A 56,218-nucleotide genomic window follows, 5' to 3' on the forward strand; every position below is an offset into this window, starting at 1 on the left:
CATCCTCGAGATGACTCGCTGGCCGTATTCGCACTTGTCGTACTCGCTCGCGATCATAAGGGAACGCCCACTGAGAATCATGCGCTCGACCTGGCTGCCAAGATCGCTGACCAGCACGGACTCACGACTATCGATGTGTTCCGACAGCTCGAGGAACGGAGCGAGGCTCACTGCTGGGGGAAGATTGTGGCTAAGGCCAAGGTCACAAATTAACCGCCCTGTCTCCTACTGTCCTCAAGAGGGCAGAGGCAAAAAATCACAGCATCCGGCCGCACCTCTTGTAATTGCCTTGTTGGATCTGCTTAGGAGGTCGCGGAGTTCTGTGGGCAAATTCAATCGGCTGTGGACCTCATTTGGGAAATTAATATATAGGGAGTCTTATCAAACAGGTTGGCTTTTCACCGTTGCATACCACTGAGATATTGTTATTAAAAGAAGACCAATATATATGAAATCAGCTAGCAAAACAATTAGCACACTAAAATAGAATTGTGGACTGTATAAATCTAGATTGGGAATGTCTGTAATAACTAGGTTATTTCGGATAAAAGCCACATATCCAATCATTACAGATAGTAATAGCAAATTCACCATATACCGTATTATTGCAAATCCGGTAGCACCTCTAATTCTTGCTGCATGTTTCTCGGCATTAGGTGGCAAATCTATCACCTGTAGTTGACTTTCGGAAGCACTATTCACACCTCTTAAGAGAAGTATTCCGGGAACGTAGATAATAACCGCAAAGAAGGTCAAATTAAGAAGGAGAGAAAAAATCATACTTAGGATACCAGATCCATCTAATGCAAAACTCAAAACTGAATAAAGCAGTATGAAGCCAATTGTACTGAATACGGTCAGTACAAAGCCTACCGCGAACAAGGTTTCAAAAAACCCATCCCAATCTGTCTGATTGATTCGCGACTTGATGTCAGAAACTATTCCAAGTGGGAGAAAATCTTTAAGAAGGATTTTTAGAGGGTGATCTTGAGTCATCGCCTGTGGTAAGTTATTAAAGAATAGTAATAATGTGTTATGTTCTTTTCGATTGATGTTTTCTCCAGACTTTTAGCTACAAGTAGCCATGTTCATTATCTCTCTCACTAGGGTTGTACGATGACGCAACTCCAGACGTGAGACCGTCGTTGTGGTGGGACGAATATTGGTGTTATCTCCCACCACTATTATTGTTATAAAAGCTGGACGGCTGGCGAAGGTTTTGAGGTTGAATAGTTTCCCTTGGGTCCTCGTCACGGACGTTCTCTGCTTTCACAATATCCATAAGTGAATCTACTTCGTGTATGTTGAATTTCTGCGACCATATTAGCTTTTCTTCGATCACATCAGATAAACTATTGGAATATTTGAATGAAACTTGGAATTTGAACAGATCATTCCCAGTATTAACGTAGTGATCCTCTTCCTCGTCCAAATTCGTTTCTTTGAAATTGTCGAAACCACTATAGAATACATGGTCGTTTGATTCAGGATCCCAACATTCTATCACAATTGAATAAGGAGCGAACACAGTGACTCCAGTTTCTCCAGCACGCAGTGCCCCTCTTCCTATAACCTGGTGGCTAACTTCTGTTCCATACTCAGCCATGTATTCTTGCTCTTGTATCTGATTGACTTCATTCCAAATTATTTCTTCAGAATTTATCGTTCGATCTAAGTGTGTATCTGTGTTTTCAGGAAGTGGTGCAATCAAAATTGCCAATTCGATATCTTTAGCAGTCCCAGAACCAATGTTTGACAGTTCGAAAAAAAGTGCATCATCTTTAATGTACCATTTGTCAATTGCAATAACAGGCTGGTGGGAAAGTTTAGTCTGCTCTTCCAGTATCTCTCGCTGTTTTTCCATACTTCTGTACTGTGCGATATACGCGATAACAAGAAGAAAGGATAATAATACAGAAAGAGCACCTTGGTTTTGGTTTAGAACGTTCAATATTTCCTGTAATAGTTGAGTTCCTCTCTCCAAGAATATGGTAGTCATGTTTCTAGGTATTTTGCTTACAATAGATAAACACTATTGGTGTAATCTAACCACCTAATCATAACTGTCCCAGCGGATAGTTTAGGAGAATCTGAATTAGGCTGTCTTCCCCCTGCGGTTGAATGTTGCGAAGAATGGTTTCCCCAATATGAACACGAGCCGAGTACTGTCGTGTTCATATTCAGCCAATAGCCCACGAGACCGCCCCGGTCCTCGCATCGATCACGACGCATTCAACCCTCTCTTTATAAGCAAAAACCGCTCGAGTGAACCAAAAAACGAGGAGAGACGAGCCGTATTCACGACCAGATCTCATACCGAGACACAACTCGATCCGGCCAGGAACAATAGCTATAAGTTATACTAGACTGACATTCAGAATGGAAGCAACGACTCCGATCCGCCGCAGGGGGCATGCGCTGAAATGCCCCGGGTGCTGAAGACACCCGAGACGTGGCTTCCAAATCCCCATCACGGGATTCAAAGCCATGATTGCGTACATTCTACCGGGACATAAACGTCCCGCAAGTGCGTCGTATCGACCGTTCCGAACAGCGAACGCGCCGGATACCGCGGTCTCGAGTCCACCCCTTACCTCGAGCGCCAGAACCGATGGCCGATGAGTCCGAGGCGACCCCGACGTTCCCCGACTGCCCGCGCTGTGGTGAGCCGATCACGATGGCGGTGGTCGCCGGCCCGATGACGGCCAGGGTTTCGCCCTGTGGCTGTCGGGTGGTGCCGGAGTCGCTCGAGTAGCAGGTACGAGGGTGAGAGACCGTCGTTGAAAGCAGCGACGACACCGTGACTGCACTGCGATCCCCGAACGGTGAATACGGAACGTGCTACTGCACACACCGATCGGTCTGTGGCAGTACAAAGCGAACGATATTCCCTTCGGGAGACCCCTCTTCGAAGGTGAGTTCACCCCCGAGCGAATCGACACACCATTGCATCACCCAGAGGCCAACGCCGGACCCGTGAAAGGTGGTGCTCGCCGTTACATCCTCTTTGAGCACGTCAATTTCGACGGCTGGAATGGTTTCATTAGTATCGACAATTTGAATCACTGCCCGACCAGTGTCGGTCTCTTCGGTGACCGAAATTTTGACAGCGGGATCCGCATCGTCACTGTGGACGATCGCATTTTCGAGCGCGTGCTTCGTAGCGTAGTGGAGTCCCCTATCAGCGTTCACGAAGACGTCTGATTGGATATCGACAGTCAGTTCGGCGTCTGGATACTCCGATTGGATCTCCGTAGCGACTTCCGTGACCAGTCGTTTCCCCTTCGTGGGCGATCGCTCCGTTGCGTCGGGTTCCGCGATCTCTTCGACCTGCTGAATCGAGTCGCTCAACGTTCCGATCTCCATGGCGATATCCACGATGGTCTCGATTTCCTCCTCGAGCGTCTCCTCCTCGACTGCACTTTTAAGCCGATCGGCGTACCCGATGAGTATGTTCGTCTCGTTTCGTAGGTTGTGCCGAATAACTCGGTTGAGGAGTCGCAATCGTCGTTCTCGAGCCTTATATCCCGTAATATCCCGAATCTCTGCGACAACGCATGTCGTCTCATCGATCGTCGTGCGATTCAGACATGCACGAACCCAGACTAACTCACCGGTAGCACGTTCGATTTGCCACTCGAATACCTGCTCCTCCCCGTCAGCTGCTGCCCGAATTCGACGGACCGCTTTTTCTTGGGTGAACCGCTTTGTGGACGCCGTATAGTCTCCGACCTCCATTTCCCGTAACTCTGCTCGAGTGTAGCCGTATAATTGTTCCAGCGGCTTGTTTACGTCGAGTATTTCTCCTGTTTCCGGTTCGTGCAACGTGACTCCAATCTTCAAATCATCGAAAGAGTTCGGCAGTACAACATTCTTCAAATCGGACATACCTCCTATAGTAATTAAACTTATATAAACAAGCGAACTGAGGAAACGGTTGCCTATTGGTTTTCTCAATTCATATGGGTACTTTCACTTTAGGCACCAGGCCAACACCCTTAACAGATGAAACATCGAGTTATTGCATACTAAGGACACTCATGCAAGACGAAAATCCACCGTCGCACGGTGACCGGACGCTGATTGAAAACTTTCCAAACGGAGTATTAGTACTGTTCGATGCTGACCTTCGCTATCGTATTGTTGGCCCCGAGACGCTCCCGTTCTCACAACGGAGCGCAACAGAGATGGTCGGCAAACACGTTGATGAGCTTTTTCCAGACGAAACAGTTGCCGTGCTTAAACCGAACCTTCACGCTACGATTGCAGGAGGCTCTCGGTCGTTCGACACGGAATACCAGGGCCAGATCCACCATATTGAGACGAGATCAGTACGTGTTGGCGACGAGCCGTACGGCATTTTAGTCACACAAGATGTCACCGAAGCTCGCCAGACAGCGGCGGAGCTCGCCGATCAAAACAAGCGCCTCGATCAGTTTGCGAGTATGGTTTCTCACGACCTTCAAAATCCCTTAGCGATTGCAGTCGGTGAACTCGAGCAATATCGCGAGACGGGCGACGACAGCTATTTAGATGGAATCGAGAACGCGTTGGTACGAGTAGAGGATCTCGTCGTAGATCTCACCGCACTCGCTCGAACCGATACCCCGTCAAATACCCGCAAATCTGTCTCACTACCTGAGGTCGCACGAGAGGCCTGGAAATTCATCGATACACAGTCAGCTTCTCTTGAAACGCAAAACTGTGCCATCCAGGGCGACAGGAGCCAACTTCAGGCACTTTTCGAAAACCTGCTTCGAAACGCGGTCGGCCATGGTGGAACGGATGTAACTGTCCGGGTCGGCCCCACTGGGGGCGGATTCTACGTCGAGGATACTGGAACGGGAATTCCACCAGAGAAACGAGAGCAGGTGTTCGAACACGGGTTTACGACAGGTTACAGTGGGAACGGCGTCGGATTGACGATTGTCGGTCGAATTGCCGCCGATCATGGGTTTGAAGTTGCGCTTATGGAATCGCGAGAGGGCGGTGCTCGGTTCGAATTGCAGTAACTGCACACTGGCCCCTCCAACGGTTACTATCGTGCTCTCCTCTAGATCTCACACCGAGACAGCGGGATCGGTTCGAGTCAGGTCCGCGGTCCCAGTCATGCCGAACACAGAGCGCTCTCGAGCTACTATCCACCCCCGCACCCAAATACATCTATCAACTGCAGGGACAACCATCACCTGTCACCGAGTGATCGTCTACGAAAATGACCAGCGAGTCCGCCGACTGGGAGTACAAAGCCGTCGAGCCCCCCACGGAACTCACGAAACGCGAGTCCGCCAACCCAGAGCAACGACTCAACGAACTGGCCGCGGAGGGGTGGCGACTCGTCGAGACCGTCTCCTACGACGGCGGCGGCACGAAGTACCTGATCTTCGAGCGGTCGCTCGAGGACGCATGAAGGACTTCTCGACCGATAACACGATGCGGGGCCGGGCCCACGAGAACCGCTACAAGCTCTGGGTGTTGCTCAACGCGAATCGGTGGTGGCTCACCGGGGCGATGGCCGCCGGGATCTTCGGCGCGCTGTTGCTCTGGGGGGTCTCGAACCCGCCGTCGGCACAGGAGGTGCTGTTGACCACCGACTGGGTCAAGATGTCCTTTCAAGCGCTGATCGGCGCGCTCATCACCGGGACCACGCTGGTCGTCTCGATCAACCAACTCGTCCTCTCCCAGGAGATCGGCCCGCTCGGCGGCCAGCGCCAGCGGATGGACCTCGCGATGGACTTCTACAAGAACACCGACGAGCTGCTCGAGTTTCCCAGTCCCGCCAATCCGGCGCTCTTTCTCAAGGAACTCATCGACGCGACCAGCGACCGCGCTCGCGCGTTCGAGAACGCGGTCCAAGAGAGCGACGACGAAGACTTCCGGGAGCACACCGAGGCGTACGTCGAGGACCTGCTCGAGAACGCGGAGGTGGCAACGGACCAGCTCGAGAACGCCGATTTCGGCTCCTTCGCCGTGATGAAGGCCGCGCTGAACTACAACTACGACCGGAAGATGTACGATCTTCGCTGGCTGCTGGACGAACACGAGGACCACCTCACGACGGCACAACGCGAGGCGGGACGCGAAACGCTCGAGGCGCTCACGATGTACGGCCCCGCCCGGGAGTACATCAAGACGCTCTACTTCCAGTGGTCGCTGGTCAAACTCTCGCAGGGGATTCTGTATCTCGCGGTGCCGGCGCTCGTCGTTGCGGGTGGCATGGTGATGCTCGTCGACGGGACCGCGATCAGCGGCACGCTCCTCGGCATCGACGTCTGGCTGTGGGTCATCTGTGCCGCGTACACGATCTGTGTCCTGCCGTTCTTGCTGTTCGTCTCCTACATCCTCCGGCTGGCGACGATCGCAAAACGAACGTCCGCGATGGGGCCGCTCGTCCTCCGCGGGGACTGAGTTCGCAGAAACAGGTCGATCAGTCGCTCGAGCACTGCAGCAACCGCGCGTCACCGGCCGGCCGGCGATCCCGGCTCGGTCGGCTGGTGATCGTCGTCCGACAGACCGGGCAGTCGTAGTCGACCGCGTCGCCGTTCGGTCGCCGGTTCCAGTCGCCCTCGATGGGGCTCTCGTGGCCGCAGTCGAAACAGTACAGCGTCGTCTTATCGGGTATCAGGGGGTCGGTAGTGGAGGCGGGGAGTGTCATACCAGCGGTCCGAACCGGGTGGACATAACCCCGTTGGTGTCAGCCGTGTTCGACGTGTGATAGCGGCTATCAATCCTGTGACAGTGAGACTATCTCGCACGAATTTTCGAACGACGCGTCGATGGCCCTCGTCTCGAGACGGCCGTAAGTGACATGCTCGAGTCGGTCACTTGCGACGTACCCGAGACGAGCGTGCACGGGGTCGAGACGGCTGCACACGATCCGACTCGAGCGCTGCCGTCGTCGACTACGCGCTCCCGGTCAGTTGGGCCTCGAGCCACCCTTCGAAGCGCTCGACGACGACCGTCGCCACGGCGTCGGCGATCCGGTCGGGCGAGTCGGTCAGATCCCAGACGTACTCGCCGTTTCGAGTCATCGTCACCCACTCGACGTACTCGCCGCGGTCGAGTTCGAGGAGCAACTCCTCGAGGACGCTCTCGTCGAGTCGACAGCCGACCGCGTCTTCGATGCGCGCGGTGAGCTGGGGTGTCGTTGCGACGATACGGTCTTCGTCGGTGGCGGTCGCGGGGAGGGCGGTCGGCGATTGCGGGGACGGCGGCCGGTCGGTCATTGTCGGCCAATCGGTTGGTGTTCGAGGTGTATTAATTCTGGTGGAAGTCTCGGCATCGTGACTACCGCGAAACACGACCGGATCCGAGTGGCGCGGTCGACCGCGTCCGAGTCGAGCACTGTCCATCGAGACCGTTGGGTACGCAACGTTTTCGCCGTTCGAGCGACCCTCGCTTCCGGACGAGCGCGAGCGATGTCACCCCCGAACTGGCCCTGATCCTCATTGTGACCGAAATATTCCGTCTCCCCCTCCCGACGACGGAGTCCAACGACTGCCAATAGCCGTTGGCCGTAACCTATACTTCGTAATTTTACGTTACACTCTTTCTTCAATATCTCGCCAACCAGAAATATTATTAGTCAGCACAGTATTGAAACGCGATATGCGATACGTGACATACGTACTCACGCCACAACAGGGGTACTTCGATCCGGGGGAAGCGCTGTTGCGCGAGTGCGGTGTCACCCTCAGAACGATACAGGACATCGACTTCCTCACCGACGGGACGATCGTCACGCGACGTGAGATCCGAGGGGACCGAGGGGACATCATCAGCGCACTCGAGCATCCCGACTCGAAGATCTTCGATTACCTGCTCAGCGACGTCGACGGCAACACGATCCTGCAGATGCACTACCAGCCGAGCGAGTTGACGACGACGCTCTTCGAGATCCACCGGCGACACGCCGTCTTGCTCGACTATCCGATGGAGTATACCGGGCCCGAGAACGCGTGTCTTCGGGTCTCCCAGATCGGCTGCGAGAGCGAACTGCAGTCGCTCGTCGCGGAGACGCGAGACGCCGTCGACCTCGAGATCGAACGTCTCGGCAGGTACGACCCCTCCGACGGACAGCCGTTGACCGATCTGACGGAGCGCCAGCGCGAGGTGCTCTCCGTCGCGATCGAGGCAGGCTACTACCAGGAACCCCGCGAGGTGACCTATCAGGATATCGCCGAGCGACTGGGCTGCTCGGCAGGTACCGTCGGCCAGCACCTTCGTCGAATCGAGTCTCAGCTCATGTCGACGGTGATCACCGGCGGTACGTCGGCCACAGAGCACAACTCGACGTCGGAGACCGGATCGAACGCGGAACCGAGGCCGCCGTCGAGGCGATAAACGGTCGAGGCCGAGTCCGGTTACGGAGCCGCTCGCGTCGCCGCGTCCGCCGAGACCGACTGCTCCTGCGGGAACGAGAGCGTGACGATCGTGCCGCCACCGGGCCGATCCGCAAAGCGCAGGTCGCCCCCGGCGTTCTGGACGATCCAGGCGACGAGCCACAGGCCTAGTCCGGAGCTGTGTTCAAGCTGTGTCTCCCGACCCTCGAGGACCGCCCGCCGTTCGGCGTCGGGAATGCCGTTGCCGTCGTCGGTGACCGTGAACTCGAGTCTGGACTCGGTCTCGTACGCGACGGTACGGACGGCGATTTCGACGGTCGGACCGTCGCCACCCTCCCCGGTCGAACTGTCGTCGTCGCGGGGCCCGTTGTGCTGAATCGCGTTGGCGACCAGTTCGTCGAGGGCGTCGGTGATGCTGCCGTCGACGCACGGCCTGGTCGCCTCTGATCTCTGCTCCTCGACCTGCGTGATGATCCGAGCGTCGGGGTACGCGGTTCGCGCGCGGTCGACGACCGACCGCACCACCGCCGTCGTCTCGACCAGTTCGGCCGCGCCGTTCCGTTCGAGCGTCCGCTCGACGCCGCGGGCCTTGTCGGCCGTCGTCATCAGATCGTCGATCTCCTCGAGAATGGGGGCGACGTGACGGCACTCGAGGGTCGAGTCCCGCTCACCCGCGAGGGTTGCGTGGCCCTGGATAACGGTGACGGCGTTCCGGAGGTTGTGCCGAAGTACGCGGTTCAGCACTTGAATGCGCTGTTCGCGGTCGCGCTGCTCCGAGACGTCGCGTGCGACGACGACGGAGCCGTACTCGAGAGCGCTCACCGTAACGTCCTGGGGGAAGGCCGTCCCGTCGGCGCGCTTGCCGGTCAGCGTTCCCCGCCAGTAGCGCCGCTCGTCCAGCGCCGGGAGGACTTCGCGTTCGATGGTGGACCGGGCGGCGTTCGTGTACAGCGTTTCCCAGTGTGTTCCCTCGAGCGCCGCCGCGCTTCGAACGCCGTAGAGGGCGGCGTAGGCGTCGTTGGCGTAGGCGTGGTTATCGTCGACGACGACGGCGATGCCGTCCATCGAGGCGTCGATGGCCTGGGACAGTTGTGCGTTCTCGCGATAGTGGTGGGCGAACTCGACGTAGATGTGGCCGAGAACCGCGCCGAAGGCGATACCGGTACTTAGCGCACTGAGCACCGGCTGGGCGAACCCGCCGGTAAATCCAGCCCTGATCGAGAGGAGGTAGATGCTCCAGGCGCAGAACGTTGCGACGATTGCACCGCAGGTAACTGAGAATACGGTGACGATATCCACCCGCTGCGTTCCGTTCTCGCGAGCCTGCGATCGGAGCCCGTACCAGACGAGAGCTACGCCGATCGCCCCCGGAACCAGGAGTTCGACGACCAGCAGTGTGAGGGGGCCGCCGAACACGAACGCGTACGCGCCAACAATGCCGAGGAGGACGATTCCGACGATCGAAACCGAGTACTCGCGAACCGCTGAAATCGCGAGGCGAGCACTCGAGTTCATCGGCGTGACAGTAGCCGATGGGGGAACGGTCACGATAAATCAATTGGCAGTCCCGTCGACAGATCCGTCGTGAAACGGAGTTCAGTACGGCTCTCCCGAGTCGAGATGATGATCGAGCCGCTTCGAGTCGTCTCTCCCGCATCGCCACCCTACATCGTTTGTAGCTGGCGCCCGTCCAGTCAACTATGTCGACCCTCTACGCGGCACTCCGCGATCGACTCCTCGCGTGTACGCAAGACGGACCGACCGACGCCGATTGGACGGTGACGACCCACCTCGAGGGCCACGACCTCGAGTGCGTCGCGGCTTCCCCCGCCGCCCCGGATCGCGTCTTCGTCGGGACCTTCGAAGACGGACTCTTTCGCGCGCAGGCGGCGGACGACGGGACGGGAGACTCGAGCGACGAGGTGGACGAACCGAGCGCCGACGCGGACGCCCCGTCGTTCGAGCGCCTCGAGACCGAGTTCGTCAGCGACGCGGTCATGTCGCTCGCGATCAGCCCCCACGACCCGGACGTGGTCTACGCCGGCACGGAGCCGAGTCGCGTCTACCGCTCCGCCGATGGTGGGGACTCCTGGACCCTGCTCCCGGGGCTGACGGACCTCCCCTCCGCCGAGGAGTGGTACTTCCCGCCGCGCCCGCACACCCATCACGTCCGCTGGCTCGAGGTCGACCCGTTCGACCCCGACCGTCTCTACGTCGGCATCGAGGCCGGCGCGTTCGTCCTGAGCACCGACGGCGGCGAGACCTGGCACGAACGGCCCGAGGGCTCTCGTCGGGACAACCACACGCTGGCGATCCACCCCGACCGAGAGGGCCGCGTCTACACCGCGGCGGGCGACGGCTACGCCGAGAGCGACGACGGCGGCGAGTCCTGGACACAGCCCCAGGAGGGCCTCGAGCACACCTACTGCTGGGGTCTCGCCGCCGACCCGGGCGATCCGGACTCGATCATCGTCTCGAGCGCGAGCGGCGCTCGGAGCGCCCACACGGCCGAGACGGCCGAGTCGTACGTCTACCGCCGAACCGACGACGAGCCGTGGGACCGACTCGACGATCACGGGCTGCCGACGGGCGAGGGCGTCGTCCGCGCCGTCTTCGACACGACCGACGAGAAGGGCGTCGTCTACGCCGTGAACAACCGAGGCCTGTTCGTCAGCGAGGACTTCGGTGGCCGCTGGGAGCGCGTCGATATCGACTGGCCGTCGGAACTCGAGACGCAGACGCCGCGTGGGCTGGCCGTTCTCGAGGGCTATCGGAGCCACTGAGGGTCAAAGAACCCGAAATCACAGGACACCGTCGCGATCGGTGTGGAAACGGTTTCCGTGGCTTAGCGTCTCGGTTCGATCGGCGTCCCGGCCAATCCACCACGGCGGTGTTCGAACAGCGAGACGATCGCGACGGCGTGAACCGGAGCGATGAGCGCGCTACCCAGAAACGCGCCGATGACGGGAACGCTGGTGAGAAGCCAGGTGCCGATTCCGAGGACGAGTATCAGTCCGAGCACCGACCAGCGAACGCCCCGGGTCCAGGCGCCGGCCTGTCGGATCGCCGTCCAGGGCGACACGCCAGCGGCAACGAGTCCGGGCACTGGAAAGAGCCACACCACCACGGCGAACAACGCTGCCAGCGGAACGAGTCCGAGCACCCCCATCTCCTGAAGGAATCCGACCGAGCCGAGCAGCCGATGTGCGAGGTCGATTCCGACGACGACCACGAGATACGACGGGAGCGGTCCGAGATGCGCTTCGCCGTCCAGCAGACGGGTCAGCGCGATAACGCCGGCGAGGGAGACCGCGAGCACGGAGAGAACGTACAGTCCGAATCCCCACACGAAATACGGCGCCTCGAGTCCGACGAGCGATTCGAGGGGCAGCGTCGTCTGCCCTACGCCGGTCGGATAGCCAGGAAACTCGACGTGGACCGTCGCTTCGTCGAGGCCGTCGTACTCGAGGGCCGGAATCGGATCGCGCCGTCGGAGCGCGTCGACGACGGAGAGAACGATCCCCGCGACGGCGAACGGAACGAGCACGGACGGGTTCCGACGGAGCCGACCGACGGCTGCCGAGAGGACGGGCACCACGGACCACGCCCGCCGGTTGTACCCGTCGTTTCGGTCGCGCAACACGGCTAGCTCGCCTCCTCGAGGGCCAGCAGTCCCTCGTCGGTGAGGACGTACAACACGCCGTCGCCGACGATCGGCTGCGTGAAGTAGGTCTGTTCCTCGTAGGTCCACCGTCTGTCGCCCGTCTCGGCGTCGATCGACCGCCCGAACGCCGCGTAGCCGCCGCCGGCGCTCACTCCGCGAATCCCCTCGCGGCCGCTGACGGCGAGCGTGTCGTGTCGGTAGGCTCTCGCTTCGGCTCGAGCAGGCGTCGACCAGTAGCGACCGTCCCGTGCGAATCGAATGTCGCCGGTGGTCCGATCGAACGCGACGAGCGACCCTCGGCCAACGACGTATAGCGTCTCTCCGACGAGAATCGGTGCCGCCAGCCCGTGCATTGGCGACTCCCTGTCACGCTGCCACGCGACGTCGACGCCGTCTTTCGGCCCCGAAGCGGCTGGATTGTGACCGGTTCCGGCGGAGTCGTACCGCGCCATCGGCCAGTCGGTCTCGGTCGTCGCTCCGGGTGAGATCGGTCCGTCGACGAGCTGGTGGCCGCCGGCGACCCCCGCGAGGGCGAGGCCGCCGCCAGCGAGTACGTGTCGTCTGGAGGGCATCACCGACGGGGTTCGTCCACGCAACATGTAAACACTCTCATTCGTTCGGGCCGAATTCAACGGCGTCCGTCAGCGTCGGCGCACTCGACGGAGCGGCGTTCTCGCCGGCCGACGGAGAGACCGACTCGAGTACCCGTGCAATCGGCTGCATGCTTCGAAATCCTTTTAGGCGCTACACGGGGATAGTAGTGTAACTGAGTGATATCATGGACGTCGACATCATCTCCGAAACGGAGAACCCCATGTTGCATCGAACGGACGTTACCTTCGAACTGACCCACGAGGACGCGACCCCCTCGCGCCTGCAGGTTCGCGACAGTCTCGCGGCCAAACTGAACAAGGACGCCGACGAGGTCGTCGTCCGCAAACTCGACACCAAGTTCGGGATGCGCAAGACCGTCGGCCAGGCGAAGGTCTACGACACGGCCGACAACGCCCGCGACGTCGAGCAGGACCACATGCTCGAGCGCAACAAGATCGGCGCGGCCGAAGAGGACGCCGAACCGGAAGCGGAGGAGGCCTGAAATGGCACGACACGAACTCTACAACGACGACGGCACCACGGAGCGCGAGAAGTGCCCCCGCTGTGGCGACGTCTTCCTCGCGGACCACGGCGACCGCACCCACTGCGGCAAGTGCGGCTACACCGAGTGGGAATAACGGGAACCGTTCCGCTCCACTCTTCCGACCGATCGTACAGCCGGATACCTACACGTGAGTTCTGACACCCGAATTCTCGGCATCGAAGGCACCGCCTGGGCGGCCAGCGCGGCCGTCTTCGATGGCGCGACCGACGACGTGTTCATCGAGAGCGACGCCTACGAACCCGACAGCGGCGGCATCCATCCACGCGAGGCCGCCGAACACATGCACGACGCGATTCCCCGCGTCGTGGAGACCGCACTCGAGCACGCCCACAACACGTTCGACGGCCCCGCCGACGAGGCACCGATCGATGCCGTCGCCTTCTCGCAGGGTCCGGGTCTCGGCCCCTGTCTGCGCATCGTCGGCACGGCCGCACGGGCGCTGAGCCAGGCGCTCGAGGTCCCTCTCGTCGGCGTCAACCACATGGTCGCCCACCTCGAGATCGGCCGCCACACCTCGGGCTTTGACTCCCCCGTCTGCCTGAACGCAAGCGGTGCGAACGCGCACCTGCTAGCCTACCGTAACGGTCGGTATCGCGTGCTGGGCGAGACGATGGACACTGGCGTCGGCAACGCGATCGACAAGTTCACCCGCCACGTCGGCTGGACCCACCCCGGCGGACCGAAAGTCGAGGCGGCGGCCGAGGACGGCCAGTACATCGACCTCCCGTACGTCGTCAAGGGGATGGATTTCTCCTTTTCGGGGATTATGAGCGCGGCGAAACAGGCACACGACGGTGTCTCCGCGAGCAGTGCGAGCGGAGGCTCGTCGGACGAGCGTCGTGAGTCCGACGGTGGGACCCCCATCGAGGACATCTGCTTCTCCCTCCAGGAGAATATATTCGGGATGCTCACAGAAGTCGCCGAACGAGCGCTCTCGCTGACCGGCAGCGACGAACTCGTCCTCGGCGGCGGCGTCGGACAGAACGCCCGCCTCCGAGAGATGCTCGAGGCGATGTGTGACCAGCGCGGCGCCGACTTTCACGCCCCCGAGCCCCGATTCCTGCGGGACAACGCGGGGATGATCGCCGTGCTCGGAGCGAAGATGTACGACGCGGGCGAGACGCTGGCGCTCGAGGACTCGCGCGTCGACCCGAACTACCGGCCCGATCAGGTCCCCGTCGTTTGGCGCACGGACGAGCCCGAACTCGCAGTCGGGCGGGCCGACGGCGAAACCCAGGTTCGCGGCGCGGAAGCGCTCGTCTCCCTCGACCCCGACGCCGGCCGGGTCACGAAACGCCGCGAGTCGAAGACCTACCGCCACCCGGAACTCGACGAGCGTCTCCGGCGCGAACGCACGACCCTCGAGGCCCGACTGACGAGTCTCGCCCGTCGCGAGGGCGTGCCGACGCCGGTGCTGTCGGACGTCGATCCGCTCGAGGCGCGACTGGAACTCGAGTACGTCGGCGACGCCGACCTCCGCGACGCGCTCACGGCCGAACGCGTTCGCGACGTCGGTCGCCACCTCGCGCGACTACATCGGGCGGGGTTCGTCCACGGGGATCCGACGACGCGGAACGTTCGGGTCGGGAGACACGACGGGTCTTCGGAGGAACGATCGGCCAACAGCCGCGAGCCGGATCCAAACCGCACCTTTCTCATCGATTTCGGCCTCGGCTACCACACCGACCACGTCGAGGATTACGCGATGGACGTCCACGTCTTCGACCAGAGCCTCGTCGGCACCGCGGACGACCCCGAACCGCTGCGCGAGGCGGTCCGGGAGGGCTACCGCGAGATCGGCGAGGAGAGTGTGCTCGAGCGCTTGCGGGACGTGGAGGGACGGGGTCGGTACGTGGACAGTACGTAGTCGCGAGGGCGGCGACGACTGGTACGCAGTGGAGGGGTTCCTGTTACTCGAGCGAACAGGCGTCGTCCTCTCCGGCGGTCGTATCGAGTCCGAACAGCAGATTTCCGCCGCAGAAACCGGTTAGCGCGTTCTGGAGAAGTCCGAGTCCCGCGACGGCCGCGATTGCGGCGCGTTCGCGTTTGTCCTCGGAGTACGCTGCAACAGCGATCACGACGAGCCAAATGCCGAGCACGCCTCTGAGTACGCGATCGAATCCGCCGACGTTTCGGTTCATACGCTTCCGTTCGGTAGTTTCAACGAAAAGCGTTCGTGATCACCGCTCCGAATCGAGGAACTGATAGCCCGTTGGGTACAGATTCGACCGATGACCGACATTCTTCTCACCGGCTACGAACCGTTCGGCGAGTTCGAATCCAACCCCGCGAGCCAGCTCGCGAACCGCCTCGACGGGACGACCGTCGGCGACGCGACGATTGTCGGGCGCGAACTCCCCGTCGTCTTCGACCGAGTCCGCCCGGCACTCGAGGCCGCGGTCGACGAGCACGACCCCGATATCGTCTGCGGACTCGGGCTGGCCGCCGGTCGGAACGCGCTCTCGCTCGAGCGCGTCGGGATCAACCTCCGGGATACCGCGGGAATCCCAGACAACGAGGATCGAACGGTGGTCGACGAGCCGGCGATCGACGACGGTCCGGACGCTTACTTCGCGACGCTGCCGCTACGACCGATGAAGGAGGCGATGCTCGAGGCGGGCGTGCCGACGACGCTGTCGACCGACGCCGGAACGCACGCCTGCAACAACCTGCTCTAGCCGCGCGCCATCTCGTCGAAACGAGCGATCGGGAGTTCAGCGCCGGGTTCGTCCACGTTCCGCTCTCGCACGAGCAGGCGGCCGAACGCGACGACGGCGAGCCCAGTCTGGCCCTCGAGGCGATGGCGGACGGACTCGTCGCCGGGCTCGAGACCGCGGTCGCGGAACGGTAACGGGTACAGACGGATACGAAACGAAAACAAGTGCGGTGATAGCGGTCCGCAACTACCACAGAAGGGGTCCTTGCGAGCAGAGAGACGAGTACCCAATACTCATATCCGGGGAGGATGTACGTTCGCGCATGGCAGACAAGCCGAGTTCCGGAGAGATTCTTGGGGTACCGTACAACTTCGAACGACCCAGCATGGGCCGCATGCTCTCGTCGTACTGGCAGCCCGGCGAAGGAATGCTCGTCGAGAAGCCCTTCGGTGTCGGCTACACGCTGAACCTCGCCAACTGGCGATCGTGGGTCGTCGTGGTCGTCGCCGGCGCGCTCCTCTGGCAGCAAGAACAGGGTGCCGCCGACCAGAGCCAAGAGCGCGAGGACGAACCCGTCGAAGTCATCGTCGACGAAGACGATAACTAACCGCTGCGAGCCGATCGCAGACGGGGGCGAACCGTTTCGGGCGCACCGTCGATCGCGTCGACAACGCGCCTGTGAGTCGATCGCCTGATCGAGCCGGCACGAATCGATTTCTCGGGCGGTAGTCCGTCCGATCCGCCGTCGGATTGTCGACTCGGTTTCAGGGTAGGTGGGGAGTTATCCACCACGTTCCCCTCGCGTTTCTCGAGACGCCGAAACAACCGGCGGATAACAATGGTCACCAGTGGCGACACTCACGCGTAGTGTCCCGCAAGAACGAACGGAGAGTCGGTGACGCCGCCCCGGAGTCGTCCAACAGCCCGTCGATCGTTGAGCGAGTACGCTCGGCGGCGATCGACTCGCGGACGGTGTCTCGAGCGGCCTGGCACTGCGGCCGGTTCGTCCATCAGACGTGTCCTACCCTCGCACGTCGAATTCGACGGCGGCTTCGGACGGGCGCTACCCCAACGACGTCGACGTCGGTCGCGTCCGACGGCGGCCGCGTTGGGACGACCCAGCGGTCTCCGCGGGCACCGTCGGGCGACGCACCTGCCACGGATCCGCTCGAGTTACAACCCGATCCGACGGTCGTCAACCCGGTACTCACCGCGAGGGACGTCACCGACTTCGGCGCCGTCGACTTCGTCGCGGACCCGTTCCTGTTCGTCACCGACACCGGTGAGTGGCACATGTTCTTCGAGGTTCTGAATCGGGATCGAACGCCGCCGGCGGCGATCGGACATGCGACGAGTCCCGACGGCGGCTTCACCTGGGAGTACGATCGGATCGTGCTCGAGACGGACGAGCACCTCTCGTTCCCGTACGTCTTCGAGTGGGAGGGCAGGCGCTACATGGTCCCGGAGGAGGGCGGTCCGGACGGCACGACGGTCACGCTGTACGAGGCGGTCGAGTTTCCGACGGCGTGGAAGCCGGTCGCGACGCCCGTTGCGAACGACCACGGAACGGACGATACGATACTCTTCCACTGGGAGGAGCGCTGGTGGGCGATCGTCGGTGACTCGGTCTACGAGAACCGGATTCACGTCTATCACAGCGAGTCGCTTCGTGCCGACGACTGGACGCCACACGCCGCGAATCCCGTGGTCACCGATCGGCCGAGCGCGACGCGACCCGCCGGCCGACCCATCCTCCGAGACAATCGGCTGCTCGTCTTCTACCAGGACTGTCGTCGACAGTACGGCGACAAGGTTCGAGCGTACGAGATCACTGCGCTCTCGCCGACGGCCTACGCCGACCGCGAGTGCGCGGAATCGCCGATTCTCGAGGGCTCCGACTCGCTGCTCGGCTGGTCCTCCGGCCGGATGCATCACGTCGACGCCTGGCATACCGGCGACGGCTGGCGGTGTGCCGTCGACGGCAACGTCGGGTTCGGACAGTCCGTGCTCTCGGATAACCACTGGGCGATCGGGATGTACGTCGACGCCGAGCGGTGATCGGCGAACCGACGGCTATATTCGCTCGGGAGCCACCGCCTCGAGTAGCGTATGACCATCCGATTCGTCACCGGTAACGAGGGGAAAGTCAGCGAAGCGCGAGAGTACTTCGAGGGTATCGCATCCGTCGAACAAGTTCAGTACGACTACACCGAGGTCCAGAGCGACTCGCTCGCGGACATCGCGACCCACGGCGCCCGTGAGACGTTCGAGGCCCTCGAGAGCGACGAGCCGGTGATCGTCGACGATACGGGACTGTTCGTCGACGCGTTAGGCGGGTTTCCGGGCCCGTATTCGGCCTACGTCGAGGATACCGTCGGCGTCGAACGCCTCTGGCGGCTCGCGAGCGAGGAGGAGAACCGACGGGCGCGTTTCAGGACGGTCCTCGTCTACGCGGATGCCGACGGAACGGAGACGTTCGAGGGATCGGTCGCTGGCACGCTCGTCGCCCCGCGCGGCGAGGGCGGGTTCGGCTACGACCCCATTTTCGAGTACAACGGGGCGACGTTAGCCGAGATGAGCACCGAGGAGAAGAACGCGATCAGTCATCGCGGCCGCGCGTTCGCCGCATTCGCGGAGTGGTACGCCGACAACGAGAGATAGTACGGATCGAACTTCTCCGATCTATCCGACAGCTCTCCTCTGCCCACAATAACTACTTTCGGCCCCAGATGCCTCTGTAGTGATTGTCTCTTTCGCCAGGCTAGAACCTTATATCGGAAGAGCACGATATGTTCTACACGATGCCGACGACCACGAACCGTTTCCGAACGCGATCCCGGATCGACCGACTCCGATATGAACTCGAGCAGTGAGGCCCTCGAGGCGGCCTGTCAGGCGCTCGAAGGCGTCTACGACGACGTCGACGGGGCCGTTGCCGGGCTCGAGGACCGACGGCCGGTTGACGGCCGGACCGAGACGCAGGTGACCGTCTTCGGCGCGCTCGCGAACGACCACCGGGTCCGCATCCTCGAGGCCCTTCGAGACGGCGAACTGTGTGCCTGTGAGCTGCAGGTCGTCCTCGAGGCTCCCCAGTCGACCGTCGCGACGCATCTCCGAACGCTCCGGGATGCGGGACTAATCGCGGGCCGCAAGAAGGGGAAGTGGACCTACTACCGAATCACCGACACGGCGGTCTTCGAACTGCTCGATCTGGGGGCTGCCGTGGACGTCCCGGCGGACGACTGATCGCGATAGCGAACGCCGACTCGTACTCCACCCATGACGACGAACGAATCACCCGACGACGACGCGACGACCGACCAGCGAACGCACGTCCGCGAGACGTACGGCGACATCGCAGCGACCGGCGACGGTTGTTGCGGAAACTCCGACGCCGAGATAGCGGCCGATCCCGACCGTACGCTCTCGCTCGGCTACGACGCCGACGACCTCGAGGAGGCTCCTGACGAGTCGAACCTCGGACTCGGCTGTGGCAATCCGGTCGCGATTTCGAATCTCGAGCCCGGCGAGACGGTGCTCGACCTCGGTTCCGGCGGTGGCTTCGACTGTTTCCTCGCGGCCCGCGAGGTCGGCCCCGACGGGCGTGTTATCGGGGTCGACATGACGCCGGAGATGCTCGAGCGCGCTCGCGAGAACGCGGCCGACAGCGATCACGAAACCGTCGAGTTTCGACTCGGCGAGATCGAACACCTGCCCGTCGCGGACGCGGCCGTCGACACGATCATCTCGAACTGCGTCGTCAACCTCTCGCCCGACAAGCGGCGGGTGCTCGCGGAGGCCTACCGCGTCCTGCGGCCCGGCGGCACGCTCGCGATTTCGGATCTCGTCGCGACCGAGCCGTTGCCCGACGAAATCCGGGACGATCCCGATGCCGTCGACGCCTGCGTCGGCGGCGCTGCCACGATCGACCAACTGGAAGTGTGGCTCGCCGACGTGGGCTTTACCGACGGTTCGATCACTGTCGAAGGCGAGTGGACCGACGACCTACCGATCGTCTCCGCGCGAATCGAGGCGAAAAAACCGACCTAGCGATGTTACGAGCGCGGGTCCCGATCCGGCCCTGGATACTCGCCGCCCTCGACCGCCTCGTAGAGGCTTTCGGGATCGAACAGCCGGGCGAAGGCGTCCGGCGGACGGACGCTGACGGAGACGCGTGACTGTAAGGTGAGGCCAGCCTGTGCCGACCCCAACCCCTCGTTGTAGGAGAGCAGGTGTGCAGCGTCGCCTCGATAGGCCGACGCGAGGGCCGGGTGGTCGCCGTCCGGCTGGTCGACGGCGACCCGTTCGGCCTCGAGTCGCTCACGGTGATCGGCCGCCAGATCGGCGTCGGCGAGCGCCGTCACCAGCCGTTCGGTTTGTGCGAGCAGCGGATCGCTCGCGACGAGGTCGACCCAGGAGTGGCTGCGGATGTGATCGAGGGCCTCACGGGCGTCGCCGCCGACGAACAGGTCGGCCGCGAGCACGTCGGCGTCGGCGACGACGCGTGCTGGATTGGGTCGGTCAGCCATCGTCGGACGCCTCCTCGGTCGCCGCCGTAGCCGTCTGATCGTCGGCCGCCATCCGCACGTCCTCGAGCGTGACGTCGTACTTCCCGGCGCGGTCGAACAGTTCGGCCCAGGTCGCTGTCATCGGCGATACTTCGCAGTCCGGGGAGAAAAGCGCGGTGTCTCTCGAGGAACCTCGATTTTGTATAGCCCATATCGGTTTATGGCTGTCGTTATCGCGTAAGAGTGGTCGGCACAGGTGCTCGACTCGAGCGTTGAAACGGCCTCTTCGGGCGTCTTCGCCGGTGAAACGGGCTCGACCCGGGTTGCTCGGTCTGAGTGCGTACTGAACGCCGTGGCGGAATGTTGATCTGGCAGTAGAACGTATTTCTTTCGAGACAGTCGACATGTTCATAGGGTTTACAAAAATGGAACATATGTGGGCCAGACACTCCAATCCAAAGAGTGGATGGAGTCGAATGGCCGCAGGGTTCGTGGCCGTGGGCGCACTCTACCATCGGCAATGGAAGTTGCTGGGGCTCACTCTCCTGTTCTTAATCATCAACCCGGTGCTATTCCGCGAACCAAGTGAAGAGTTGGATGACTGGATGTACAAGGTCGTACGTGCTGAAGAACGCTGGACTAACGACGGGCACCGCCTCATCGGTCTCGGCTACCCACAGATCCTCAACACCGTGAGTATTCCAATCGGACTCTATGGTCTCTACGCGGCGTACAAACGCAAGCCTGTCTCAACGTTGGTTTTCACGCTCGCATCACAAGGACTCAACCAGTGGTGTTTGAAGGAAATCATCGAGTACTACGAAGAGGTCGATTCGCAGTAAGAATAGATCCCAAATTGATCCTCCGTCCAGAACGATGTATGCGTCACCTGTGCTGATCGCGTGCAACATCACTGATCTCGGACGACGAAACTGGCTCGCTGCGGCGTCTACCGATAGGCACGTTTCCTCACGCCCGACTCGAGAGCACCCAGAACGCGACGGCCCCGAGCACGAACGCCACGCCGACGTTGACCGCGAGTCCCACCGCACCGACGCCGACGACGACCGCGAGCGACCGCCGGTCCGCGACCGGTTCGAACGCCGCTCGAGCCAACTCGAGTGCGACGACGACGAGCAAGACGCCGAGAACGGCAACCGGGAACGCGGCCAACAGTGCGCCGGTGGCCACCAGCGCGAGCGCGAGGTAACCAACCCCGAGGAGAACGTTCGCACCCCCGGTGCGAGCGCCGAAGGCGTACTTCCCCGCGAGCCCGCCGCTGCCGTGACACATCGGGATCCCGCCGATCGGAATCGCTGCGAGACAGGTCGCGCCCATGCTCCGCGAAAGTGTGTCCGGTGAGACGTCCCGATCGTACAGATCGCCACAGAGCAGGGCCGTCGCGATGGCCGCGTTGCCGACCGTCATCCCCAACTGGGCGACGGTTCCCTCGAGTGCGCCGGTCGAGAGCGTCGGCGTTCCCGCGGGAAAGAGCGCGAGTTCGGGGAGTCGAGGCGTCGGAACGCCGGTCGTCGCGACGGCCGCAACGCTCCCGATGGCGAGAATGAGCAGGACGCTCGCGGCCCGATAACCGACCAACGCCAGACAGCCGACGACGGCCAACCCGGCGACGGCGACCGGCACGTTCCCTGCCGAGAGGCCGACGGCCGCCTCGAGCAACAGGAGGGCGACGGCGAACTGGACGCCCCGGATCACGGGTTCGCCGACCACTCGCTGGAGCTGACCGACGAGCCCCAGTTTCCCCACGGCGAGCAAGACGCCGCCCGCGAGGAGCCCGGCCGCGGCGAGTTCGGGATACGAAAGCGAGCCGACGATCGCGAGCCCGATCAGGGCCTTCATCGGCTCGATGGACATGGGCATCCCGTAGTAGATCCCCCAGACGATCTGAAAGACGCCGAAACCGACCAGCACGTGCGGGAGAGAGACGCTCGTGGTCGCTGCCAGCGCAACCAGTAACGGGAGGACCGTAACCGAATCTCCTAGCGCACCCGTCAGTTCCGACGTCGAGAACTCGAGATCGGATTCGGCCGCAACGCTGGACGAATACGCCATTGACGTCTGCTATGGGCAAGACACACTTCACTGTTGTCCGTAACTGCTTCCGATTTCACCACAGTCTGGCGCTAGCGGATTCAGTTACGTACGCCGACCGAGGTTCGACAGTAAATGGACGGAGCCAACGCGGAGGCGTCGAGCTGGCTACCGCGAGGTCGGTTCCCCGTTTCCGATCGTCTGCGTCGAGGGATTCGCAGTCGATACCACCTCCGGATCGACGCCGTCGGCCGTTCGCGGTTCGGGGAGTTCGTACCCGGTTTCGGTCGCGTAACGCTCGAGATGGGTGTTCAACTCGCCGGCCTGTTCGGTCAGGATCGTCGCGCTGTGGGCCACGTGAGAGAGGGCAACAGCCTGTGCGGCCGCACGCCGGGCGGCCCTGGCCGACATCGTCGCGGTGCCGTCGCTCGTTTCCGCGGCGTCCTCGACGATGGCGACGACCTCCTCGGTCGCCGAAGCCTGTTGTTGGGTCGCCGCGGAGATCTCCTGAACGCCGTCGTTCGTTTGCTCGGCAAGGCCGGCGATCCGCTCGAGCGCGCTCGCCGCGTGCTCGACGTCGTCGACGCTGTCCTCGATGCGGTCGCGGCTGGTTCGAACCTCGTCGGCGGCCGAGATAGCCCGTGTTCGAAGCTGCTCGAGGCGGTCTTCGACCGACTGGACCGAGTCGTAGACCTCCTCGGAGAGGGTCTGGATCTCGTTGGCGACGGCACCGAACCCCTGGTCGGCGCTGTCAGCGGATCGAGAGGCCTCGATGTTGGCGTTGAGCGCCAGCATGTTCGTCTGCTCGGCGATATTGCTGATCGATTCGATGAGGTCGTCGATTTGCTCGGCTTCCGCCTCGAGCTGCTCGATCTCCTCGAGGGTCCGTTCGGTTTCCGTATCGATCACGTCCATCCCTTCGATCGCGTCGCTGGCGGCGCGCTCTCCTTCCTGTCCGACTCTGGCAGTTCTGTCCGCCCTGTCGGCGACTTCGGAGGCCGTCGCGGCGATTTCCTCGATCGTCGTCGAGAACGTCTGCATCTCGGTCGAGACGGTTCGAAGCTGTTCGTGCTGGGCCTCGTTCGTCTCGGCGATGTCGGAGAGCGTCTCGCTCGCGCGGTCACCCTCGGCTCGAACCGTCTCCATACTCGTGTTGAGCTCGTGGCTGTAGGTGACGACCTCGCCGGAGAACGACTTCAGCGTCGCGAACGTGTCCTCGATCTCGGCCAGCATCGCGTTGGAGTTATCGGCCAGTTCGTCGACCGCGTCGTGGGCTCCGGGCTGACCGAACCGCTGGGTGAGGTCGCCATCGGCGACCGACTGCGTCGTTTTCGCGTGTGACTCGACCATCGACTCGAGTTCGGTCAACGACCGATCGGTCCGTTCGCCCCGCGCGAGGCGGTCGCGGACCGACGCGAGCGAGCGCTCGAGTCGTTCGAGTTCGTCGTCTCGCTCGGTGACGAACGAGACGTCGTGGTCGCCCGCCTCGAGACGGACTGCGCGATCGGATACGTCGTCGATCGCCTCCCGCAGGTCGTCGCGCTGGCGCGGTGCGGTTCGCCCGTCCGATACCGCAGCGATCGCCGCGGCAGCCAGCCCAGCGGTGACGACGCCACCGACGGCGACGCCGAATACGGCCGGTGTTAGTTGGTCGAGTGCAACTGCACCGACGCCGACACCGGCCAGACCGACGAGCGTGACGACGATTCCGAAGCCGATCGGCCGCTGAGACTGCATCGCGCTCGGAACCCTCGACTGACGGTCGCCGGCCGTTGCGGGCTCAGTCATCTGACCCTCCGCTCGCGGGCTCGGTCGTCGACTCGGGGTCGCCGAACTGGAACGTCGCCTCCGTGTCGCTTGCGGATGTCGCAGAGCTAGTTCGTCGAATATCGAATCGACAGGCATCGTCACCTTCGTGCATGCACGTCTGCTCTTCGGCGACCAGCTCTTCGTCGAACTGCGCCGCAACGCCCTGAATCGCCCCGCGCGCGACGTCACACAGTTTCCGGTCGGAATCGTACGTGATCCGAACATGGTGGTCGCCGATTCGCTCCGATCGAATCCGCGGCGTCGTCAGCGTCGTCATATCTCGGGTTCGCAACGACGTGTGAAACTGCTGGATATTCGCGATGAGCTCGAGTCCGCTCCACTCGTCGTCGATGTGGAGATCGTAGGTCTCGAGCAGCGCCGGAACGACCCACTTCCCGTACTGGCTCAAGACCGTTCGCGGGCTCTGATCGGTCAGTTCGCCTGCGGTTCGGACGATCTCGTACACGTCGCCGTCCGGATAAACGGTGACGGGCACGTAGACTTTCTCTTCGATGTCCGCTTCGCGCTGGATCGTCAGCCAGGCGTCCTCGCCGTACGTATCCACCACGAACGCCTGTAGCGTCTTCAGAATAATGCCGTGCATTCGGTCCCCCGTTCTGCCCCGAGATGGTCTGTCGCCCCTGAGTTATCATATCTCACGATTGTATTACTCTACCAGTAGTGGTCCTTAGCGGTTCACCCTGCACTGTTGGGTAGTTCCGGTCGTCGACGGTGACATGGCTACTCGCTCGAGTGCGGCGAGCGATGGTTTCTGGGACGAGGGGAGGTTAGCAAACCCTATACCGATATACAAAATCGCCGAGGCCGACGACTCGTCGGCCATATCGCGGTACGACTCGAGTGCCGCGTGGTCCGAGCCGTAGTACGTTGCCGTAACTCACGAGCGTCGTGTCCGCGCCCGTTTGGACCACTCGTTCGGTGTTCCCAGCAATGACCGTCCCGAGGCTGTCGTCGTCGACGGTGCCGCCGTCGAACGAGGTCGCGAGTGGAACGCCAGCGCCATGCAGGAACGCTCGTGGGGAGGTCGAAGCTACCGGTCGGATACTCGCGACGGATTCGCGACGACGAAACTGTTTTGAACTGTCACGTGGCTGTGGTGGGTATGGAGATTCGCCGTCTGCGGGGGAGTTCGGATGCTCGCGCGATCGTTCGAATCAACGTGGCGGCGATGCGTGCGGCCTACGACGAGTTGCTCCCTGCCGACGTCCTCGAGCAGTTCGATTCTGATCCACCCGACGAGGCCGTCCGGGAGTACGCTGCTCGGTTACGCGAGGATCGAGACGGCATCGCTCTGGCCGACGTCGACGGCGCCGCCCGCGGTTACAGCTATTTCCGCTGGGGCGACGACACCAAGTCGTTCGTCGGCCCGAGCGAGGCCGGCCTCAAGGAGCTCTACGTCGAACCAGAGTACTGGGGCGAGGGCGTCGGTACCGCGCTGTTCGAGTACGGACTCGATAGCCTCCCGGCCTCGGTCGATCGCGTGAAACTCGAGATGCTGGACGGAAACGATCTCGGCCACCGGTTCTACGACGCCCGCGGCTTCGAACGGACGGGCTCGAGCGAGTTCGAGATCGGCGGCGAGTCGTATCCGACGGCGATCTACACGCTCGAACTGTGAACTGTCGCGGTCGGCGCGTCAGAACCGTTCCCAGCGATCACCTGCTCGAGCGACGCGCCGACAATCAGCACGTCTAAGCCGTCCCGATTTGACCACTCGAGCGTGAGCGACCTCGGCAAAATCGATCGACCGTTCTTCGAGCGCCACGTCGCGCCGAACCTCGGCGCGGATCGAACCGACGTCGCCGTGGGGCCGCGCCACGGCGTCGACTTCGGCGTCCTCGATATCGGCGGGCAGGCGCTGGTGACCGCGACCGATCCCCTGTCGATCCTCCCGGCGTTGGGGTTCGAGCGAGCGGGCCGGTTCGCCCTCGATCTCGTGCTCGCGGACGTCGCCGTTAGCGGCATCGCGCCGTCGCATCTCTCGATCTGTTTCACGCTGCCCGAGACGATGACCGACGAGCAGTTCGCCACCGTTTGGGAGGCGATCCACGCGGAGTGTGCAGATCTCGGCGTGGCCGTGGTGACCGGCCATACGGCCAGATACTCGGACCCCTCCCATCCGTGGGTCGGCGCGGCGACCGCGATGGGCGTCGGGGACCACGCGGATATCGTTCGCCCCGACGGAGCCAGTGTGGGTGATCGACTCCTCCTGACGACCGGTCCCGCCGTCGAGTCGGTCGGACTGTTGAGTACCCTCTTCGGCGACCAACTCGAGCTCCCCGACGGCGTCGTCGCGGACGCACAGGATCGACTCGAGGAGGTCTACTGCGTTCGGGACGCCCTCGCGGCGGCCGCCGCGGGTCCCGTGACGGCGATGCACGACGTGACCGAGGGCGGCCTCGCGGGCGCGTTGAACGAGATGGCCGACGGTGCGGGGGTTCGGTTCGCGGTCGATAGAGCGGCCGTCCCGATGCGTCCCGGCGTGCGGGAGGTGTGTGAGGCCCTCGAGATCGACCCGTGGGCGGCGACCAGCAGCGGGTCGCTGTTGATCGCCGTCGATCCTGCGGGTGTCGACGCGGTTCGCGAGGCGCTCGAGGATCGGGACACCGTCGTCGCCGACATCGGCCGCGTCGAGGCTGAGAGTGGTGAGAAAGGGGAGGGGGAAGTCGTCGTCGATGGGGAGCGACTCGAGCACCCGAGCGTCGACCCGTCGTGGGCCGCGTACGCCGAACTGGCCGACGCGGCGAGCGATTAAATTGTGTATCGCTTGCGGTGGCGCGCGCTGTGTCGCGGTGAGCGAATCGGCTGAGGAGGATGTGAAATTCCTCGTTTCCAGTACGAGCAGCGGGTAGAACCCGTCGGAAGTGTTCGCAACTATCCAACCGACGTGGCGGCAATGATTTCCACGCCCTCCCCAGCCGACTCGTTCACTCCCTCCGGTCGTTCACTCGTCCCTCGCGTGGGTAGCGCCGCAGTTCGTTCGTCACTCACTGCGGCTCCGCACGCGCCACCGCCGTCGGCTGAGTAGGCTGGGACGAGACGGCATCCGAATCGATTCTCAGGATCGCTTACCACGACCACTTTGTATAACCGGGGAATACCTACGCGTATGAGAACGCCAGCACCCGAGACTCGGCCGGTAGGATTGACGATCGCGGGGAGCGACTCCGGCGGCGGCGCCGGGATCCAGGCCGACCTCGCGACGATGGCCGCCCACGGCGTCTTCGGGACGTCCGCGATCACCGCCGTAACCGCCCAGAACACCCGCGGCGTCGAGTCCTCGCACGTCCTGCCGCTCGAGGAGATCGAGGCCCAACTCGAGGCCGTCACCGACGACTTCGACGTCGGGGCCGCGAAGACGGGGATGCTCGCGACGACCGACGTCGTTCGTTTCGTCGCCGACCGCGCGGAGTCCTTCGAGTTCCCGCTGGTCGTCGACCCCGTGATGGTCGCGACCTCCGGCGACCGCCTGCTCGAGCCCGAAGCCGAACGCGCCTACGAGGATCTGCTGAGTGCGGCGACGCTGGCGACGCCGAACGCCGACGAGGCCGAGGTGCTGACCGATATCGAGGTCGCCGACGAGGAGAGCGCCCGCGAGGCGGGCGAAGCGATCCTCGAGACGGGCGTCGACGCGGTGCTCGTCAAGGGCGGGCACATCCCCGGCGAGCAGGTTCGGGACACGCTCGTCACGAACGACGCCGTGCGCGTGTTCGAGCATCCGCGTATTCGGACGGAGGCGACCCACGGCTCCGGCTGCACGCTCGCCGCGGCCATCGCGGCCCGCTTGGCGAAGGGGGAACCGCTCGAGCCCGCCGTCGAGGGTGCGACGAACTTCCTCGCCCGCGCGGTGCGGTACTACTACGACGTTGGGGAGGGCCACGGCGCGGTCAACCACCTCGTCGACCTGCGAAACGAGGCGAGCCGGAACCTGACCGCCGAGGAGGTGCAGGCGGTCGTCGACCGGTTCGTCGAGCGCGACGTCTCCCTCCTCGTCCCCGAGGTCGGGATGAACGTCGTCGGCGCGACCCCCGCAGCCGAATCCGTCGCGGATACCGCGGCCGTCGAGGGCCGGATCACGCGGACGCTCTCGGGCGTCCAACCGAATCGCGGCGTCCGATTCGGGGCCTCGAGCCACGTCGCCCGATTCCTCCTCTCGGCCCGCGAGTTCTTCCCGAACCTCCGGTTTGCCGTCAACTGCCGCTTCGGCCCGGACGTCGAGGACGCCCTCGAGGACCTCGAGTGGCGACTCGCGGCGTACGACCGAGACGAGGAGCCGATGGACGCCAAAGAGGCCGAAGGCGACACGATGAGCTGGGGTGCCCGGCAGGCCTTCGGCGACCGCGAGGAGCCGCCGGCGGCCGTGATCGACCGCGGCGACGTCGGCAAGGAGGCGATGACGAAAGTCATCGCGAGCGATCCAGAAACGCTCGCGGATCGAGTGCTGGAACTCGAGGAGGCGCTCGATACCGACGGCGAACTGGCGCTCGAGGACGAGGTGACTCGATGAGTCCCACCGAGCTCGAGGTCGGCATCATTCTCCCCCAGTACGGCACCGATATCGACACGGTTCGCGAGACGGCGCTCGAGGCCGAAACGCTCGGCTACGACGCGGTGTGGCTCGAGGATCACTTCCAGTCGTGGATCGGCGACCCGCGCCGGGCGACCCACGAGTGCTGGACGACGCTCAGTGCGATCGCCGAAGCCACCAACGAGATCCGACTCGGAACGCTCGTCACGAGCCAGTCCTACCGCCATCCCGCCGTGCTGGCGAAAATGGCGGCGCAAGTCGATCAAATCAGCGAGGGGCGGCTCGAACTCGGCCTCGGCGCGGGTTGGTACGCTGAGGAGTACGACCGCTTCGGCTACGAGTTTCGGGAGCCGCCGGCCGAACGGCTCCGTCGGCTCGCCGAAACCGTCGAAATCCTGCAGGGGCTGTGGACGAACGAGACGTACAGCCACGAGGGCGAACACCTCGAAATTGACCTCGAGGATGCGTTCTGTGAACCGCAGCCGGTCCAGAACCCTCACCCGCCGATCTGGATCGGAGGCGGCGGCGAGCAGTTTACCCTCCGGTACACCGCCGAACTGGCCGACGGCTGGAACTACGGCACCCTCGAGCCCGCGGGCTTTGCCGACAAACTCGACGTTCTGCGCGAGCACTGCGAGAGCGAGGCGCGATACGACGAGATCCGCAAGTCCGCCGAACTGTTCGTTTTCGTCGGCGAGACGACCGAGGCGGCCGAACGAAAGCGCGAGCAGTTCCGAGACGAGTTCCTGCCCGACGAGCCCACCGAGCCCCGGGAGTTCTTCCTGGCGGGGTACGTCGAGAGCGCGCCGACGGGGACGCCGAAAGAGGTGCGCGACCGACTCGAGGAGTACGCCGACGTCGGTATCGAGACGGTGATGCTGGCTGTGCCGGACGCGGCCGACGACGGCGACGAGAGTCTGGCGCGGTTAGCCGACGAACTGCTCGAGTAGGGCACCACCGGTAGCCGGAACCCGTACGTTCTTTCTCGAGGACTGGATACCACACTGTATGGTCGAGAACCCGTTCGATGTCGAGATTCGCGTCGGCGAGGTACTAGAGGCAGAAGCGTTCACCGAGGCGAACAAGCCGAAGATGACCAAGCTCTGGATCGACCTCGGCGAGGACCACGGCGAGATCCAGTCCGCCGCGCAACTGGATCACCACTACGACCCCGAGGAACTCGAGGGGCGACAGGTGCTCTGTGCGACGAATCTCGGCTCGGTTCGGATCGCCGGATTCAAATCCGAGGCGCTGACCGTCTGCGTCCCCGGCGAGGAGGAGTACCCAGTGCTCGTAGAACCGGACAGGGACGTCCCGCTCGGCGGCTTGCTGTTCTGATCGCGATCGGTTCGGCTCCTTGGAATTCGCGCCATCCGACAGTAACACTATCTGTTCGGCCACCGTCACGACCCCCTATGGGTGGCGAACCGCCGCCGGCCGAGGGGACTAACGTCGAAGGCGAGTCCCCGGATGCCGAACCGACGGTCGAGACGGACGACGCGACGATCACCGACGACGCCGAACTCGAGCGAACGCTCGGCCTCTCTGGCGGCCTCGCGATCGGAATCGGGACGATGATCGGCGCGGGCATCTTCGTCTTTCCGGGGCTGGCGGCCGGGCAGGCGGGCCCGGCCGCGGCGGGGTCGTTCGCCATCGGGGCCGTCGTCGCCCTGCTGGTCGCCCTGCCGACCTCCGAACTGGCGACGGCGATGCCGAAAAGCGGCGGCGGCTACTACTTCATCTCTCGAGCGCTCGGCACGCTCGCCGGTGCCGTCGTCGGGCTCTCGCTGTGGTTCGGACTCGTGTTCGCGACGGCCTTTTACCTCGTCGGCTTCGGCTACTACGCCGTCGATACGCTCGCCGAACTCGGCATCGCGGTCGGCGACGGACTGGTCATCCCCATCGCCTTGCTGTTCGGTGCGGGCTTTACCGTCCTGAACGTCACGGGGACCGAAAACGCCGCAAAGCTCCAGAACGGGATCGTCGCCCTGTTGTTGTCGATTCTCGTCGCGTTCCTCGGCTACGGCGGTCTCGATGCGGTCGGACTGGTCGGCGAGTCGGCAGCGCCCGAGCAGTTTGCCCCGTTCGGGACGCTGCCGATTCTGACGACCGCGGCGCTCGTCTTCACCTCGTATCTCGGCTTCGCACAGGTGGCGACCGTCGCCGGCGAGATGAAAGATCCCGGCCGGAACCTGCCGCTGGCGATGGTCGGTTCCGTCCTCGCCGTCGGTATCCTCTACGTGGTAACGATCTTCGTCGCGACGAGCGCGTTCGGCAGCGAGACGCTCGCGGGATTCGGCGAGACCGCGATGGTCGAGGTCGGCCGCCACTATCTCGGTGCCGCCGGCGCGTTCGCCATCGTCTTCGGCGGCCTGCTCGCGACGATGTCCAGCGCCAACGCCTCGATTCTCAGCACGTCGCGAGCGATCTACGCCGTCTCGAGGGACGCCTTGCTCCCGAAACGAGCGAGTCGGATCAACCTCCGGTACGGCACGCCCCACGTCGCGCTCGGGCTGGCCGGCGGCCCCATCCTCGTCCTGACCGCGACCGGGCGCGTCGAACTGTTGGCCGAAGTCGCCTCGTTCCTCCACCTCATCATGTACGGACTGATCTGCGTCGCGCTGATCGCGTTGCGCCGCAACGAACCGGAGTGGTACGATCCCGACTTCCGGGTGCCCGGCTACCCCGTCGTGCCGGCGCTCGGTGCCATCGCCAGTTTCGCTATGATCGGGTTCATGCAGCCCACCTCGCAGCTCGTCGGCGTCGGCATCATGCTCACGACCGCCGGGTGGTACGTCTATTACGCTCGGGACGTGAACCTACGAGGTGAACTATGACCCGCGTTCTCGTTCCGCTGGCGGTTCTCAAGGGCCAATCGGTCTCGCCCGGACTGGAGACGCTGCTCGAGCCGGTCGACGTCACCGTACTCGGCTACCACGAACTCCCCGAACAGACGCCGCCTGATCAGGCCCGAATACAATACGAGGTGCGGGCGACCAAGGCCCTCGAGGACCTCGTCGAGCGGTTCAAGGCCAGCGGTGGCGAGGCGGACCACCGGCTCGTGTTCACCCACGATCGCGAGCAGACGATCGACCGCATCGCGACCGAAACGCGGGCGGACGCCTACACCATACCAGGCGCGAGCGGGCAGATCGAACGAGTCCTCGTCACGCTGACGGGCGACGTGGCCGTCGATCGGATCTGCTCGTTCGTCGGCGACCTGGTCGGACCGCGAGAAATCGGCGTGACGCTCTTTCTGGCGACCGACGACGAGGCGTCCGGGCGGGAACTGCTCGAGGCGGCCGCCGAAACGCTCTCCGCCCGCGAGATCGATGTCAGAACTGAACTCGCGGTCGACAGACCGCCGTTCGAGGCACTGCTCGAGACCGGAGTCGACCACGACGCCATTGTGGTCGGCAAGCGAGCCCCCTCGCTTCGGTCGTTGCTCTTCGGCGAGGAGGCCGAGCGAATCGCCGTCGAGTCCGTCGCGCCGGTGCTCGTCGTTCGGAACATCGATGTCGACGAAACGGCGACCGCTGGTGGGACTGAAGGCGAGGGCCTCTAGGAGGCCCCGTCGTTCTCGTCGCTCTTTTCGACCGTCTCGACCACGTCCGTCACCGTCACTTCAGCCGCCGTCGTTTCTCCGTCGCCACCCTTCGCCGCTGGCTCGAGGTACTCACCGCGAATCACGAGCACCGGATCGACCGTCCGCTTTGCCAGCCGTTCCGCACGGTCTCGGAACACGTACCGATGGATCGACGGCCGACTCTCGCCGACGACCAGCAGGTCGTGGTCGTCCGCGGCCTCGAGGATGGCGTCCGTCGGCGAGCCGTCGACGACCAGCCGGCGATCGACGCGACTCGAATCCACGCCCTCGTCGACGAGCGCGGTCGCCGCCGTCTCGAGCAGTTCCGTTCCCGCATCGCGACGCGACTCGTCGCTCGCGACGTGCAACAGCGTCACCTCGAGGTCGGTTCCCTCGAGGACGGTGCTGACCAGACGGGCGATGTGATCGACGTTGACGTCGCTCCTGATCGCGACGAGGACCGACTCGAGGACGGGCGCCGGGTTGACCAACAGAACGGCGTCGCAGGATTCGTCTACGGTGACCCGCTCGAACGTTTTCAGCCGGTCGTGGGTAAAGGCGACTCGAGAGGTCACGTCACAGCCGGCCGTCTCGAACACCGATCGGAGCGTCTCGAGCTCCGTCCGGACGCGGTCGCCGTACTGGTCGCGGGCCTGTTCGGGTGCGGTCTGGTCGGGTACCTCGCGGTAGCCGAGCAGGACGACCGGGACCGACGCGAGCGCGTCGACGACCGTCGACGGCACGCTCTCCCCTTCGAGGACGTCGATCGGAACCAGTACGCGATGATCGCGGGGTGATGACATGACTGGCAGGTGGGGCGTGCTACCACGGTGGGCCACATATAGCCCCGCCAGCGGATCGTGTATGTCTCGATACCGTGACTGTCGTTAGCTCGCCGCTCTCGCGTCTCCGCGACCCGGACACCGGGAACCCGCAGGATTTTAGCGGTGGCCGAACAGTCACCCACCATGACCGAGGCGACGGGTATCGTCGGGGAGTTCTTCTCGCTCAAGGAGGACACCGACGCCGACGTGCTGGCGATGCAGTGTGGCGACTTCTACGAGTTCTTTGGCGACGACGCCGAACTCGTCAGCGACGAACTCGATCTGAAAGTCTCGCAGAAATCCTCTCACGGCTCGTCCTACCCCATGGCCGGCGTCCCACTGAAAGACCTCACGCCGTATCTCAAGGCCCTCGTCGAGCGCGGCTACCGGGTCGCCGTCGCCGATCAGTACGAGACCGAGTCGGGCCACGCCCGCGAGGTCGTCCGCGTCGTGACGCCGGGGACGTTGCTCGAGACGAGCGACGCGGACGCGCAGTATCTCGCAGCCATCGTCGACGGCTCGAGTGTGGGCGGTACGGATGCCGGCTACGGACTCGCGTTCGCCGACGTGACGACGGGCCGGTTTCTCGTGGCCGACGCCGAGGACGCCGACGACGCGCTGACGGAACTGTACCGGTTCGATCCCGTCGAGGTGTTGCCCGGGCCCGACGTGCGGTCGGACGACGAGGTGCTGAGCATGGTCCGCGAGCGCGTCGACGCGGCGCTGACGCTCCACGACACGGAGTCGTTCGCGCCCAAGCGGGCGGCTCACACCGTTCGCGAGCAGTTCGGCCAAGAGACCGTCGACCGCCTGTCCGTCGGCGAGTCGACCCTCGCGGCGGCCGGCGCGATCCTCGCCTACGTCGAGGAGACCGGAACCGGCGTGCTCGCCTCGATGACCCGCATCCAGGCCCACCACGGCGACGACCACGTCACGCTGGACGCGACTACCCAGCGCAACCTCGAGCTAACCGAAACGATGCAAGGCGATCGGGACGGGTCGCTGTTCGACACGATCGACCACACCGAGACCAGCGCCGGCGGTCGGCTGCTAAAGGAGTGGCTCCAGCGGCCGCGCCGATCGCTCGAGACGCTCGAGCGCCGTCAGGAGAGCGTGGCAGCGCTGTCGTCGGCCGCGTTGGCGCGCGACGAGTTACAGGACTCGCTGGGCGACGCCTACGACCTGGCGCGACTGGCTTCGAAGGCGAGCCACGGCAGCGCGGACGCCCGAGACCTGCTTGCAGCGGGCGAAACGCTGGCCGTCCTTCCGTCGCTGGCCGACACCATCGATTCCGCGCCCGACCTCGCCGAGTCGCCGCTCACCGAAATCGTGAATCGTCCGGATCGCGAGGCCGCCGACGCACTTCGGGGAACGCTCGCGGAGACCATCGCCGACGATCCGCCGTCGACGGTGACCCAGGGCGGGCTCCTCCAGCGGGGGTACGACGACGAACTGGACGAGGTGATCGACCGCCACGAGGAGGTCGAGGGATGGCTCGACGGCCTCGCCGATCGCGAGAAGCGCCAGCACGGGCTGAGCCACGTCACCGTCGATCGGAACAAGACCGACGGCTACTACATCCAGGTCGGGAAGTCGGCGGCCGACGGCGTCCCCGACCACTACGAGGAGATCAAGACGCTCAAGAACTCGAAACGGTTCACGACCGACGAGTTGGAGGAAAAAGAGCGGGAAATCCTGCGCTTAGAGGAACGGCGCGGCGACCTCGAGTACGAACTCTTCGAGGAACTGCGCGAGGACGTGGCCGGCCACGCGGAGTTGCTGCAGGACGTCGGTCGAACGCTGGCGACCGTCGACGCGCTCTCGAGTCTGGCAACCCACGCGGCCGAGAATCGGTGGGTACAGCCCAACTTACACCGCGAGGATCGCCTCGCGATCGAGCAGGGCCGTCATCCGGTCGTCGAGCAGACGACGGAGTTCGTCCCCAACGACGTGCGAATGGACGAGAAACGAGGCTTTCTGGTCGTCACCGGTCCCAACATGTCCGGGAAGTCGACCTACATGCGACAGGTCGCCTGCATCGTCCTGCTCGCACAGGTCGGGAGTTTCGTCCCCGCCAAGAGCGCGGAGATCGGACTCGTGGACGGGATCTTTACCCGCGTCGGCGCGCTCGACGAACTCGCACAGGGTCGGTCGACCTTCATGGTCGAGATGAGCGAACTCTCGAACATCCTCCACACCGCGACCGAGGAGTCGCTCGTGATTTTGGACGAAGTAGGGCGGGGAACCGCGACCTACGACGGCATCTCGATCGCCTGGGCCGCGACGGAGTACCTCCACAACGAGGTCAGAGCGAAGACTCTCTTCGCCACCCACTATCACGAACTGACCGGACTGGCCGAGAACCTTCCTCGGGTCGCCAACGTCCACGTCGCGGCCGACGAACGCGACGGCGACGTCACCTTCCTCCGGACGGTGCGCGACGGGCCAACCAACCGCTCTTACGGGATTCACGTCGCCGACCTCGCGGGCGTTCCGGACCCCGTCGTCGACCGGTCGCGGGACGTGTTAGACCGACTCCGCGAGGAGAAGGCGATCGAAGCGAAAGGCGGGTCCTCGAGCGACCCCGTCCAGACGGTGTTCGACCTCGGCGACGGCGAGTTTCGGGGTCCGGCCAACGCAGACGGTGGGAAACCGGAAGACGGGGGCGAGTCCCTCGACCCCGAAACCGAGCGCGTCCTCGAGGACCTCGAGACCCTCGACGTCAACACGACGCCGCCGATCGAACTGGTGTCGAAAGTCCAGGAGTTACAGGAGCGACTCGAGGACGACTAGTCGCTGCTCGCGGTGGCTATTGCGATACGAGATCACCCGACTGCGGGGCTACATATCGGTACAACTATGTCTCGATGGGTTACGAGTTAACACGATGCACGAACCGGATTTCGACGTCGCGGGGAAGACCGCGATCGTCACGGGAGCGAGTCAGGGAATCGGCCAGGCAATCGCGGAGACGCTCGCAGCGAGCGGCGCGGACGTGGCGATCTGTTCGCGGTCGATGGACCGCGTCGGTCCCGTCGCCGAGGGGATCAACGAGGCTGAAGACGCGGGCGACGCGCTCGCCGTCGAGTGTAACGTCCGCGAGCGCGAGCAGGTCCAGAATCTGGTCGACGAAACCGTCGACGAGTTCGGCGATATCGACGTGCTAGTCAACAACGCCGGCGGCGAGTTCGTCGCGAACTTCGAGGACATCTCGGCCAACGGGTGGCAGACCATCATCGACCTCAACCTCAACAGTACCGTCCACTGCACGCAACTCGCCGGCGAGGTCATGCGCGAGGGGTCGGGTGGGGTCATCATCAACCTCTCGAGCGTGAACGGCCAGCACTCGGCGCCCGGCGAGAGCCACTACGGCGCGTCGAAAGCGGCGATCATCCGTCTCACCGAGACGCTGGCGACGGAATGGGCCGACGACGGCATCCGCGTCAACTGTATCGCCCCCGGTCTGATCCAGACCCCCGGCGTCGCCGAGACGCTCGGTATCGACAGCGAGGCGATGCCGCCCCGCGAGAAGACCGACCGACGCATCGGCCATCCCGAGGAGATCGCCGACGTCGCGCAGTTCCTCTCGAGTCCCGCCGCCTCGTTCATGAACGGCGAGACGGTGACGGTGAAGGGCGTGCCGCGGGCCGGCAACTCGATGTCCCAGGATCTGGGTCTCGAGTAGCCCTTTTACCTTTTCTATAATAGATGATTTTATCTTACAAGGGTGAGAATCAACCAGTATGCCCTCTAGACGAATGGTACTCGGAATCGCGAGTACCACCGCTATAACGGCTATTGCAGGATGTCTCGGGTCGATTCGAGAGCAGTTCGCGTCGGACCCAACGGCACCGCTCGGTCAGATATTTATTAGGAACGGAACGGAAGCGGACCGTGCCGGCGAACTGATCGTCGTTCGCGACGGTGAGATCGATCTCTGGCGATCGTTCAGCATTGACGGAAAGAATGGACAAACCGTTTATTCGGAGCAAATTCCAGCGGCCGAACTCAGCGAACCGGTCGAGACGTACCAGATCGGTGTGAACGTCGAAGACATCGGGACGAGGTGGTTTGATCTTGCAGAACAGGTGCCCGAGAGCACGATCGAACGCTGCCAGGAGGAAGAATTGATGCAATTTGCTATCGATATCAGTGCCAATGATCGGATCAGTTCTTCCGCTGTCTGTGAATAAGTTCCTGTCGGAAAGCTGTGAACATCCACCTGACGGTGCCGGAGGAAATGAATGAGCCCGGGACGAAATCTATTGCGTCGATCCTAAGTATAGACCTCCGGTGTTTCAGAGATACTAGTATTAGAAGCGATGATATGTTGTCTTGAGAGAAGATATTGATGTAATATATGACCATAGTTGGAAAAGTCGTGTCTGCTTGGGAAATCGCTAGGTGCTGTAACCGGATAGAGAAGAAGAGATTGTGTTCAGTCTTTCACAATTCCTGTGATAGTCGTTTTCTTCACCTGAACCGATGGGCGTAGAAGATCTACAGTACCGGTCTTTTTACTAGAGACGGACTCTGAGGCAGGAATCGTTTTCGATGGTTTCTCTGGTATGAATGAACTGTTTTTCTCAACACCAGTAACTTCAACGTCGTTCCCCTCTGAATCACGAATTATTTCACCGGAGGTTACTTCACTACGCTTTTTCATGTCATGTTCTACTTCATCCCTTTCATCGTCTTCCATTTCGATATTAGAAGTAGTGCCATTACTCCCAGGGACTATCATGTTCCCTTGGGCCTCCCATGAGTGTGCGATATAGATGTCTTGAACACCAGCATCACCCCATGCTTCCTGATGATGAGACATGGAGAAGCTATCGTGGCCATCCTGCTCACTCCAAATTTGTTGATAAACAGCGTTCGTCGCACATGGACAGTACTCACCGCTTGAATAATCCCAAGTATAGTCAATTTCCCCATCTTCTTCGTCATTGCCAACATCATTAGTCGCAAGTGCGCCGACGATACCGAAGGCAGTGCCTGTTACCCAATTAGCTTTACCAATAGCCCCCGACGCTACCGCTAACGCGATATCCAGTCCAGCGGACTCCGAAGTTGAATCTCCGATGGGTGGGTTAGCTTTCACTTCACTCCCGGTCGAGGTAGGCATACTCGTCGTCACAGGAAGTTCGTTGATGAATATCGCCTTTTGTTTCAGAATTCCTGTCGTGTCGTTGTAATCCCAGTCTGCAAACTCACAATCAAGTGGATCGGAATAACTTTCTGAGTGCCCGAACGACTCAAATCGGTGAATGTACCTGTCTTCATCTTCTAAGTGCTCAGTTCCCCAGAAGGCTAAGTTACCAGCGAGATTCACCCGGTGACTGTACCCCGCCGACTGACAGCGATATGCTTCGTCCTCGGCTGGGCGCTCCCATTCCATTCCGTCCTTTTCATCAGTATGCGGACTATCAGTACAACAATCTGGAGCTGAAGCCTTGACACTTCCACTTAACGTAAATGGGGCCGTACTACCAACTAGTGCTGATTTTTTCATCACACTTCTTCGGCTAATCCGATCTCTTATTCCCTTATCTTCTGTATTGTCTGCCACACAATATAATATTAAAAATAAATCTATTTATATTTTTCTTAACTTATTTGATGTACTATATTTTTATAGTCGGGTTTTTTCGTTCTCGCGAGGACCTCTGTATATGGACCTCACCGAGGCACTCTCTGGTATCACCTGTCCACTCATCACCCCCTTCGAGGACGACTCGAGCCGGATCGACGACGCCGCATTCACCGACTTGATCGACCACCTTCTCGAGGCCGGCATCGACGGCGTCTTCCCCTGCGGAACGACGGGCGAGTTCGCCAGTCTCTCACGCGAGGAACACTCCCGCGTCGTCGAACTCGCGGTCGAACGCGTCGACGGCGAGGTGCCGGTGCTCGCGGGTGCAGCAGCAACGAGCGTTCACGACGCAGTCGCCCACGCAGAAACGGCAGCCGAACTCGGCGCCGACGCCGCGGTCATCACGCCGCCGTACTTCCACACGGCGAACGCGCCTGAAGGGAACCAGCAGTTCGTAGAGCAGGTCGCCGACCGCTCCCCCCTGCCGATTCTCCTCTACAACATTCCGGTCTGCACCGGCCAACGGATGGAGCCTGAGACGCTCGCGGCCGTCGCGACCCACGAGAACGTAATCGGGCTGAAGGACTCGAGCGGCGACCTCGAGTACTTCCTCTCGGTCCGCCGGAACACGCCCGACGAGTTCCTCATGCTGCAGGGGTACGACGCCCTGCTCGTGCCCGCGTTGCGGATGGGGGCCGACGGTGGCGTGAACGCGCTCTCGAACGTCGCTCCCGAGCAGTACACCGAGTTGCACGCAACGTTCGACGATTCGCGCGGCGAGGAACTGCAGGACGCCATCGTCCCGCTGTTCGACGCGTGTGCGAGCTACGGCTTCGGACCGGCGACGAAGACCGCACTCGAGTACCACGACGTAATTCCCTCGGACGCGGTTCGGCCGCCGCTGGTCGAAGTACCCGACGAGGGCCGAGAGGCGATCGGCGAGGCCGTCGACGGACTGCTCGAGTCAGGAGACTAATAGGTCTCCGGATCGAACGACGGGGTGATGACCGCCCTCGAAGGTGATGCGGACGGCGGGATGACCCGCGATTCCGACCCCGCTCCCGATCCCGCCTCCGTCGACACTCTCGAGTCCGAAACCGGCGTCGACTGGCCCGCCGCGCTCGCCCTCTACACCGCGGCCGTCGCGGCTGTGATCGTCGGCGTGTTCGGGGTCGCAGCCGGTGGCTCGAGCGACGTGATCCTCGGACTCGTTCCGACCGCGTTTACGGGCGGCGTCCTCTGCGGAGCGATCGTCGCTCGAGCGAACCCAAAACTCGCGCTTCGAGTCGGTGTCTGGCGCTGGCGCACCGTCGCCCTCTGTCTTCCGGCGGTGGCCGTCGCGGGCATCGTCGTCGTCCTCTCCGCGGTCGGTCGCGTCCCGGGGAACTGGTACCTCCCGTTCGCTGCCGCCGCGTTGCTCGGGATCGGACTGTCGGGGCGACTCCTCGCGCTGGTCGCCCGCGATGCGTACATCGGCGCGGCCATCGACCGCAAGCGAGCGGCGACCGCAGGCTGGACGTGGCACCACTCGGGGACCCACGTCGGTATGCTCGGACTCGGACTGGGACTGCTGGCGGTCGCGGCGTTTGTCACCGTCAACCGAGGACAGCCTCCGATCCGAATGCTCTTCCTCGCGTTGCTTTCCATCGCGTTCGGCTGGGACCCGACCGTTTCGATCCCGAAACCCGGCGGCGAGACGATCACGCTCTCCCCGCTCCCGGGCATGGAGTACGAGCGGGGCAAACTCCGCGCCTACGAGGCGGGTCTGGTCTTCGAACCGAAGCTGATCCCGTCCTACCGGCGGTTCGTCCGCTGGGACCGAATCACCGGCGTGGGGCTTACCGAGGAGAAACTGGTGCTCGAGCGCCGTTTTCGACCCGATATCCGCTGTGACCGCTCGAATATCGACGACCTCGAGGGCGTTCTGCGGGCGCTCGAGGCGCGGGACCGCGCTCCTCGCCAACCCACAGTTTAACCACGCTCGAGCGAGAGCGAACGCCATGAACCGAACGCGCGGCGTCGAACACGGTCGGTCACGACCCGGTGATTCCGGCCGCCCCACGACGCCGCCGTTCACTCGCCCCACGAGCCATGACTGAAACTCCACCACAGGACACCGAGATCCGCCAGTTAGACGAGAATACCGTCGCCCGCATCGCCGCCGGCGAGGTCGTCGAACGCCCCGCCAGCGCGGTGAAGGAACTCCTCGAGAACAGCTTAGACGCCGACGCAGACACCGTCGATGTCACCGTCGAGGAGGGCGGCACCGAACTGATCCGGGTCGCCGACGACGGTCACGGAATGCGCGAGGCTGACGTCCGCGCGGCCGTCCGCGAGCACACGACGAGTAAGATCGACGGTCTCGAGGACCTCGAGTCGGGCGTCGCCACCCTCGGCTTCCGGGGCGAGGCGCTGCACACGATCGGCTCCGTCTCGCGAGTGACGATCCAGTCGCGGCCTCAGGACGGGGACGGCAACGGCGGCGCCGGAACGAAACTCGTCTACGAGGGCGGCGAGGTGACGTCCGTCGAACCGACCGGTTGCCCGGCGGGAACCATCGTCGAGGTCGACGACCTCTTCTACAACACCCCTGCACGCCGGAAGTTCCTCAAGACGACGGCGACGGAGTTCGCCCACGTCAACCGTATCGTGACGCGATACGCCCTCGCCAACCCGGACGTCGCCGTTTCGCTGACTCACGACGGCCGCGAGGTGTTCGCGACGACGGGCCAGGGCGACCTGCAGGCCGCCGTGATGGCCGTCTACGGCCGCGAGGTCGCGAGCGCGATGATCTCCCTCGACGCCGACGACCTCCCGCCCGGCCCCCTCGAGTCCGTCTCGGGCCTCGTCTCCCACCCCGAAACCAACCGCTCGAGTCGGGAGTATCTCGCCACCTACGTCAACGGCCGGGCGGTCACCGCCGACGCCATCCGCGAGGGGATCATGGGCGCCTACGGCACCCAGCTCGGCGGCGACCGCTACCCGTTCGTCACGCTGTTCCTCGAGGTGCCCGGCGACGCCGTCGACGTGAACGTCCATCCCCGAAAGCGGGAGGTCCGATTCGACGACGACGATGCGGTCCGCCGGCAGGTCGACGCCGCCGTGGAGTCGACGCTGCTCGAGCACGGACTGCTCCGGTCACACGCCCCGCGAGGTCGATCCGCCCCCGCGGAGGCTCGAGTCGATCCCGGCTCGGCGGAGACGACCCAGCGGACGGCGAGCGAGACCGGAGACACTTCGGGGACCGGTGGCGAGTCCGGGTCGTCCGCGGACGACGTGGCCGGTGAGGGCGTATCGGCCACTGCTCCAGCAGCCGACGGTGCGGCCGGCGGCGGCGCGACGGACGCCGCGTCTGCCGAACCGACGGGCGCTGGCCCTGGATCCTCCGCGTCGTCCCCCGCAGGGGATTCTGCAGGCGCAGGTTCGACGTCTCCGTCGAGTGCATCGGCTGCCGCTGGCGACTCGAGCGCCGAACCGGCGCCCCGTTCGTCGACGTCCGACGTGAGCAGCGCACCGTCGGAACCCGACCCGGTGGAGAGCGGGACGGGTGCGACGGAGAGCGGATCCGAGGCGGCGGTCGATTCGACCGATGCCGAGTCCACCGAGACGTCTACGACAACCCGTACCTCGAGTCCGGAGTCCGATCCGGAACGAAAGTTCGCCGCCGCGACCGAACAGCGCACGCTCACGGGCGAGCCCGCGACCGGCGACGAGACTGAGTTCGACTCGCTGCCCGCACTGCGCGTCCTCGGCCAGCTCGACGACACCTACCTCGTCTGCGAGACGGGAGACGGGCTCGCCCTGATCGACCAGCACGCCGCCGACGAGCGGGTGAACTACGAACGCCTGCAGCGGGCGTTCGCGGACGATCCAGCCGCGCAGGCGCTCGCGTCGCCCGTCGAACTCGAGCTGACTGCCGTCGAGGCCGAGGCCTTCGAGAGCTACCGCGAGGCCCTCTCGCGGCTGGGGTTCTACGCCGATCGAACCGACGACCGGACGGTGGCGGTGACGACCGTCCCGGCGGTGTTGGAGGAGACGCTCGAGCCCGAGCGCATCCGGGACGTGCTGGCGTCGTTCCTCGAGGGCGACCGCGAGTCGGGCGCGGAGACGGTCGACGCGCTGGCCGACGAGTTCCTCGGCGATCTGGCCTGCTATCCGTCGATCACGGGGAACACCTCGCTGACGGAGGGCTCGGTGGTCGACCTGCTTGCGGCGCTTGACGATTGCGAGAACCCCTACGCCTGCCCGCACGGGCGGCCGGTGATCGTGCAGTTCGACGCACGGGAGATCGAGGATCGGTTCGAGCGCGATTATCCGGGCCATCAGGGCTGAACCGATCTTGCGAGGTCGAGAGAACGCGATACTGCCGCTCTCGAGCGGTCGAGCCACGCATCTGGCCTATCCAAGCCGTGTGCTTACGCCCGTCTCGAGCGGAGCAACGATGTGAACGTCAACGTTCCCGTCGATCGGTTACTGATCATGCTCGTGGTCGCGACCGGTTTCGCGGTCGTCGGCGGCGGCTGGGCCGCCGCGCTGGTCCACGCCGAAGCCACGGGCATAGAAGAGATCGGATTGCGAGTGGGGATCGGTGCCCTCTTCTTCCTGATCCTGCTCAGTTTCTGGTACCTGTTTTCCAGGATGGACGACGAGACCGTCCGAAACGACTGACGTGGCCGCTGTTCTGTCGACTGTTTCTCTCGCGTTCCGACGGCTCCACTCGAGCGAGCGGCTCTGCGCAGGGTGAACTCGTCGGGACGCCGTCGTTCAGTCCAAAACTGTGCTCGCCGAAAATTTCGACTCGACGGGAGGCGGTGGGCCGCCATCGTCACCGGTAGGAGACTCGAGACCGAACCCCGGCCTATGCCCACTGTACGCGAACTCGACGGATCGGACGCGGGCGGACAGTTCGTCCGAACCGCGCTCACGCTCTCGGTGCTGAAGAACGAGCCCGTTCGCATCGATAACGTTCGCGGCGACCGACCGACGCCCGGACTCCGCCACCAGCACCTGGCCGTCCTCGATACGCTGGCTGCGATCTGCGACGCCGACGTCTCAGGGGCGGAGCTCGGCGCGGAGACGGTCGCGTTCGACCCCGGGCTCGAGTCGACCGACGGAGCCACCGACTGGCACGGTCGGGGACCGGGGCGGCTCCCAGGTGGCGAGTACGACGTCGATATCGGCACCGCTGGGAGCGCAACGTTGCTGTTCGACAGTTTGCTGCCGCTCGCGACGGTGCTCGACTCCCAGCTCACGGTGACGGTCACGGGCGGCACCGACGTGTCGTTCTCGCCGCCGCTAGATTACTCCCGGTACGTCAAGCTCCCGCTCCTGCGGCAACTCGGACTCACCGCGGCCTACGAGGTCGACCGTCGCGGATTTTATCCCGACGGCGGCGGGCGGGTGACGCTACAGCTCGCCCCCTCGAGCCTCGAGCCGATCGATCTCACCGAACGCGGGGCGCTCGAGGGCGTTCGGCTCTACTCGACCGAGTCGGCGTCGCTCGCGGATCGCGACGTGGCGTTTCGGCAGGCCGAAGGCGCCCTCGAGCGGCTGTCGCTCGACGAGTTCGGACTCGAAGTCCTCGAACGCCGGGAGACGACGGTCTCGAGTCCGTCTCCCGGCACGGCGATCGTGCTCCGACTCGATCACGGGAGCGGCGTCGCCGGCTTTTCCGCCCTCGGCAAACGAGGCAAGCCGGCCGAGCGAGTCGGGGAGGACGCTGCAGATCGCCTGAACCGGTTCCTCGCGGAGTCAGGTCCTCTGAGGGCTCCCGTCGACCGCCACCTGGCCGACCAGTTGCTCGTCTCCCTTGCACTCGAGGGCGGCCGCGTTCGGGTACCCGCGGTGACCGACCACGTCGCCTCGAGCTGTGAATTACTCACCGCGTTCGGCGCGACGGTCGACATCGCGCGCACCGACGACGAACGTGCAGGTTCTGCCGAACCGGCGCTCGTTTCGGTCGAATCGACGGTCGATTTATAATGTTCGGCGACGACTCTCGCCGTCGGCGTAACAGGCGTCCAACAGAACGCCACAACTTATGACAGCGCCGTTCGTTGGTCCGCGCATGGTCGACGAACACAGACGTGGTCCGGTCTGGGGGGCCGAGCCGTGAGCGATATCGTTACGTTCGGTGAGACGATGCTTCGACTGTCGCCGCCCGACGGCGAGCGACTCGAGAGCGCGACCGAGTTCGAAGTCCACGCGGGCGGCGCGGAGAGCAACGTCGCCATCGCGGCGGACCGACTGGGCGCGACGGCGACCTGGCTGTCGAAGGTCCCGGAGACGCCGCTGGGACGGCGCGTCGTGGGGGAGATCCGGCGACACGGGATCGAGACGGACGTCGTCTGGAGCCACCGCGGCCGACAGGGAACGTACTACCTCGAGCAGGCCGGTGAGCCCCGCGGGACGAACGTGATCTACGACCGCGAGAACACCGCCATCTCGACGGCGGAGGCTCGAGAGTTCGATATCGAGCGGATTCAGGACGCCCGCGTCTTCTTTACGACGGGGATCACGCCCGCGCTCTCCTCGACGCTGCGCGAGACGACGGCGAACATGCTCAAGGCGGCCCGACAGGGGGGGACGACGACCGCCTTCGACTTCAACTACCGGAACAAGCTCTGGTCGCCCGACGAGGCTCGCGAGACGCTGACGCGATTGTTCCCGGGCATCGACGTTCTCGTGATCGCCGCTCGCGACGCCCGGACCGTCCTCGGCTTCGAGGGCGATCCGCGCCAACTCGCGCACAAACTCGGCTCGCAGTACGACTTCACGACCGTCATCGTCACCCGCGGCTCGGAAGGGGCGATCGGCTGGCACGACAGCGTCGTCCACGATCAGGAGGCCTACGAGACCGATACCGTCTCCCCCATCGGCACCGGCGACGCCTTCACCGGTGCGTTCATCGCTCGCCGCCTCCACGGCGAGGACGTTCCCACGGCCCTCGAGTACGCCGCGGCGACGGCGGCGATCAAGCGCACGATCCCCGGCGACGTGGCGCTGCTCTCCAAGGACGAGGTCGACGCCGTCGTCAAGGACGGCGGAACGGCGCTGTCGCGATAGCGGCCGACTCGAGGCTATTGGGTCGGCTTCGCTCGAGTTGCTCGGTCGAAATCGCGGGTTCGTAAGACGATTGGGCTGGAAACAGTTGGAACGCGTCGCCTCGGCGGACGGCGGCTCTCTCGGCTATTCGGTTACTCCGCTACTCCGTGTGGTCGGCGAGTCGCAGGTACGGCGCGACGACGTCGCGGTCGACGGCTAACTCCAGCAGTTCGGCGTCGTCGTCGTAGCGAACGAGACCCGCATCACGGAGGTGTGGAAGGTGTCTGTGGTGTAGATCTACGACGATGCGTTGATACCGGTCGTACGACGGTTCTCCCTCCTTGAGTGCGATGTATTCGGCCAGATCGCCGAGTTGAATCGCTGCCGTTTTCTGGGACAGATAGCCGAGCGCGTACTGCCGGCGCTCCTCCGCGAGCGCGGCGAACAGTTGCGTCGAGGAGACGTCCGAACGGTCGATCTCTGCTTTTCGAGGGTTCTGAGTTCGTGGCTTCATGGGACCTCCGTACTTTACCTACGTTCTGTTACCGACCGGTCTCGTCGAACGACTTCAGCAGAGTACGAACTCGTGTGTGGGTGCCATCCACATAACCTTTATTGTACATAAATGTGGCTAGAAATCAAACATTCTGATTCTGCTATCGGTCATTCTTCGAGGAATTTCGGGTGGTACGATGGTTCCTCGTCGGTTTCGTACTGTTCGATAGTCACCGACCACTGCGGCGCGTCGGAGACGGGCAGCGAGACGTCCCAGACGCCCTCGACCTCGGCGCCGCGACCGAACGCCGTCGCGATGAGGTCCGTAAGCTCGTGTTCGAAGTCGGTTGCGTCGGAGGGGGGAGTACGATTCATGGTGCGGAGAGACGACTCGTGTTCGCACTCTCAGATGAGCGAGGTTGGGGGCGGAGATAACGCTGTCCCTCGTCCCTCTCTCGACGCTGACTGACCGGTGGCCGAGCGAGTCGGGGGCGCTCCTCAGACGGCCGTACGTGACCGTCTCAGTTTCCGACCGGATCCGTAGAGTACCGGGTCCGGTCGTCGTCCCCTCGAGCGCTTCTGATCGCTCCTCGGCGACGCCGCTATCCAACCCTAACGGTGTCCCCGGTGCCCGATCCGGAGTCGCGGATCGCATCGCCACCGGGGACCGGACTCCGGATCAGGAACGACGGCTACCGTTCCGAATGCGTACGATAGACGCGTGCTATCCACCGTCCAGCAATCCTTATTATTAACGGTGACCTATACTGTGTCGATCATTCATGAGATCCTTCGACGATATGAACCGCCTGTTTCGCGAGATGGACCGCAGCTTCGACCAGCTCCGTTCGGCCTGGATGAACGAGTTCCAGAGCTACGGATTCGGTTCCGGATTCGATATGTCCGAGCGCCCTGAGCTCGAGTCCGCCGACCGACCCGTAGTCGGCGGCGAGTGGGGCGTCGAATCGACCTTCGAGACCGACGCCGCGGTGACGCTCGAGGAAACGGACGACGGCTACGTCTACGTGATGGACCTCCCGGGCTTCGAGAAGGACGACATCGACCTGACCTTCGACGACGGTGTGCTGTCGATTCAGGCCCACACCGACGTCGAAGCGGGCTCCGACGCCTATCGATCCGTTCGCTCTCGCCGTGTCGGCCGGCGGGTTCCCATTCCCAAGACGATCGTCGCCGACGAGATCACCGCGAGCTACCACAACGGTGTCCTCGAGGTGGCTCTCCCCGTCGAAGGCGACCACGAAGACGACGGACACCACATCGAGATCGAGTGATTCGCGAGGGGATCCCGATACTCACTCGACCGAAACGTCTCGTTCCGGGCCTCTGTCATGCTTTGTGGCCCGTATTCCGTTTTTGAGTGCGAGTAGTCAGCTACCGACGACCACGATTTGCGTTCGATACTCCACGAATGTTTCAACGAACAGACCTACATTACCGAGAACCATCTTCGCCTTTGATACGGTCTCGTCCCTTCAGCGTCACGGTTTCGAGAATGACTCGAGATACGTATCAGAACCCGTACAACCAATCACCGGCTGGCCGCGTACTTTTCCCCTTCGACGTGGTAGCAGTACACGTGACTCGAGTCGTTCGGCAGGCGACCGTCGACGACGTCTGGGCCGTCCACGAGACGGCCCGCGAGAGCTGGCACGCCGCCTACGACGAGATTATCGGCTCGGAGACGGTCGACGACGTCGTCGACGACTGGTACGCCATCGGCGACCTCGAGTCGTCGATTACCGACGCGACCGACCGCGACGACGCCGCCTTCATCGTCGTCGAACCGACGCCAGCCGACTGCGAGTCGGAGACCGACTCCGACTTCGAGCGCGATTGCTTAGGCTTTGCCCACGTCGTCCCGTGGCCGGAGGACGCCGACGTCGGCTATCTGGCCCGGCTCTACGTCCGTCCCGAGCGCTGGGGCTCCGGTGCGGGAACCCGACTCCTCGAGCGACTCGAGGCCGACCTCGAGTCGTCGTTCGACCGAATTCGCCTCTCCGTGCTCGTGGACAACGATATCGGCGTCTCCTTCTACGAGTCGTCGGGGTTCGAACGCATCGGGACGCGCGAGACCGACCTGGCGGCGGGGTTAGAGGAGTACGTCTACGAGAAACGGTTGGGGGAGACTCGAGACGACGACTCGAGGACCGACAGTGTCCGTACCTAAGCTACCCGTCCTCGCCGAACGGTGTCGGATTCCGAACCATTAGGAGGGGGCGAGTGGAGTACAGAGTATGTCGAGCGGCCACTCCGTCGACGTCGATGGCGTCCGAATCGCGTACGACGACCGCATTCCCGAGGGTGAGTCGGCTATCGAGTCACCGCCGATCGTTCTCGTCCACGGCTTCGCCTCGAGTCGTACCAATAACTGGCTCGACAGCGGCTGGTACGAGACGCTGCTCGAGGCCGACCGCCGCGTCATCGCGCTAGATTGTCGGGGTCACGGTGAGAGTGGGACGCCCCACGATCCCGCAGCCTACGAAACGGATACCATGGCGAAGGACGTCGTCGCCCTGCTCGACCACCTCGAGATCGAGACGGCCGACCTGCTCGGCTACTCGATGGGCGGGAGGCTATCGCTCGAGTTACTCCACACCTATCCCGACCGGTTCAACGCGGGCGTGCTCGCCGGCATCGGCTCGGCGACGCTGTCCGCGAGCGATATCGGGGACGCGATCGCAGACGGGCTCACGGCGGACGATCCGTCCAATATCTCGAACCCGGTCGGGAGGCGATTTCGGACCTTCGCGGAGACGACGGACAACGACCTCGACGCGCTCGCGGCGTGTGCCCGGGCACGGACGCCGCCCGCCGACTGGGAACAGGTCGGCGAGATCGACCAGCCGGTGGCGGTGGTCGCGGGCGAGGACGACGACCTCGTCGGCGACCCCGAGGAACTCGCCGACGGCTTTCCCAACGCCGAAGCCGTCGTCGTTCCCGGTGCAGATCATCTAACGACGGTTCCGGACGATCGATTCAGCGAGGGAGTGGTGGACTTTCTCGAGCGCGAAGGGCTGTAGAATACGGACTCTGAACGGGATTCTGGTCTCCAACCAGTAGTTGCTAATGCGGTTCTCACCCAGAGCAGCCATTGATTGATGTGACATGTACAGAGAATTCAGTAGCCAGTGTTAGAACTCATTGGGAGGGCTATGTATCCATTGCTGACAGTAACTCGATCCCGAAACCAAAAATTCCAATAATGAATCCGATCAGCATGATCATCGTTGCCGTCCCCGTTCCGGACGGACTAATATACACAGAGAAACCCCCAAACAGTACAGTGAGGATGCCAAACCGTTGTAATGCTGCTCCAGCTATTGTCGATGTAGTAAAACTGACTAAGTAAGTACATTCTGATTGACTCATGCATGATTTTGGGGTTCAGAATCCTCTAGTCGATCCTGCTGTTCAACAAGCACACGCAGTTCGCACGCTTCGAGTGCTCACTCGTCCACTGAAAGACGCGTCGCGACGCCAAGCCGTCGCTCGCTGCTTCCGTCTTCGAGAACTGGTTCCGTCCGTCGAAATGCTTCTGTTGTCGGCCGTTAGAGCGTTTTCTCCGCTTCGTCGTCGTCGACGACTTCGATCCCGCGGTTGTTGACCGCCGTCGGATCGAGGCCGACCTCCTGGAGGAAGGTCTTGTACTCGCGTTCGGCCTGCTCGGCGTCTTTCTGCTTGTCGCTGGCGCGGTCGCAGAGTTCGATCAGGTTCTCCGGCACGTCGTTCTGATAGACGATCCAGTGGTTGATCAGGTCCGAGAGGCGGCGGATCGGACTGGTGAAGTGGCCGTAGATCTCGAAGTTCAGGGCGTGGTGGCCGCCGAAGGGGTCGTTCATGTACTTCGCACGGGGCATGACCTTCATCACGGCCCACTGGATCTTGTCGAGTTGGCGACCCGGGGCGTCCTCGAGCGTCGCGTTGACGGCCTTTCGCGGGTCGTCCCAGGTGCTGCCGGGGATCGAGACGCCGTCTAAGTCCTGGATCTCCTGAAGCGCTTTCGACCACTCGTCCGGGCTCGGCTGCGGGTGAACGCGGTACATCGCCTCGACGCCGCGATTCCACATCAGTTCGTGCGTGACGGCCTTGTTGGCCTTCAGCATGCACTCCTCGATGATGGTGTGGGCGCGGTCGCGGGCGGGGTTCAAGACGAGCGAGCCGTCCTCCTTTCGGATCTCGTGCATCCGGTCGGCGACCTCGTGGACCAGTTTGTTCTCCTCGTGGAGGGGAGCGTCGGGGTCCTCGAGTCGGTTCTCGGCCTGCGAGTAGGTCAGCCGTTCGTCGGACTCGATAACGGACTTGTAGATCTCGATATTGTCGTAGGAGAGGGTCTCCTTGTCGAGGTGCATCTCGACGGTGTGGGCGAGTCGGTCCTCGTTGGGAACCAGCGAACAGACGGTCTCCGCGAGGACGGGCGGCAGCATGTGGATGGTGTAGCCCGGCAGGTAGACCGTGTTCCCGCGCTCGACGGCCTCGTCCCACATCGCCGTTTCGGGGTTGACGTAGTGGGTCACGTCGGCGATGTGGACCCAGAGAACGTACTCGTCGTCTCGCTCCTCGATCGAGATGGCGTCGTCGAAGTCCTGGGCGTCGATGGGGTCCGTCGTCCACGTCGTCAGCTCCCGCAGATCTTTACGTTCGTCGACCTCGTCCTCGATTTCGGCCGTGACGCCGTCGGTCCGTGCCTCGGCTTCCTCGAGAACCGCCGAGGGAAACTCGTCGCGGATCTCGAGTTTCTCGAAAAGCTCCTCGCGTTTGTTCTCCAGATGGCGTGCCAGGTCGTCGCTGATCTCGATGGGGCCCTGCCCTTCGGCCGTACCGGCTTCGGCCTGTGCGTCGTCACTCATACGGTGGGGTACGGACGAAAGGGTGAAAGTCGTGTCGGGATGGGAACGGTCCAACGTGACCGACTCGACCGGCGATCGTGGCCGAGAAACGCCCGAAGAGGCGATCGTCCGGTCGCCCTGACGAACGATTGTCGACCTGCCGAACGACTCCGACCGGCCGCGAGTCAGCCAGAACGGGTATGGGGATCCGGGCGAAAGACGGGGACAAATCCGACGACATGTCCTGGCAGTATCCTCCCCATCTCCTCCCGTATATCGGCGTGCTGTTTCTGGCGATGGCCATCTCCGGTGCGTTGGCCGTCTACACCGTGGTGGCGCGGTCGGACGCGATGGACGAACCGAGCGTCCGGGCGTTCGTCGGTCTGAACGCCGGCTGTGCGCTCTGGTCCGGAGCCTACGCGCTGCAGTTGCTGAGCGTCGAGCTATCGACGAAACGGTTCTGGTTGAGCATCGCCTTCGTCAGCTCTATTCTGGTGGTGGTCTCGCTGTTCGCCTTCGCCGTCGCGTACGCGGATCACGAACGGTGGCTCACCCGGCGGACCCTTCTCGCGATAACGTTCGTCCCCGCAGTGGGGTTCGTCCTGCACGCGACTCAGTACCGAAACCTGTACGAACAGCCCATCGAAACCACCGTCGTCGACGGGTTCGTCGTTTTGGACCGAACGCTGGAACCGGCAGCGATCGTCACCCTGCTGTCCATGTACGGACTCGTCATCGTCGCCGCGGGGTTCTTGCTCAAGACGGTGTACGAATCACAACGCGTCTACCGCCTGCAGTCCGTCGCCGTCCTGATCGCGATTCTCGTTCCGTTCGGTCCCAATATCGCGTGGGCGCTCGGTCTGGGTCCGGCAGGGAACCTCGATCTGACGCCCGTCGCGTTCACCGTCTCCGGAGTCGTGTTGGCCGTCGCGATCTATCGCCATCACCTGCTGGATATCGCTCCCGTCGCCCGCACCGCCGTCGTCGAAGACATGCGCGACGGCTTTCTCGTGATCGACGAGACCGGCCGTATTCGAGACGCCAACGCGGCCGCTCGACGGAGCGTTGCCGGCGACGCACCACCCTCCATCGTCGGCCGGGACGTGACTGTGCTCTTCCCCGATATCGCACCGGTCGTCCGCGAGGGGGCGCCGACGGACCAGATCGAAATCGTCGTCGACGGCGACGACGGCCGCCGGTTCTTCGACGTCCAGGTCCAGCGACTCTCGAGCGCGGACGAGATTCGGCTGCTCCTCCTTCGCGACGTTACCGAGCAACACGCCGTCGAACAGCGATATCAGTCCTTCATCGAGAACGCCTCCGACCTCATCACGATGGTCGACGACCGCGGGATTATCCGCTACCAGAGTCCCTCCTGTACGACCGTGTTGGGATTCGCCCCCTCTGAACTGGTCGGCCGGTCAGCGTTCGAGTTGGTGCATCCGGACGACCGAACGCAACTCGTCGAGCAGTTTCGGAACGGACTCGATGCGAGTATCGCCGTCGACCGGGCGGAGTATCGGCTCCGAACCGCCGACGGCGACTGGCGAGACGTCGAGACGATCGGGAGCAACCTGCTCGAGGATCCGTTCGTCGAGGGGGTCGTGTTGAACACGCGGGATATCACCGACCGAAAGCAACGCGAACGCGAGATCAGTCGCTCGAACGAACAACTCGAGCGGTTCGCGGACGTCGTCAGCCACGACCTGCGTAATCCGCTGAACGTCGCTCAGGGCTACCTCGAAGCGGCCAACGACGACGTCGACTGTGCGTATCACGACGATATCGAACTCGCCCACGACCGAATGGCGGCGATCATCGAGGACGTGTTACGCCTGGCTCGAGAGGGGCACCCGATCGACGACACCGAACCGGTTGGCCTCGCTCGCGTCGTCAGCCGCGCGTGGGCGAACGTCGACACCGGCGAGGCAACCCGTTCGGTCGCGAGCGAGCGGCCGATCGTCGCCGACGAAGACCGACTGGTTCGGCTGCTCGAGAACCTGTTTCGGAACGCAGTGGAACACGGTTCGACAAGGCCTCGGTCGCAAACTCCCGAGGACGCCGGAAGACGCAGAGCGTCTTCCGAGCCCTCGGTCGCTGACGCTCCCGAGGACGCCGTGGAGCACGGTTCCGAGACCGTCCACGTCCGGATCGGAACCACTCCCGACGGGTTCTTCGTCGAAGATAACGGACCGGGCATTCCGGCCGACGACCGCGAGCGCGTCCTCGAGTACGGCGAGACGTCGTCGCCGTCCGGAACCGGATTCGGGCTCGCGATCGTCGACGAGATCGTCGACGGCCACGGCTGGACGCTACGGATTACCGAGAGCGGTGACGGGGGCGCTCGGTTCGAGTTCGACACTGTGGACACGTCTCGAACATCTACAGGAACTCGGGATCCGTCCGCCGTCGATGACGCGTGAGGTGCGCCCCCTCGAGAGCCGTCGATCCCCTCGACTGCGGGCGGGATAGCGGAGTCGCTTCGCTGGAAGTGTCCGTCTCGGCGCGATTCAATACTCCTCCTCGAGCGTTCCGTATCGCTCCTCGACGGTCTCGAGGTAGCTCGAGAGAAAGCGCTCCCGTGTCGTTTCGCCCGCTTCGAGTTCGATCAACAACGCCTCGAGTTCGTCCCGCGGATAGTGACAGAGGTCGTCGTGACAGGATTTACAGAGGTGTTCGAACGTCTTGTCGTCGCGGTCCCAGCGATCGCCGTGTTTGTCGTATTCGCGTGCCTTCGACCGGGAGACCTGTTCGCCACAGGCGAGACACGTCACCGCCTCCGTGTGGGTCCGGGAGGGCCACATATCTCTCCCAATATCGTGCTATTACTTAGCAATTCTCACACGGTCTCCACGAGCGGACTGTCCGGGTAATCGATTAATCCTCGAAGCGGACGTTCTCCAGCGATCGGTTCTCGATCGGTGTAGTGAGTCGCTCTCGTCGCACGTTTCGGTCGGTTACGGTAGGTTGGGTACGGTGAATCACGGTCGGCCCCTACCGTTCGGCCGATCGCTGTCGGTCGTGTGAGCGTCGCCGTCGCCACCGTCGGACGCCGGTTTCCGCTCGGGGCCCTCCTCGAGCGCGGCGTCGGTGTCGGGAACCTCGAGCGATCCGTCCGGGTCGATCACCGTTCGTGCCGGAATCGGTTCTTTCGGCGGCGGACGACGCGCGATCAGTCGCTGAAAGCGGGTGAGATCCCGCGGCTGGTCGGTCTCGACCTCCTCGTACTCGACGACGACTCGATCCTCTTCGGCGAAGATTCGAACGTAGTTTAGCCGGAACGAGGGGACGTAGATCCCCGGCAGCCGCGAGAATCGCGTCTCGACGTGCTGGAGTTTCTTCAGCCAGGTGCCCGTGTTGACGACGACTCGGTCGCCCCACCGCGTGACCGACGCGCGGTGGGTGTGACCGTAGACGTAGACGCAAACGTCAGGGTTCGCCTCGAGCGTTTCCCGGGCCGCGTGCAGGAACGGCTCGTCGCCCTGTCCGACACGAATCCCCGAGAGCGCGACGCCGAAGCGCTCGAGCGTGTGTCCGAGATCGCGTCTGAAAAACCACAGCGGGACCGCGAGCAACAGGAGGACGGCGATGATCACGAGGTTGATCGTGACGATGATCTCGAGGACGATATCGGCGATGCCGAGCGCGTGGACGACGGGATTGTCGGTGAACAGCCCTGCCGGGAGGATTCCCGTGACCTCGAGGACGGTGCCGAACAGGTAGAGCAGCGTGATGTTGAAGAACAACAGCAGCGGGACGACGATCGCCCGCAGGTACGGGCTCATCTCCCGGTAGAAGTAGTTCGAGAGGAGCCAGCGCGGAATTTCCTCCATCGGGGTGACCGACTGGATGTCGCGCAGCCAGTCGCCGCTTGCCCGGTCCGAGTAGCGGCCGGCCGTATCGACGATCCGCTGAACGATGAAGTAGCCGACCGGGAGCGCGTCGGGGTTGCCCCAGTCGGGCATCCGGTTGTTCGTATCGTGTTGCTGGCCGTGCTCGATCCAGATTTGTGGAGTCCCGTCGACCCCGTCGACGTCGACCTCGCGAGTGATCGCGATCTCCGGCTCGAGCGTGACGTTGAACGCCGCGAGTCGCTCGGCGTGTTCGGGGTAGCAGGCCAGATCGTAGTCGTGGTTGCCCGGAATGAGCGTGATGTCGATCACCTCGCCGGTCGCCCGAAGCTGGTCGAACACCCTCGGATGGTCCTCGATCACGCGCTCGAGTTTCGCCGGTCCCGTCACTTCGGCGTACTCCCACAGCCCGAAGGCGTCGCCGTTGATGATCAGTTCGACGTCACCGCCGCGCGCTTCGAGATCCGCGAGAAACTCGAGGAGCTCGGCCTCGAAATCGAGCGTCGTGAGCTGCTCGTCGCCGCCCATGTGGAGGTCGCTGATGAAGACGTACTCGGTGGCCATCGATCGTGCTCTGGCGAGCTACCAGCCGTGGAACGATAGTGGTTTTCCCGTTCCCGACGATCCGTCGCTCACCGCGATCAGGCCGATTCTCGCTCGCTCCGATTCCGTCTATGCCTCGTCCGGATCGTCGATCTCCCGCTGGTAGTACCGGACCCACACCATCTGCAGCGGGATGATCAACATCGGGACGAAAAACGCCAGCCGAAGGGCCACGGCGGCGACGGCGATCGAGAGGGCGAAGACGGCCGGGGAGATCAACCCCCGAATCGTGATCAGCGACGCCGCTCGAGTACTGATCTCGTCGCTCGTAAAGCCCGCTCGAGCGGCGTAGGCCCAGACGGCGGTCATCAGTACGCCCACCAGCACGAAGTTGACCGCGTACAGCGTCCAAGCGAACTGCGTCCCGTAGACGCCCAGCAGCTCCGTCGGGTAGGGGAGAAACGAGATCGAGAGCAAGAACAACAGGTTCAGCCACAGCAGAATCCGATCGTGGGCCTCGATGTACAAAAAGAGGTTGTGCTGGATGATCCAGTAGAGTCCGACGACGACGAAACTCAGGAGGTAGCTGACCAACAGCGTCTCCTGGTCGGCCACTGCGGCCGGTAGCTCCGAGGCGGAGACGTCCGGCACTTCGAACTGTAACACCAGCAACGTGAGCACGATGGCGAACA

At 63.3% G+C, this 56,218-nt stretch carries 57 protein-coding genes and 1 pseudogene (1 of these 58 only partly in view); 36 read left to right on the top strand and 22 right to left on the bottom strand.

The genetic code is table 11. The annotated features are described in order from the left end of the window. Positions 1 to 381 precede the first annotated feature (381 nt). Positions 382 to 996: a hypothetical protein gene (locus BLT08_RS22400; RefSeq protein WP_139171248.1), complete on the bottom strand. Its 615-nt coding sequence runs from the start codon at positions 994 to 996 to the stop codon at positions 382 to 384. 172 nt (positions 997 to 1,168) lie between these two features. Then, positions 1,169 to 1,999 (bottom strand): hypothetical protein, encoded by an 831-nt coding sequence (locus tag BLT08_RS22405; protein ID WP_139171250.1) that lies wholly within the window; start codon positions 1,997 to 1,999, stop codon positions 1,169 to 1,171. A 612-nt stretch (positions 2,000 to 2,611) separates the two neighbouring features. On the opposite strand from BLT08_RS22405, the gene BLT08_RS22805 reads away from it, so the two are divergent. Continuing rightward, positions 2,612 to 2,755 (top strand): hypothetical protein, encoded by a 144-nt coding sequence (locus tag BLT08_RS22805; protein ID WP_175529209.1) that lies wholly within the window; start codon positions 2,612 to 2,614, stop codon positions 2,753 to 2,755. Positions 2,756 to 2,841: 86 nt separating this feature from the next. On the opposite strand, the gene BLT08_RS01290 is transcribed toward BLT08_RS22805, so the two are convergent. Beyond that, entirely contained in the window at positions 2,842 to 3,888 is a 1,047-nt protein-coding gene (locus BLT08_RS01290; protein WP_090302994.1) for a sensor histidine kinase, read from the bottom strand. A gap of 152 nt (positions 3,889 to 4,040) precedes the next feature. Between BLT08_RS01290 and BLT08_RS01295 the strand changes: the two genes are divergently transcribed. The 3 genes from BLT08_RS01295 to BLT08_RS01305 all read left to right on the top strand — a co-directional run bounded on the left by BLT08_RS01295 (position 4,041) and on the right by BLT08_RS01305 (position 6,408). Beyond that, positions 4,041 to 5,012: a sensor histidine kinase gene (locus tag BLT08_RS01295; protein ID WP_245724126.1), complete on the top strand. Its 972-nt coding sequence runs from the start codon at positions 4,041 to 4,043 to the stop codon at positions 5,010 to 5,012. Positions 5,013 to 5,215: 203 nt separating this feature from the next. Then, a complete protein-coding gene (locus BLT08_RS01300; RefSeq protein ID WP_006090074.1) occupies positions 5,216 to 5,410 on the top strand; it encodes a DUF4177 domain-containing protein in 195 nt (64 codons plus the stop codon). Then, positions 5,407 to 6,408: a DUF7972 family membrane protein gene (locus BLT08_RS01305; protein WP_090302996.1), complete on the top strand. Its 1,002-nt coding sequence runs from the start codon at positions 5,407 to 5,409 to the stop codon at positions 6,406 to 6,408. The genes BLT08_RS01300 and BLT08_RS01305 overlap by 4 nt, the downstream gene beginning before the upstream one ends. 19 nt (positions 6,409 to 6,427) lie before the next feature. Here the strand turns inward: BLT08_RS01305 and BLT08_RS01310 are convergent, their stop codons facing one another. Next, a complete protein-coding gene (locus BLT08_RS01310; protein WP_090302997.1) occupies positions 6,428 to 6,655 on the bottom strand; it encodes a DUF8106 domain-containing protein in 228 nt (75 codons plus the stop codon). Positions 6,656 to 6,902: 247 nt separating this feature from the next. Beyond that, a complete protein-coding gene (locus BLT08_RS01315) occupies positions 6,903 to 7,226 on the bottom strand; it encodes a hypothetical protein (RefSeq protein ID WP_090302998.1) in 324 nt (107 codons plus the stop codon). Positions 7,227 to 7,608: 382 nt separating this feature from the next. On the opposite strand from BLT08_RS01315, the gene BLT08_RS01320 reads away from it, so the two are divergent. Beyond that, positions 7,609 to 8,343, top strand: coding sequence for a helix-turn-helix domain-containing protein (locus BLT08_RS01320; protein ID WP_090302999.1), 735 nt, complete (start codon positions 7,609 to 7,611; stop codon positions 8,341 to 8,343). A gap of 20 nt (positions 8,344 to 8,363) precedes the next feature. Here BLT08_RS01320 and BLT08_RS01325 read toward each other — a convergent pair whose 3' ends face one another. Then, positions 8,364 to 9,890, bottom strand: coding sequence for an ATP-binding protein (locus BLT08_RS01325; protein ID WP_245724127.1), 1,527 nt, complete (start codon positions 9,888 to 9,890; stop codon positions 8,364 to 8,366). Positions 9,891 to 10,042: 152 nt separating this feature from the next. Between BLT08_RS01325 and BLT08_RS01330 the strand changes: the two genes are divergently transcribed. Further along, complete coding sequence (locus BLT08_RS01330) at positions 10,043 to 11,125, top strand: WD40/YVTN/BNR-like repeat-containing protein (protein WP_090303001.1); 1,083 nt, start codon at positions 10,043 to 10,045, stop codon at positions 11,123 to 11,125. Between the two features lie 62 nt (positions 11,126 to 11,187). Here BLT08_RS01330 and BLT08_RS01335 read toward each other — a convergent pair whose 3' ends face one another. Both BLT08_RS01335 and BLT08_RS01340 read right to left on the bottom strand, forming a co-directional pair. Next, complete coding sequence (locus BLT08_RS01335) at positions 11,188 to 11,985, bottom strand: hypothetical protein (protein WP_090303002.1); 798 nt, start codon at positions 11,983 to 11,985, stop codon at positions 11,188 to 11,190. A 2-nt stretch (positions 11,986 to 11,987) separates the two neighbouring features. Continuing rightward, complete coding sequence (locus BLT08_RS01340; RefSeq protein WP_090303003.1) at positions 11,988 to 12,578, bottom strand: outer membrane protein assembly factor BamB family protein; 591 nt, start codon at positions 12,576 to 12,578, stop codon at positions 11,988 to 11,990. A gap of 206 nt (positions 12,579 to 12,784) precedes the next feature. Between BLT08_RS01340 and BLT08_RS01345 the strand changes: the two genes are divergently transcribed. From BLT08_RS01345 to BLT08_RS01355, 3 genes are read left to right on the top strand one after another with little or no spacing between them, the layout of a single operon-like run. Continuing rightward, positions 12,785 to 13,102 (top strand): 30S ribosomal protein S24e, encoded by a 318-nt coding sequence (locus BLT08_RS01345; RefSeq protein ID WP_006090066.1) that lies wholly within the window; start codon positions 12,785 to 12,787, stop codon positions 13,100 to 13,102. 1 nt (position 13,103) lies between these two features. Continuing rightward, entirely contained in the window at positions 13,104 to 13,238 is a 135-nt protein-coding gene (locus BLT08_RS01350; RefSeq protein ID WP_006090065.1) for a 30S ribosomal protein S27ae, read from the top strand. 54 nt (positions 13,239 to 13,292) lie between these two features. Then, positions 13,293 to 15,032 carry a bifunctional N(6)-L-threonylcarbamoyladenine synthase/serine/threonine protein kinase gene (locus BLT08_RS01355; protein WP_090303004.1) on the top strand — a complete coding sequence of 580 codons (1,740 nt, stop codon included), beginning with the start codon at positions 13,293 to 13,295 and terminating at the stop codon, positions 15,030 to 15,032. 43 nt (positions 15,033 to 15,075) lie between these two features. On the opposite strand, the gene BLT08_RS01360 is transcribed toward BLT08_RS01355, so the two are convergent. Next, complete coding sequence (locus BLT08_RS01360) at positions 15,076 to 15,306, bottom strand: YgaP family membrane protein (RefSeq protein WP_090303005.1); 231 nt, start codon at positions 15,304 to 15,306, stop codon at positions 15,076 to 15,078. A 90-nt stretch (positions 15,307 to 15,396) separates the two neighbouring features. Here BLT08_RS01360 and BLT08_RS01365 point away from each other — a divergent pair. The 6 genes and pseudogenes from BLT08_RS01365 (at position 15,397) to arsM (ending at position 19,872) form a co-directional block, all read left to right on the top strand. Continuing rightward, a pseudogene (locus tag BLT08_RS01365) lies at positions 15,397 to 16,016 on the top strand (pyroglutamyl-peptidase I family protein). 128 nt (positions 16,017 to 16,144) lie between these two features. Beyond that, on the top strand, positions 16,145 to 16,429 hold the full coding sequence (locus BLT08_RS01370) for a DUF5808 domain-containing protein (protein WP_090303006.1): 285 nt from the start codon (positions 16,145 to 16,147) through the stop codon (positions 16,427 to 16,429). 260 nt (positions 16,430 to 16,689) lie between these two features. Continuing rightward, complete coding sequence (locus BLT08_RS01375) at positions 16,690 to 17,880, top strand: glucosamine inositolphosphorylceramide transferase family protein (RefSeq protein WP_090303007.1); 1,191 nt, start codon at positions 16,690 to 16,692, stop codon at positions 17,878 to 17,880. A 51-nt stretch (positions 17,881 to 17,931) separates the two neighbouring features. After that, positions 17,932 to 18,483, top strand: coding sequence for an XTP/dITP diphosphatase (locus tag BLT08_RS01380; protein ID WP_090303008.1), 552 nt, complete (start codon positions 17,932 to 17,934; stop codon positions 18,481 to 18,483). A 195-nt stretch (positions 18,484 to 18,678) separates the two neighbouring features. Then, the gene (locus BLT08_RS01385) at positions 18,679 to 19,068 is read left to right on the top strand and encodes an ArsR/SmtB family transcription factor (RefSeq protein ID WP_090303009.1); all 390 of its coding nucleotides are present in this window, start codon (positions 18,679 to 18,681) and stop codon (positions 19,066 to 19,068) included. 33 nt (positions 19,069 to 19,101) lie between these two features. Next, positions 19,102 to 19,872: an arsenite methyltransferase gene (gene arsM, locus BLT08_RS01390; RefSeq protein WP_090303010.1), complete on the top strand. Its 771-nt coding sequence runs from the start codon at positions 19,102 to 19,104 to the stop codon at positions 19,870 to 19,872. A gap of 5 nt (positions 19,873 to 19,877) precedes the next feature. Here the strand turns inward: arsM and BLT08_RS01395 are convergent, their stop codons facing one another. Together BLT08_RS01395 and BLT08_RS23540 are read right to left on the bottom strand one after the other, a co-directional pair. Further along, positions 19,878 to 20,351, bottom strand: coding sequence for a DUF7384 family protein (locus tag BLT08_RS01395; RefSeq protein ID WP_090303011.1), 474 nt, complete (start codon positions 20,349 to 20,351; stop codon positions 19,878 to 19,880). Beyond that, positions 20,344 to 20,472 (bottom strand): hypothetical protein, encoded by a 129-nt coding sequence (locus BLT08_RS23540; protein ID WP_281245240.1) that lies wholly within the window; start codon positions 20,470 to 20,472, stop codon positions 20,344 to 20,346. Before BLT08_RS23540 ends, BLT08_RS01395 begins: the two co-directional genes overlap by 8 nt. A 283-nt stretch (positions 20,473 to 20,755) precedes the next feature. On the opposite strand from BLT08_RS23540, the gene BLT08_RS01400 reads away from it, so the two are divergent. Beyond that, positions 20,756 to 21,172, top strand: coding sequence for a DUF6653 family protein (locus BLT08_RS01400; protein WP_342707631.1), 417 nt, complete (start codon positions 20,756 to 20,758; stop codon positions 21,170 to 21,172). A 127-nt stretch (positions 21,173 to 21,299) separates the two neighbouring features. Here BLT08_RS01400 and BLT08_RS01405 read toward each other — a convergent pair whose 3' ends face one another. From BLT08_RS01405 to BLT08_RS01415, 3 genes are all read right to left on the bottom strand, one after another. Next, on the bottom strand, positions 21,300 to 22,403 hold the full coding sequence (locus tag BLT08_RS01405; protein ID WP_090303013.1) for a putative sulfate/molybdate transporter: 1,104 nt from the start codon (positions 22,401 to 22,403) through the stop codon (positions 21,300 to 21,302). 147 nt (positions 22,404 to 22,550) lie between these two features. Next, on the bottom strand, positions 22,551 to 24,170 hold the full coding sequence (locus BLT08_RS01410; protein ID WP_090303014.1) for a methyl-accepting chemotaxis protein: 1,620 nt from the start codon (positions 24,168 to 24,170) through the stop codon (positions 22,551 to 22,553). After that, positions 24,163 to 24,795, bottom strand: coding sequence for a heme NO-binding domain-containing protein (locus BLT08_RS01415; protein WP_090303015.1), 633 nt, complete (start codon positions 24,793 to 24,795; stop codon positions 24,163 to 24,165). Before BLT08_RS01415 ends, BLT08_RS01410 begins: the two co-directional genes overlap by 8 nt. A gap of 519 nt (positions 24,796 to 25,314) precedes the next feature. On the opposite strand from BLT08_RS01415, the gene BLT08_RS01420 reads away from it, so the two are divergent. The 7 genes from BLT08_RS01420 (at position 25,315) to BLT08_RS01450 (ending at position 32,305) form a co-directional block, all read left to right on the top strand. Then, entirely contained in the window at positions 25,315 to 25,830 is a 516-nt protein-coding gene (locus BLT08_RS01420; protein ID WP_090303016.1) for a GNAT family N-acetyltransferase, read from the top strand. 102 nt (positions 25,831 to 25,932) lie between these two features. Then, positions 25,933 to 26,967, top strand: coding sequence for a HypE family hydrogenase expression/formation protein (locus BLT08_RS01425; RefSeq protein WP_090303017.1), 1,035 nt, complete (start codon positions 25,933 to 25,935; stop codon positions 26,965 to 26,967). Positions 26,968 to 27,321: 354 nt separating this feature from the next. Then, complete coding sequence (thiD, locus tag BLT08_RS01430) at positions 27,322 to 28,719, top strand: bifunctional hydroxymethylpyrimidine kinase/phosphomethylpyrimidine kinase (RefSeq protein WP_090303018.1); 1,398 nt, start codon at positions 27,322 to 27,324, stop codon at positions 28,717 to 28,719. Then, positions 28,716 to 29,690, top strand: a complete 975-nt coding sequence (locus BLT08_RS01435; protein WP_090303019.1) for a TIGR03560 family F420-dependent LLM class oxidoreductase — start codon at positions 28,716 to 28,718, stop codon at positions 29,688 to 29,690. Before thiD ends, BLT08_RS01435 begins: the two co-directional genes overlap by 4 nt. A gap of 58 nt (positions 29,691 to 29,748) precedes the next feature. Then, positions 29,749 to 30,078 (top strand): tRNA-binding protein, encoded by a 330-nt coding sequence (locus tag BLT08_RS01440; protein ID WP_090303020.1) that lies wholly within the window; start codon positions 29,749 to 29,751, stop codon positions 30,076 to 30,078. 77 nt (positions 30,079 to 30,155) lie between these two features. Further along, the gene (locus tag BLT08_RS01445; protein ID WP_090303021.1) at positions 30,156 to 31,577 is read left to right on the top strand and encodes an APC family permease; all 1,422 of its coding nucleotides are present in this window, start codon (positions 30,156 to 30,158) and stop codon (positions 31,575 to 31,577) included. Continuing rightward, the gene (locus tag BLT08_RS01450; protein ID WP_090303022.1) at positions 31,574 to 32,305 is read left to right on the top strand and encodes a universal stress protein; all 732 of its coding nucleotides are present in this window, start codon (positions 31,574 to 31,576) and stop codon (positions 32,303 to 32,305) included. Before BLT08_RS01445 ends, BLT08_RS01450 begins: the two co-directional genes overlap by 4 nt. Here the strand turns inward: BLT08_RS01450 and BLT08_RS01455 are convergent. Continuing rightward, entirely contained in the window at positions 32,302 to 33,129 is an 828-nt protein-coding gene (locus BLT08_RS01455; protein WP_090303023.1) for a universal stress protein, read from the bottom strand. The genes BLT08_RS01450 and BLT08_RS01455 overlap by 4 nt on opposite strands. Before the next feature lie 165 nt (positions 33,130 to 33,294). Between BLT08_RS01455 and mutS the strand changes: the two genes are divergently transcribed. The 3 genes from mutS (at position 33,295) to BLT08_RS01470 (ending at position 37,343) form a co-directional block, all read left to right on the top strand. Next, positions 33,295 to 35,943 (top strand): DNA mismatch repair protein MutS, encoded by a 2,649-nt coding sequence (gene mutS, locus BLT08_RS01460; protein ID WP_090303024.1) that lies wholly within the window; start codon positions 33,295 to 33,297, stop codon positions 35,941 to 35,943. 94 nt (positions 35,944 to 36,037) lie between these two features. Continuing rightward, positions 36,038 to 36,835, top strand: coding sequence for an SDR family NAD(P)-dependent oxidoreductase (locus BLT08_RS01465; protein WP_090303025.1), 798 nt, complete (start codon positions 36,038 to 36,040; stop codon positions 36,833 to 36,835). Positions 36,836 to 36,908: 73 nt separating this feature from the next. Further along, the gene (locus tag BLT08_RS01470) at positions 36,909 to 37,343 is read left to right on the top strand and encodes a hypothetical protein (protein ID WP_090303026.1); all 435 of its coding nucleotides are present in this window, start codon (positions 36,909 to 36,911) and stop codon (positions 37,341 to 37,343) included. Positions 37,344 to 37,588: 245 nt separating this feature from the next. Here the strand turns inward: BLT08_RS01470 and BLT08_RS22410 are convergent, their stop codons facing one another. Next, positions 37,589 to 38,722, bottom strand: a complete 1,134-nt coding sequence (locus tag BLT08_RS22410; protein WP_139171252.1) for a hypothetical protein — start codon at positions 38,720 to 38,722, stop codon at positions 37,589 to 37,591. Positions 38,723 to 38,825: 103 nt separating this feature from the next. Here BLT08_RS22410 and BLT08_RS01480 point away from each other — a divergent pair, with 103 nt between their 5' ends. The 6 genes from BLT08_RS01480 to kdgK1 all read left to right on the top strand — a co-directional run bounded on the left by BLT08_RS01480 (position 38,826) and on the right by kdgK1 (position 45,811). Next, positions 38,826 to 39,722: a dihydrodipicolinate synthase family protein gene (locus tag BLT08_RS01480; protein ID WP_090303028.1), complete on the top strand. Its 897-nt coding sequence runs from the start codon at positions 38,826 to 38,828 to the stop codon at positions 39,720 to 39,722. A 27-nt stretch (positions 39,723 to 39,749) separates the two neighbouring features. Next, positions 39,750 to 40,721 (top strand): hypothetical protein, encoded by a 972-nt coding sequence (locus BLT08_RS01485; protein WP_090303029.1) that lies wholly within the window; start codon positions 39,750 to 39,752, stop codon positions 40,719 to 40,721. A 116-nt stretch (positions 40,722 to 40,837) separates the two neighbouring features. Continuing rightward, positions 40,838 to 43,078 (top strand): DNA mismatch repair endonuclease MutL, encoded by a 2,241-nt coding sequence (mutL, locus tag BLT08_RS01490; RefSeq protein ID WP_090303030.1) that lies wholly within the window; start codon positions 40,838 to 40,840, stop codon positions 43,076 to 43,078. A 111-nt stretch (positions 43,079 to 43,189) separates the two neighbouring features. Continuing rightward, positions 43,190 to 43,414, top strand: coding sequence for a hypothetical protein (locus tag BLT08_RS01495; protein WP_090303031.1), 225 nt, complete (start codon positions 43,190 to 43,192; stop codon positions 43,412 to 43,414). Positions 43,415 to 43,606: 192 nt separating this feature from the next. Then, positions 43,607 to 44,728, top strand: coding sequence for an RNA 3'-terminal phosphate cyclase (gene rtcA, locus BLT08_RS01500; protein WP_090303032.1), 1,122 nt, complete (start codon positions 43,607 to 43,609; stop codon positions 44,726 to 44,728). Between the two features lie 129 nt (positions 44,729 to 44,857). Further along, entirely contained in the window at positions 44,858 to 45,811 is a 954-nt protein-coding gene (kdgK1, locus tag BLT08_RS01505; protein ID WP_090303033.1) for a bifunctional 2-dehydro-3-deoxygluconokinase/2-dehydro-3-deoxygalactonokinase, read from the top strand. A gap of 139 nt (positions 45,812 to 45,950) precedes the next feature. Here kdgK1 and BLT08_RS01510 read toward each other — a convergent pair whose 3' ends face one another. Both BLT08_RS01510 and BLT08_RS01515 read right to left on the bottom strand, forming a co-directional pair. Further along, positions 45,951 to 46,304, bottom strand: coding sequence for a DUF7344 domain-containing protein (locus BLT08_RS01510; RefSeq protein WP_090303034.1), 354 nt, complete (start codon positions 46,302 to 46,304; stop codon positions 45,951 to 45,953). Positions 46,305 to 46,453: 149 nt separating this feature from the next. Continuing rightward, positions 46,454 to 46,660 carry a hypothetical protein gene (locus tag BLT08_RS01515; protein ID WP_090303035.1) on the bottom strand — a complete coding sequence of 69 codons (207 nt, stop codon included), beginning with the start codon at positions 46,658 to 46,660 and terminating at the stop codon, positions 46,454 to 46,456. A gap of 407 nt (positions 46,661 to 47,067) precedes the next feature. Here BLT08_RS01515 and BLT08_RS01520 point away from each other — a divergent pair, with 407 nt between their 5' ends. From BLT08_RS01520 to BLT08_RS01530, 3 genes are all read left to right on the top strand, one after another. Beyond that, positions 47,068 to 47,577, top strand: coding sequence for an Hsp20/alpha crystallin family protein (locus BLT08_RS01520; RefSeq protein ID WP_090303036.1), 510 nt, complete (start codon positions 47,068 to 47,070; stop codon positions 47,575 to 47,577). A gap of 305 nt (positions 47,578 to 47,882) precedes the next feature. Further along, a complete protein-coding gene (locus tag BLT08_RS01525; protein ID WP_090303037.1) occupies positions 47,883 to 48,473 on the top strand; it encodes a GNAT family N-acetyltransferase in 591 nt (196 codons plus the stop codon). A gap of 67 nt (positions 48,474 to 48,540) precedes the next feature. Next, entirely contained in the window at positions 48,541 to 49,326 is a 786-nt protein-coding gene (locus BLT08_RS01530; protein WP_090303038.1) for an alpha/beta fold hydrolase, read from the top strand. Between the two features lie 528 nt (positions 49,327 to 49,854). Here BLT08_RS01530 and BLT08_RS01535 read toward each other — a convergent pair. Next, on the bottom strand, positions 49,855 to 51,153 hold the full coding sequence (locus BLT08_RS01535) for an RNB domain-containing ribonuclease (RefSeq protein ID WP_090303039.1): 1,299 nt from the start codon (positions 51,151 to 51,153) through the stop codon (positions 49,855 to 49,857). Between the two features lie 179 nt (positions 51,154 to 51,332). Between BLT08_RS01535 and BLT08_RS01540 the strand changes: the two genes are divergently transcribed. Beyond that, the gene (locus tag BLT08_RS01540; protein ID WP_245724129.1) at positions 51,333 to 53,555 is read left to right on the top strand and encodes a histidine kinase N-terminal 7TM domain-containing protein; all 2,223 of its coding nucleotides are present in this window, start codon (positions 51,333 to 51,335) and stop codon (positions 53,553 to 53,555) included. A gap of 87 nt (positions 53,556 to 53,642) precedes the next feature. On the opposite strand, the gene BLT08_RS01545 is transcribed toward BLT08_RS01540, so the two are convergent. The 3 genes from BLT08_RS01545 to BLT08_RS01555 all read right to left on the bottom strand — a co-directional run. Next, on the bottom strand, positions 53,643 to 53,936 hold the full coding sequence (locus BLT08_RS01545; RefSeq protein ID WP_090303040.1) for a DUF7562 family protein: 294 nt from the start codon (positions 53,934 to 53,936) through the stop codon (positions 53,643 to 53,645). A 177-nt stretch (positions 53,937 to 54,113) separates the two neighbouring features. After that, on the bottom strand, positions 54,114 to 55,547 hold the full coding sequence (locus tag BLT08_RS01550) for a metallophosphoesterase (RefSeq protein ID WP_090303041.1): 1,434 nt from the start codon (positions 55,545 to 55,547) through the stop codon (positions 54,114 to 54,116). Between the two features lie 108 nt (positions 55,548 to 55,655). Continuing rightward, positions 55,656 to 56,218 carry the 3' portion of a TMEM175 family protein gene (locus BLT08_RS01555; protein ID WP_090303042.1) on the bottom strand. The gene runs 58 nt beyond the window's last position, so 563 of the gene's 621 nt are visible here — the last part of the coding sequence; its start codon lies beyond the right edge, outside the window; the stop codon is at positions 55,656 to 55,658.

Source organism: Natronorubrum texcoconense, assembly GCF_900100335.1.
GTDB classification, from domain to species: Archaea; Halobacteriota; Halobacteria; order Halobacteriales; family Natrialbaceae; genus Natronorubrum; species Natronorubrum texcoconense.

Coding starts and splice junctions, on each gene's coding strand:
- BLT08_RS01350 (WP_006090065.1), top strand. CDS start 13,104: ATGGCACGACACGAACTCTACAACGACGACGGCACCACGGAGCGCGAG.
- BLT08_RS01410 (WP_090303014.1), bottom strand. CDS start 24,170: ATGACTGAGCCCGCAACGGCCGGCGACCGTCAGTCGAGGGTTCCGAGC.
- BLT08_RS01545 (WP_090303040.1), bottom strand. CDS start 53,936: ATGTGGCCCTCCCGGACCCACACGGAGGCGGTGACGTGTCTCGCCTGT.
- BLT08_RS23540 (WP_281245240.1), bottom strand. CDS start 20,472: ATGACAGCGACCTGGGCCGAACTGTTCGACCGCGCCGGGAAGTACGAC.
- BLT08_RS01405 (WP_090303013.1), bottom strand. CDS start 22,403: ATGGCGTATTCGTCCAGCGTTGCGGCCGAATCCGATCTCGAGTTCTCG.
- BLT08_RS01420 (WP_090303016.1), top strand. CDS start 25,315: ATGGAGATTCGCCGTCTGCGGGGGAGTTCGGATGCTCGCGCGATCGTT.
- BLT08_RS01310 (WP_090302997.1), bottom strand. CDS start 6,655: ATGACACTCCCCGCCTCCACTACCGACCCCCTGATACCCGATAAGACG.
- BLT08_RS01320 (WP_090302999.1), top strand. CDS start 7,609: ATGCGATACGTGACATACGTACTCACGCCACAACAGGGGTACTTCGAT.
- BLT08_RS01550 (WP_090303041.1), bottom strand. CDS start 55,547: ATGGCCACCGAGTACGTCTTCATCAGCGACCTCCACATGGGCGGCGAC.
- mutL (WP_090303030.1), top strand. CDS start 40,838: ATGACTGAAACTCCACCACAGGACACCGAGATCCGCCAGTTAGACGAG.
- BLT08_RS01480 (WP_090303028.1), top strand. CDS start 38,826: ATGGACCTCACCGAGGCACTCTCTGGTATCACCTGTCCACTCATCACC.
- BLT08_RS22805 (WP_175529209.1), top strand. CDS start 2,612: ATGGCCGATGAGTCCGAGGCGACCCCGACGTTCCCCGACTGCCCGCGC.
- BLT08_RS01465 (WP_090303025.1), top strand. CDS start 36,038: ATGCACGAACCGGATTTCGACGTCGCGGGGAAGACCGCGATCGTCACG.
- BLT08_RS01300 (WP_006090074.1), top strand. CDS start 5,216: ATGACCAGCGAGTCCGCCGACTGGGAGTACAAAGCCGTCGAGCCCCCC.
- BLT08_RS01540 (WP_245724129.1), top strand. CDS start 51,333: ATGGGGATCCGGGCGAAAGACGGGGACAAATCCGACGACATGTCCTGG.
- BLT08_RS01315 (WP_090302998.1), bottom strand. CDS start 7,226: ATGACCGACCGGCCGCCGTCCCCGCAATCGCCGACCGCCCTCCCCGCG.
- BLT08_RS01305 (WP_090302996.1), top strand. CDS start 5,407: ATGAAGGACTTCTCGACCGATAACACGATGCGGGGCCGGGCCCACGAG.
- BLT08_RS01370 (WP_090303006.1), top strand. CDS start 16,145: ATGGCAGACAAGCCGAGTTCCGGAGAGATTCTTGGGGTACCGTACAAC.
- BLT08_RS22405 (WP_139171250.1), bottom strand. CDS start 1,999: ATGACTACCATATTCTTGGAGAGAGGAACTCAACTATTACAGGAAATA.
- BLT08_RS01330 (WP_090303001.1), top strand. CDS start 10,043: ATGTCGACCCTCTACGCGGCACTCCGCGATCGACTCCTCGCGTGTACG.
- BLT08_RS01470 (WP_090303026.1), top strand. CDS start 36,909: ATGGTACTCGGAATCGCGAGTACCACCGCTATAACGGCTATTGCAGGA.
- BLT08_RS01435 (WP_090303019.1), top strand. CDS start 28,716: ATGAGTCCCACCGAGCTCGAGGTCGGCATCATTCTCCCCCAGTACGGC.
- rtcA (WP_090303032.1), top strand. CDS start 43,607: ATGCCCACTGTACGCGAACTCGACGGATCGGACGCGGGCGGACAGTTC.
- thiD (WP_090303018.1), top strand. CDS start 27,322: ATGAGAACGCCAGCACCCGAGACTCGGCCGGTAGGATTGACGATCGCG.
- arsM (WP_090303010.1), top strand. CDS start 19,102: ATGACGACGAACGAATCACCCGACGACGACGCGACGACCGACCAGCGA.
- BLT08_RS01445 (WP_090303021.1), top strand. CDS start 30,156: ATGGGTGGCGAACCGCCGCCGGCCGAGGGGACTAACGTCGAAGGCGAG.
- BLT08_RS01290 (WP_090302994.1), bottom strand. CDS start 3,888: ATGTCCGATTTGAAGAATGTTGTACTGCCGAACTCTTTCGATGATTTG.
- BLT08_RS22400 (WP_139171248.1), bottom strand. CDS start 996: ATGACTCAAGATCACCCTCTAAAAATCCTTCTTAAAGATTTTCTCCCA.
- BLT08_RS01400 (WP_342707631.1), top strand. CDS start 20,756: ATGGAACATATGTGGGCCAGACACTCCAATCCAAAGAGTGGATGGAGT.
- BLT08_RS01385 (WP_090303009.1), top strand. CDS start 18,679: ATGAACTCGAGCAGTGAGGCCCTCGAGGCGGCCTGTCAGGCGCTCGAA.
- BLT08_RS01415 (WP_090303015.1), bottom strand. CDS start 24,795: ATGCACGGCATTATTCTGAAGACGCTACAGGCGTTCGTGGTGGATACG.
- BLT08_RS01440 (WP_090303020.1), top strand. CDS start 29,749: ATGGTCGAGAACCCGTTCGATGTCGAGATTCGCGTCGGCGAGGTACTA.
- BLT08_RS01535 (WP_090303039.1), bottom strand. CDS start 51,153: ATGAGTGACGACGCACAGGCCGAAGCCGGTACGGCCGAAGGGCAGGGC.
- BLT08_RS01520 (WP_090303036.1), top strand. CDS start 47,068: ATGAGATCCTTCGACGATATGAACCGCCTGTTTCGCGAGATGGACCGC.
- BLT08_RS01485 (WP_090303029.1), top strand. CDS start 39,750: ATGACCGCCCTCGAAGGTGATGCGGACGGCGGGATGACCCGCGATTCC.
- BLT08_RS01360 (WP_090303005.1), bottom strand. CDS start 15,306: ATGAACCGAAACGTCGGCGGATTCGATCGCGTACTCAGAGGCGTGCTC.
- BLT08_RS01510 (WP_090303034.1), bottom strand. CDS start 46,304: ATGAAGCCACGAACTCAGAACCCTCGAAAAGCAGAGATCGACCGTTCG.
- BLT08_RS01450 (WP_090303022.1), top strand. CDS start 31,574: ATGACCCGCGTTCTCGTTCCGCTGGCGGTTCTCAAGGGCCAATCGGTC.
- BLT08_RS01395 (WP_090303011.1), bottom strand. CDS start 20,351: ATGGCTGACCGACCCAATCCAGCACGCGTCGTCGCCGACGCCGACGTG.
- BLT08_RS01455 (WP_090303023.1), bottom strand. CDS start 33,129: ATGTCATCACCCCGCGATCATCGCGTACTGGTTCCGATCGACGTCCTC.
- BLT08_RS01340 (WP_090303003.1), bottom strand. CDS start 12,578: ATGCCCTCCAGACGACACGTACTCGCTGGCGGCGGCCTCGCCCTCGCG.
- BLT08_RS01345 (WP_006090066.1), top strand. CDS start 12,785: ATGGACGTCGACATCATCTCCGAAACGGAGAACCCCATGTTGCATCGA.
- BLT08_RS01380 (WP_090303008.1), top strand. CDS start 17,932: ATGACCATCCGATTCGTCACCGGTAACGAGGGGAAAGTCAGCGAAGCG.
- BLT08_RS01295 (WP_245724126.1), top strand. CDS start 4,041: ATGCAAGACGAAAATCCACCGTCGCACGGTGACCGGACGCTGATTGAA.
- mutS (WP_090303024.1), top strand. CDS start 33,295: ATGACCGAGGCGACGGGTATCGTCGGGGAGTTCTTCTCGCTCAAGGAG.
- BLT08_RS01515 (WP_090303035.1), bottom strand. CDS start 46,660: ATGAATCGTACTCCCCCCTCCGACGCAACCGACTTCGAACACGAGCTT.
- BLT08_RS01530 (WP_090303038.1), top strand. CDS start 48,541: ATGTCGAGCGGCCACTCCGTCGACGTCGATGGCGTCCGAATCGCGTAC.